The sequence below is a fragment of the Convivina intestini genome (assembly GCF_003096575.1).
In the GTDB taxonomy this organism is placed as follows: Bacteria; Bacillota; Bacilli; order Lactobacillales; family Lactobacillaceae; genus Convivina; species Convivina intestini.
Genome location: NZ_QEKT01000007.1, coordinates 1 through 56657 on the forward strand (window position 1 = coordinate 1; position 56657 = coordinate 56657).

The window sequence follows — 56657 nt, forward strand, 5'->3', positions numbered from 1 at the left end:
GCTGGTTAGAGCACTGTGTTGATAACGCAGGGGTCACAGGTTCGAGTCCTGTCAGGCCCATGACAAGGGAGAGGGAGACCTCTTCCTTTTTGTTTATTTCTAAGTTTTTATATGCTATCATTAAGTCATATGTTGCTTACCATAAGTAAACCACCGCAGAAAGACATTGTTTGATGTGAAATGTCGGGTTGAAATTCCAGTAAGTTCTAGTTGATGCTAATTACATCCGGTGGCACCGTTATCTGTTTGAATGAGAGCTATGTTTTTTAACATGGAAAACGGGTGGTACCGCGGAATAGCGTTTTTCGTCCCGATTTGTAGGTAGCTACAATTGGATGAAAACGCTTTTTGTTTACTTAAATATTTTGGAGGATGTTATGTTAGATATTCGTTATTTGAGAAAAAATACAGATGAAGCTCGAGCTCGTTTGGTTGATCGTGGTGTAGAAGCAGAGACATTGGATCGTTTATTGGCGTTAGATCAACAGCGACGGGAAACAATTGCTGAAGTTGAGACATTAAAGGCTCAGCGAAATGAAGTGTCAGATAAAATTGCCTTTGCTAAACGTCAAAAAGAAGATGCCAGTCAAGCTATTGCAGAAATGCAGACAGTCGGCTCTAAAATTAAGGAATTAGATGCTCAACGAGCTACTTTGGAGCAGGGCGTAGAAGATATTGCGGCTCACTTGCCTAATTTGGCGGCTAAAGAAGTACCAGTTGGTCCTGATGAAAGCGCTAATGTGGAACAACGACGTTGGCAACCTGATGCGGCTAGTTATTCTAAGCGTCCCCAGGCTTTGCAAGCTGCACCTGAATGGTTAAAGCCTCATTTTGAGATCGGTGAAAATCTGGGTATTTTAGATTTTGAGCGTGGTGCTAAAGTATCGGGGGCACGTTTCTTGTATTACATTGGTGATGGAGCTCGCCTCGAACGTGCAGTGTATAATTTTATGTTGGATGAGCATCGCAAAGAAGGATACACCGAGATGATTACCCCCATTGTGGTTAATAATACTGCAATGTTTGGAACGGGCCAGTATCCAAAGTTTGTTGATGATGCTTATCGAGTTGAAGGTTTGGAACAAACCTATATTCCAACTGCCGAAGTACCATTAACTAATTATTTTTCTGGCGAAACAATTCCAGCCGAGGATTTGCCAATTAAATTTACGGCTCTTTCACCATCTTTCCGTAAAGAAGCTGGAGCAGCAGGACGTGATACACGTGGTTTGATTCGTTTGCACCAATTTAACAAAGTTGAAATGGTTAAGTTTACAAAACCAGAACAGTCATACGATGAACTAGAGAAAATGACTGCAAATGCAGAAAATATATTGCAAAAGCTAGAAATTCCCTATCATGTAATCATGTTATCAACAGGGGATATGGGATTTTCAGCAACTAAAACTTATGATGTTGAAGTGTGGATGCCAGCACAGAATGTTTACCGAGAAATTTCTTCGGTTTCAAATACTGAAGATTTCCAAGCCCGGCGAATGCACATTACCTATCGAGATGAACAAGACAAGCTGCAGTTAGTGCACACTTTAAACGGTTCAGGTTTGGCTGTTGGCCGAACAGTAGCAGCCATATTAGAAAACTATCAAAACGAAGATGGTAGCGTCACTATTCCAACGGTTTTGCGTCCTTATATGGGTGGACAAGAAGTGTTAGCGGCTACGCCTCATTTTTAATAACAATGAAGAAGACTTGTAATATATATTTTTCAGGTCTTTTTTGTTATAATTATATTTAGTTTACCGTCACGGTTTGTTATTGATTTTAGTATGAAGGGAGTGCCTTTGCGAATAAGTGAAGGCATCAAAAAATATGGCTAATCCAGTACGTAAGTTAGTTGATAATTCTAAACGACAACTTAAAAAAGTAGAAGCAATAACTGAGAAAGTGGAAAGCTACGCCGACGCTATGTCTGCATTATCTGATAAAGATTTGCAAGCAAAAACGGCTGAGTTTAAGCAGACTATTAAAAATGCCACTGAAGGTATTAAAGATGATCGAGCCTACAATAAAGCTTTAGCAGATGTTTTAGATCAATTATTGCCAGAAGCTTTTGCGGTAGCGCGTGAAGCAGCTAAACGGGTACTAGGCCTTTATCCTTTCCACGTTCAAATTATGGGCGCAGTGGTTTTGCACGGTGGAAACTTAGCCGAAATGAAGACCGGAGAAGGTAAAACCTTGACAGCCACAATGGCGGTCTATCTTAATGCCCTCCCAGGACGTGGTGTTCATGTTGTTACAGTTAACGATTATTTGTCTCGCCGAGATGCAGAGCTGATGGGCGAGCTTTACAATTGGTTAGGTCTAACTGTTGGGGTTAACGTTGGAGATGATGCGCCAGAAGATAAGCGTAAGGCTTATGATGCTGATATCACCTATTCAACCAACTTTAACATTGGTTTTGATTATCTACGTGATAACATGGTTAGTCGTGCTGAAGATCGTATCATGCAGCGTGGCTTGAATTTTGCGCTAATTGATGAGGCTGATTCAATTTTAATTGATACGGCACGAACACCTTTGATTATTTCAGGACCGGGATCAGGGATTTCACCACTTTATCAGCAAGCTGATCGCTTCGTTAAAACTTTACAACGCGATGAAGATTTTAAGGTTGATGAAGAAGGTAAAAATACGCTTTTGACTGAAGAGGGTATTAAAAACGCAGAGGTGTTTTTTAATTTGGATAACCTATACGGACCCAAAGACACTGCCCTAACCCATCACATCGACCAAGCTTTACGAGCTAATTTTAATTACTTACGTGATAAGGATTACGTTCTTCAAGAAGGTGAGGTCAAGTTGATTGATCAATCTACTGGCCGTATTTCAGATGGTACTCGTCTTTCTGATGGATTGCACCAAGCTATTGAAGCTAAAGAAGGTCTGCAAGTTCAAGAAGAAAATAAGTCGATGGCACAAATTACCTATCAAAATTTGTTCCGTATGTATCGTAAACTTTCGGGTATGACTGGTACTGCTAAGACTGAAGAAGAAGAGTTACGCGAAATCTATAATATGGACGTCGTAGAGATACCAACTAACAAGCCAATTCAACGTTTGGACCGTCCTGATTTACTTTATCCATCGTTAAAGTCGAAATTTAATGCAGTTGTAAAAATGGTATCCGAACTCCACGCTAAGGGGCAGCCAGTGCTACTGGGAACCGGATCGGTCGAGTCATCGGAGTTAGTTTCTAAGTTATTAACAGCACATCACATTCCACATAATGTTTTGAATGCCAAGAATAACGCTAAGGAAGCTGAAATTATTGCTAACGCGGGACAGCGTGGCGCGGTAACTGTTGCAACCAACATGGCCGGCCGTGGTACTGATATTAAGTTGGGACCGGGCGTTGATGAACTTGGCGGTCTAGCTGTGATTGCCACTGAGCGACATGAATCTCGTCGAATTGACAATCAGTTGCGTGGTCGTGCCGGCCGTCAAGGAGACCACGGATTTTCACAATTCTTCCTGTCTCTGCAAGATGATTTAATGATTCGTTTTGGTGCAGAGCGAGTACGTTTGCTGTTAGAGCGGATGAACATGGACGAAGAAGATACAGTAATTACGCACCGATGGATTACTCGCTCGGTTGAATCAGCTCAAAAGCGTGTTGAAGGAAATAACTATGACACACGTAAAAATGTTCTACAATATGATGATGTCGTTCGTGAACAACGAGAGCTAATTTATCAGGAACGTGACCAAGTGCTTGATGAAAAAGACTCCTTGGATGATGTATTTATGCCAATGGTTAGGCGTACGATTGACCGGGTTGTGGATGCACAGACTCCGGGTAATGACTCTAGTAAGTGGGATTTGGATGAAATTTCTAACTTCATTAGTGATGCATTATCAGTTAGTGGTGAAGGACTTGCTCGATTGAATAATCTTTCCCGTCAAGAGATTAAGGATAAGTTATTTGCAATCGCTCAACAGAATTTTGCTGATAAAAAGAAACAGCTTTATGAGCCAGGACAAATGTTAGCTTTTGAACGGATTGTTATTTTACGTTCAGCAGATCAACATTGGACTGATCATATTGATTCCTTAGACCGTTTACGTCAAGGAGTAGGTTTGCGTGGTTATGGTCAATTAAATCCACTGATTGAATATCAGCGCGAAGCCTTTGATAATTTCAATAAGATGATTGCTGATATTGAATATGATGCAACGCGGACTTTCATGAAATCTGAAATTCGTCATAATATATCTGCGTAAGTTGATGAGCGAACTTCGGTTCGCTTTTCTTATGAGGAGAGGATAAGTATGGAATTAGTTGATGCCAAACGAGCTTTGGAAGAGATAACAACAAATATTGATCATTTTAGAGAATCATTAGATTTAGAAGCATTAACTGAAGAAATCGCTGATTATGAGAACCAGATGACGATTCCTAGTTTTTGGGATGATCATGAGGCTGCTCAAAAAGTAATTGATGCTAACAATGTTTTAAAAACACGTCGCGATTCTTTTTTACATCTAGTTAACCAATCTGAGGAATTAGAAGTTTTAATTGAAATGCTTTCAGAAGATGCTAATGACGCTGAAATGATGGAAGAACTTAGTGCCGGAATTGAGAAAGCACAAAAGGATATTGAAGCCTATAATCTTGAACAATTATTAACTGGCGAATATGATGCTAACAACGCTATTTTGGAAATCCATCCTGGATCAGGTGGAACCGAGTCAACTGATTGGGGTGCTAACCTTTACCGAATGTATACACGATGGGCCCAGCAACATGATTTTAAAGTGGATGTTTTAAACTATAATCCCGGTGATGAGGCAGGAATTGATAGTGCAACCATTAAAATTAGTGGACATAATGCCTTTGGATTTTTACGTAGTGAAAAGGGTGTTCATCGTTTTGTTCGTATTTCACCGTTTGATAGTGCTGGTCGGCGGCACACTAGTTTTGTCAGCATTGATGTGATGCCTGAATTAGATGATTCCATCGAAATTGATGTTCGAGATGAAGATATTAAAATGGATGTTTTCCGTTCTGGTGGAGCTGGGGGGCAAAACGTCAATAAGGTTTCAACTGGGGTACGTTTAACCCATGAACCAACTGGTATTGTGGTTGCTTCCACTGTGGAGCGAACGCAATATGGAAACCGTGACTATGCTATGCGACTATTAAAGGCTAAGCTTTATCAGTTAGAGTTGGAAAAACAAGAGGCCGAACGAGCTGCAATTAGTGGCGAAAAATTGGAAAATGGTTGGGGATCACAGATTCGTTCTTATGTGCTCCATCCTTATCAAATGGTAAAAGATCATCGGACTGGATTTGAAACTAATCAGCCTCAAACTGTTTTAGATGGGGATCTTGATCCTTTTATTAATGCCTATTTACAGTGGCAGCTATCATTAAAGAACCCAGATTAATATAAAAAGTCGAAACATTTGTTTCGACTTTTTGCTTGGTATAATTTTGATAAAAACAGTCTATGCGGTATAATATATTCCAACATTTCTCGTTGGATGCCTAACTTTAAGGAGGCAATACATGGATAATGATTTTACGACCAGTGCACAGAATGTATTGATTTTAGCGCAAGAACAGGCACAGCATTTTAAGCATCAAGCAGTGGGCACTGAGCATCTACTATTGGCTTTAGCTATTGAAAAAGATGGTTTAGCTAGCAGTGTTTTAACTCAATTTGATATCCAAGCTGATGATATTCGGGAAGAAATTGAACATTTTACTGGATATGGCTTAACTGAACACTATGAACCAGGTACCTATTTACCATATTCACCCAAAGCAGCTGAAATTCTTCGCTTAGCCAACGAACAAGCGCAGCTTTTAGGACAAAATCAAGTAGGAACAGAGCATATATTGTTAGCTTTATTACAAGATAGTAATGTGCTATCTTCTCGTATTTTGTTAGCATTGGACGCTAATTTAAAAGAGATAAATCGCGTTATTTTACGAAAATTAGGTGTAACCGATTTACGTAAACAAATGAAGCAACAAAAAGAGCGTAATAAGGAACAAATTGGCACACCAACGCTAGATCAATTATCTCGTGATTTAACCCATATTGCTAAAGAAGGTGGTTTAGACCCAGTCATCGGCCGAGACCAAGAAGTCCGACGAGTGATTCAAGTCTTATCTCGACGAACTAAAAATAACCCTGTTTTAGTGGGGGAACCTGGTGTTGGGAAAACAGCTATTGCGGAAGGGTTAGCACAAAAAATAGTTGATCAAGCCGTACCGGATAACTTGAAAAATAAGCGGTTAATGGCCTTGGATATGGGGTCATTAGTTGCGGGTACTAAGTATCGTGGTGAATTTGAAAATCGTCTAAAGCAAATTTTACAAGAAATTGAGCGCGATGGACAAGTGATAGTTTTCATTGATGAATTACACACACTAATTGGTGCCGGCGGTGCTGAAGGGGCCATTGATGCAGCTAATATCTTAAAACCGGCCTTGGCACGTGGAGAACTGCAACTTTTGGGGGCAACAACCTTTGATGAATATCAAAAATATGTGGAAACTGATGCAGCGTTAGAACGGCGTTTTGCTCAAGTAGTAGTCAAAGAGCCATCAATAGATGAAGCCACTGAAATTTTAATGGGCTTGCGTGTTCAATTTGAAAAATATCATCAGGTGGCGATTAGCCCAGAAGCGGTTAAAAGTGCAGTGACATTGTCTGCTCGTTATATTACTGGTCGGTTTTTACCAGATAAGGCAATTGATTTAATGGATGAAGCTGCTGCACGAGTTCGATTGGAAGCTATTGATCGCACTACGCCACTAATGAAAAAACAAGCTGAATTGAAAAAGATTCAACTAGCTAAAGAAGCAGCTTTGGCAGCCATTGATTTTGAACAGGCAGCTCAGTTAAGACAAGAAGAAATCACTTTGCGTCAAAAAATTAACAAGGCACAACACCGTCTGGCCAAAAAGGATAGTCAAATTGATCAATACAATCTCACTGTCAATGGAGAGGATATTGCTCAGGTCGTTGCCCAACAAACCGGTGTACCGGTTACACAATTAGAAAAGAATGAACAACAACGTTTAATTAACTTGGAACAAGTTTTAGGCCAACGTGTAGTTGGGCAGCATGATGCTGTGTCTGCTGTAGCACGAGCCATTCGGCGAGCCCGTTCAGGTTTGAAAGATCCGCAGCGCCCGATTGGGAATTTCATGTTTTTGGGACCAACTGGGGTTGGAAAAACTGAGTTGGCTAAGGCTTTGGCTGAATCAATGTTTGGTAGTGAGAATAACCTAATTCGGGTTGATATGTCGGAATATCAGGAACGTTATTCTGCTAGTCGATTGATTGGTGCTGCGCCAGGATACGTTGGTTATGATGAGGGCGGCCAATTGACTGAGCAGGTTCGTAAACAGCCATATTCAGTTATTTTATTAGATGAAGTAGAAAAAGCTCACCCAGATATTTTTAATTTAATGTTACAGGTTTTTGATGATGGATTTTTGACAGATTCTAAAGGTCGTAAAGTCGATTTTAGGAACACAATTATTATTATGACCTCTAATTTGGGCGCAACTCGATTGCGTGACGAAAAATCAGTTGGTTTTGGCGCTCGTGACCTTTCTACTGATCACGAAGCAATTGCTAGCAAAATTCGAGAGACGTTAAAGGAAACGTTCCGTCCTGAATTTATTAATCGACTAGATGAGGTTATTATTTTTAATCCACTAACTGAAAATGAATTACATCAGATTGTTAAATTAATGAGTAAGGATATTTTAGACCGAATCACTGAGCGAGGAATTCGCGTTAAAATGACGTCAGCTGCTATCGATGCGGTTGCTAAAGCTGGATTCGATCCAGAATACGGTGCTCGGCCAATTCGTAGAGTTTTGCAATCAACTGTAGAAGACCAGTTGAGCGAAGCGCTCCTAGCGGGTAAGATTACGACTGAAGATTCTGTTACCATTGGTGCTAAGAATGGCAAAATTAAGTTAACTATAAAACCACTAGTTAAAGTTTAAAGAAGTAAGGAGCTGATATGGCTCCTTTTTTTATGTAAATAATTTGATGATAAGCCAACTAAATGATAAAAAAGGAATAAATGCTATTCTAGGCTGATGAGGTATTTTAAAAAAGAAAAAGAAAGCTAATCCAGTAGCTAATAATATGGCCCAGGCGAATTGAATATAGCTTAAATCTAATAGTAATAAAATTAAAATAGGATAATCGCCACTCCCTAGTGCCTTTCGATATACAATTAACCACCAGCTCAGCAGACTAATGCTAATTAGTAAATAAAAAGAAACACAGTTATATTTTTGAATATAAAGTAGTAAGTTAATTGGCCAAAGATAATTACTGTGAGCCTGCTGTTGGTATAGATCTTCAATAGTTAAAAAGAGCAAAGCCAAGCAAATAATAAAAGTAAACCACTGACCCCAAAAATGATATAAGATCATGGTGCCTATTCCTTCGTAAATAGCAAAACGCAGCCCAAATTTAAAATGACAGTAGCGGCATCGCCCATGCAGTAATAAAGCCGATATAACTGGTATTAAGTCCAAAGCCTTTAATTGGTGATAGCAGTTAAAACAATAGGAACGTTTAGTCCATAAAGAGACTCCTTGATTACTACGATCGACTAAACATAGCAGAGTCGAAATTAGAATGGCTGAACAACAGAAAATTAAAATATTTTGCATACTGAATTAGACGAAAGAGCTGCACAAATTTTATAAAGTAAATTGGCTAAGAACCTTGACTTAGATAATATTTCTGCTATTATATTTGTCGTGCTTTTAAGTAATCTGTTCTGTGACCTAGTCACAGTGTGCTAAACGGCGCTGTAAAGGCAATTTCAAACAGATTCCCGTCGGGCACTTTTGTTTAATAGCAAAAATGGCACGCCTGGAACTGTGTCAAACAAATTTTAAGGAGATAGTAGGATGCCTACAATTAACCAATTGGTTCGTAAGTCACGTAAGTCCCAAGTGACTAAGTCTAAGTCACCAGCTTTGAACTTCGGCTACAACTCAATGAAGAAAAAAGCCACTAACAACGTTTCACCTCAGAAGCGCGGAGTTGCTACTCGTGTGGGGACTATGACCCCTAAGAAGCCTAACTCGGCTTTGCGTAAGTACGCTCGTGTACGTTTGTCAAACTTATACGAAGTTACTGCTTATATTCCTGGTATCGGACATAACTTGCAAGAACACTCGGTTGTTTTGATTCGTGGTGGCCGTGTTAAGGATTTGCCTGGTGTGCGTTATCACGTTATCCGTGGTGCATTAGATACTGCCGGTGTTGATGGCCGAATGACTTCCCGTTCAAAGTACGGAACTAAGGCCCCTAAGAAGTAAGAAGGAGAGACTGACTCATGCCACGTAAAGGTTATACTAAGCGTCAGGAAGTTCTACCTGACCCAATTTACAATTCAAAGTTAGTTTCACGTTTGATCAACAAGTTGATGATCGATGGAAAGCGTGGAACTGCTTCAACTATCTTGTATGATGCTTTTGATCGTATCAAGGAAACTACTGGTAATGATCCACTAGAAGTTTTCCAACAGGCGATGGAAAATATCATGCCAGTATTGGAAGTTAAGGCTCGCCGTGTTGGTGGATCTAACTACCAGGTGCCAATCGAAGTACGTCCTGATCGTCGTACAACTTTGGGATTGCGTTGGTTGGTTAACTATGCTCGTTTGCGTAACGAACATACAATGGACGAACGTTTGGCCAAGGAAATTATTGATGCTGCCAATGATACTGGTGCATCAGTTAAGAAGCGTGAAGACACTCATAAGATGGCTGAAGCCAACCGTGCCTTTGCTCACTATCGTTGGTAAAATTCTAGCATTGTTAGACCATAGGTTTAGCATAGCTAACATTTATCACAGATATTTATTACTACAGCTAAAGCGCGCATAACTTGTGTCGCTTTTTGTTGCAAGTAGAACAGAATCAGGAGAAAACTCACAATGGTAAAGCGTGAATACCCACTTGATCGTACTCGTAATATTGGAATCATGGCCCACATTGATGCGGGTAAGACCACTACTACAGAACGTATCTTGTACTATACTGGTAAGATTCACAAGATTGGTGAAACCCATGACGGTGCTTCACAAATGGATTTCATGGACCAGGAAAAGGAACGTGGAATTACGATCCAGTCAGCCGCTACTACAGCGGTTTGGCGTGGATTCTTTGACCAGTATGAACATGCTCCATACCGTGTTAACATCATTGATACCCCAGGTCACGTGGACTTCACTATTGAAGTTGAACGTGCTTTGCGTGTTTTGGATGGTGCCGTAGCGGTTTTGGATGGTGCTGCCGGTGTTGAACCACAGACTGAAACAGTTTGGCGTCAAGCAACTACTTATAATGTTCCTCGTATTGTTTTTGTTAACAAGATGGATAAGTTGGGGGCCGACTTTGCAATGTCTGTTGCCTCAATGCACGAACGTTTGCAAGTTAATGCCGAAGCTATCCAATGGCCAATTGGTGCCGAAGATGACTTCGAAGGTGTGATTGACTTAGTTAGTCAAAAGGCTTACTATCCAACTGATGAACTTGGTTCAAATTGGGAAGCACGTGAAATTCCGGCTGAATACCAAGATTTGGTTGTTGAACGTCGTGAAACATTGGTTGAAGCAGTTGCTGATGTCGATGAAGAATTGATGAATAAGTACCTTGAAGGTGAAGAGATTTCAATCGATGAATTAAAAGCAGCTATTCGTCGTGCTACTTTGAACCTTGAATTCTATCCTGTATTGGCTGGTTCAGCTTATAAGGATAAGGGTGTTCAAATGATGTTGGATGCCGTGGTTGACTATCTTCCAGGACCTCTAGAAGTACGTCCATATGTTGCCACTGATCCTAAGACTGATGAAGAAGTTGACTTGATTGCCGATGATAACAAGCCTTTCGCGGCTTTGGCCTTTAAGATCATGACTGATCCATTCGTTGGTCGTTTGACATTTATGCGTGTGTATACTGGAACATTGAAGTCAGGATCATACGTACAAAATACTTCATCAGATAACCGTGAACGTGTTGGTCGTTTGCTACAAATGCACGCCACTTCACGAACTGAAATCGAAGAAGTGTTCTCTGGTGACATCGCCGCAGCTATTGGTTTGAAGAACACTACTACTGGTGATTCTTTGACTGATGTTGATCATCCACTCGTATTGGAGTCAATGGAATTCCCTGACCCAGTTATTGAATTGGCCATTGAACCTAAGACTAAGGCTGACCAAGATAAGTTAGCTAATGCTTTGCAAAAGTTGGCTGAAGAAGATCCTTCATTCCGTGCCACTACTAACCCTGAAACTGGTGATACTTTGATTGCTGGAATGGGTGAATTGCAGTTGGATATTATGGTTGACCGTATGCGCCGTGAATTCAACGTTGAAGCTACTGTTGGTGCTCCTCAGGTTGCTTATCGTGAAGCCTTTACTAAGACTGTTCAAGCGCGTGGATTCTTCAAGCGTCAGTCTGGTGGTAAGGGACAGTATGGTGATGTTTGGATTGAATTCTCACCAAATGACGAAGGTGCTGGATTCGAATTCGAAGATGCTATCGTTGGTGGTGTTGTTCCTCGTGAATACATTCCATCTGTTGAAGCTGGTTTGAAGGATGCTATGCAGGCTGGTCCATTGGCTGGATTCCCATTGGTTGACTTGAAGGCCAAGTTGTACGATGGATCTTATCACGATGTCGATTCTTCTGAAGCTGCCTTTAAGATTGCTGCTTCATTAGCTTTGCGTGAAGCTGCTAAGACTGCTGGTGCAGTTATCTTGGAGCCAATCATGGCGGTTGATATCGTTGTACCTGAAGACAACCTTGGGGATGTTATGGGTCACGTTTCTGCTCGTCGTGGATTAATTGAAGGTCAAGAAAACCGTGGACCAGTGCTTGCTGTTAAGGCACAGGTGCCTTTGTCAGAAATGTTCGGTTATGCAACTACCTTGCGTTCAGCTACGCAGGGTCGTGGAACATTCCAGATGGTCTTTGATCACTATCAAGCCGTTCCTAAGAATGTGCAAGAAGAAATTATTAAGGCACAAGGTAAGGAAGCTTAATCCTATCTATTTGCCTAAAAAGAGTGCTACTTTAGTAGCGCTCTTTTTTGTTGGAGACTATAATTAAAAGGTTAAGTTATTGTAGAATTGAAGAACTAAAAATTTGAGGTTGGGAATGTAATGGAAAATAAAGAACCAATTATTGAATTTCAACAGGTAGATTTATCTTTTGGTAGTACTAAGGTTTTAAATAAGATTGATTTAGCACTGGATGCGGGTAAGTTTTATACTTTGTTAGGTCCATCTGGCTCTGGTAAGTCAACGATTTTGAAATTAATTTCGGGACAACTCCAAGCAGACAGTGGTGAAATTTTATTTGAAGGACAACGTATTAATCATCTGCCAGCTGAAAAACGTCGCGTTAATACAGTTTTTCAAAATTATGCGCTTTTTCCTAATATGAATGTCTTTGATAACGTTGCCTTTGGACCTAAATTAAAGGGATTAGGCAAAGATGAAATTCGGCATAAAGTGGAAACTATGTTATCACTGGTCAAGTTAGCAGATTTTAGTGATCGGGAAATAAATGAGCTATCAGGTGGACAACAACAGCGAGTTGCGATTGCGCGAGCCTTGGCTAATGATCCCGAAGTCCTATTACTCGATGAACCTTTATCAGCGTTGGATTATAAACTGCGAAAAGATATGCAGCAGGAGTTGCGGACCATTCAAAAGCGCTTAGGGATTACTTTTGTATTTGTTACGCACGATCAAGAAGAAGCTTTAGCTATGTCGGACTGGATTTTTGTGATGAATGATGGTGTTATTCAACAAAATGGTACGCCAGAAGATATTTATGATGAACCAATTAACCATTTTGTGGCTGATTTTATCGGTGAAAGTAATATTGTTAAAGGTATTATGAAAAGTGACTATTTGGTACATTTTGTCGGGAAAGACTTCATCAATGTCGATGCAGGAATGCGTCCGGAAGAACGGGTTGAAGTGGTAATTCGTCCAGAAGATCTTGACTTAACCACTATTGAAAACGGGAAACTAGTGGTAACGATTGAAGATCAGTCTTTTCGAGGTGATTTTTATGAAATTACTGCTCAAGACGATGATGGCAATCAATGGCAGATTCAAGCAACTAATTCAGCAACAATCGGGGAACGAGTGGGCCTAACTTTCGATCCAGAAGATATCCATATTATGCGCTTTAACGAATCTGAAAATGATTTTGATGCTCGTTTAGAACGTTACGAGGAGTAAATTTATGTTAGTTGATAAAAACAAATTTAGCTTTACTCGCCTAACTTTTTATAGTACCTATGGTCTGTGGTTATTGCTTTTTGTAATCATCCCGTTAATGTTGCTACTGTGGCAGTCCTTGATTGGGTCTGATGGCCATTTAACATTACAAAATTACCAAACATTTTTTGCTAGTGGAACTTATTTAACGATGGCCTTTAATTCAGTTTGGTATGCCTTTATTATCACTGCTGTGACCTTACTGATTAGTTATCCAGCTGCCTACGTAATTAATAGCCTTAAATACAAACAGCTCTGGTTATTATTGATAATATTACCTACCTGGATTAACTTGCTGCTAAAAACATATGCCTTTATTGGTATTTTAGCCAAAACGGGTCCAATCAATCAGCTGGCTGAAGGCTTGGGACTAGGGACACATCAATTATTGTTTTCTGATTGGAGTTTTATTATTGTTGCGGCTTACATTGAAATTCCCTTTATGATTTTGCCGATTTTTAATTCGTTGACTGATATTGATCCTGTCTTAGAACAGGCCAGTCGAGATTTAGGTGCTAATCGTTGGCAAACGCTAAAAAATGTTATTTGGCCACTTTCATTACCGGGCGTAAAATCCGGTATTCAAGCTGTTTTTATTCCGAGCCTTTCCTTGTTTATGGTGACACGCTTGATTGGCGGGAATCGGGTTATTACCTTAGGAACAGCCATTGAGCAACATTTCTTAGTTACTCAAAATTGGCAGTTTGGTTCGACAATTGGCGTAGTCTTGATCATCGCCATGGTGATCACAATGTTACTAACTAGAGACAAGTGAGGTAGAAAATATTGAAAAATAAAACTGCTCATTTATACCTGATATTCCTATTTGCTTTGCTGTATGCGCCGATTTTCTTTTTAGTTTTGTATTCTTTTAATGCGGGTACAACTATGCAGGGTTGGCAAGGTTTCACCTGGAGTCATTACCAAGAATTATTTAGTGATTATCACTTGATCGAAATTGTTTTAGATACTTTGGTATTAGCCTTATTATCTGCCTTAATTGCGACCACAGTTGGAACAGTTGGCGCGTTATTGATTAATCGTCAAAAAAACCGGATTTGGAAAAATACCCTGTTGTCATTAAATAATGTTTTGCTAGTTTCACCCGATGTTATTATTGGCGCTTCTTTGTTAATTTTATTTACGGTTTGTGGATTTTCATTAGGATTTATCTCTACTTTATTTGCCCACATTGCGTTTAGTATTCCAATTGTGGTGCTAATGATTTTGCCCAGATTACAGGAAATGAGTCATAGCCTAATTGACGCCGCTAAAGATTTAGGAGCTAATGATCAACAAGTGTTATCACAAGTAACATTGCCATATATCTCGCCTGGTATTTTAGCTGGATTCTTTATGGCCTTTACTTATTCTTTGGATGATTTTGCCGTAACTTTTTTCGTAACTGGGAATGGTTTTACTACACTATCAGTGGAAATATATTCACGAGCTCGTCAGGGAGTTAGTTTAGAAATTAATGCTTTATCCACAATTATGTTTTTAGTTTCTATAATTTTAGTTCTTTTTTATTACCTCATTAATCAACGGGCTAATCGTCAACGTAAAAACAAACTAACTAAGATGGTCCTACCGGGAGAAAGGGAATAAGATGCGGAAATTATTAACCGGAGGGGCAATTATCATTGCGGTGATTTTAGCTTTAGTTGGTTTAAAGACCTATCTAGTTCAGGCCCAAGACAATCAACAACATTCCGACAAAGTATTAGATTTCTATAATTGGGGTGACTATATTGATCCTGATTTATTAGTGAAATTCACTAAAGAAACTGGCTACCAGGTTAATTACAATACTTTTGACTCCAATGAAGCGATGTTTACAAAAATTAAACAAGGTGGGACTTCTTACGATTTAACCGTGCCATCTGACTACACGGTTAATAAAATGATTCAGGCTAATCTTTTGGAACCGTTGGATTACAGTCGGTTAGTGGGGATGGACAACTATTATCCGCGTTTGCTGAATCAAACATTTGATCCGCACAACCGTTATTCGATACCTTATTTTTGGGGAACATTAGGGATTTTATATAATAAAAAGGTCGTTTCAACTAGTTCTGTAGCTCATTGGAATAATTTATGGGACTCAAAATTTAAAGATCAAATTCTATTGGTTGATTCTGCTCGCGATATTTTGGGGATGACTTTAATTTCCCAAGATAAGTCAATGAATGATCGTTCTACAGCCGATTTAGCAGCAGCTCAGGGTAAATTAACTTCTTTGATGCCTAATGTAAAGGCTATTGTGGCCGATGAATTAAAAATGTACATGGCCCAAGGAGAAGCTAATATTGGAATTACCTACTCTGGAGAGGCTGCTCAGGCCATGGCTAAAAATCCAGATTTAGCTTATCAAGTGCCTAGTGAAGGCTCAAATGAGTGGTTTGATAATTTTGTAATTCCCCGTAATGCCCGGCACAAAGATGCGGCCTATGCTTTCATTAATTTTATGAATCAACCTCAAAATGCTGCGCAGAATGCAAAATATATTGGTTACGCAACGCCTAATCAAAGGGCATATGAATTGCTACCACAATCGGTTCAGAATAATCGTCAATTTTATCCGAGTCAGGTTACTTTAGATAAATTGGAAGTTTATCAAAATTTGGGGCAAAAATGGACCGAAAAATATAATGATGCTTTCTTAGAATTTAAAATGACTAAACGTTAAAAATAAATATTTATAGTAGAAAACCCTTGTACAGCAAGGGTTTTTCTGATACTATAGTCAGGTACGCCTTTCAGGTGTATAGATAATAACCACCTGAAAAGACTGGTGTATCAACGTTTAGCGATGATGATTAAGGTTGCGACACGCGCGGCCGCGTTGCCATGGGCGCGCAAACACAAGCAAGTGTTGTCGGTTTTTGATCGGAGTTAGCTGATTTACGAAATCAACGAGGAGGCATAAAATGGCACAAAAGAAGATTCGTATCCGCTTGAAGGCATACGAACACCGCATTTTAGACCAATCAGCAGATAAGATTGTTGAGACGGCTAAGCGCACAGGTGCAGAAATCGCTGGCCCAATTCCATTGCCAACGGAACGCACTTTGTACACGGTGTTAAGTTCACCGCACAAGTATAAGGATGCCCGTGAGCAGTTCGAAATGCGAACTCACAAGCGGTTGATCGACATTGTGAACCCTACTGACAAGACAGTTGACGCATTGCGTAAACTTGAATTGCCATCAGGTGTTGCAATTGAAATTAAGTTGTAATTAAATACATTGCCTCTGAGCAATGAAGTTAAGGAGAATAGTCATGACTAAAGGTATCTTAGGCCGCAAAGTCGGTATGACTCAGGTTTTTACTGAATCTGGCGAATTGATTGCCGTGACTGCTGTTGAAGCAACGCCAAACGTTGTTTTGCAGGTTAAGACTGCTGAAACCGATGGGTATAACGCAGTTCAGTTGGGTTATCAAGATAAGCGCGAGGTTTTGTCAAACAAACCTGAACAAGGCCATGTTGCAAAAGCAAACACAGCCCCTAAGCGCTACATTCGTGAAGTCCGTGATGCGGAAGGCGAATATAACGTTGGGGATCAAGTCGCAGTCGACACATTCCAAGCGGGTGATTACGTCGATGTCACTGGCATCACAAAGGGACATGGCTTCCAGGGCGCAATTAAGCGTTTGGGACAGTCTCGTGGACCAATGAGCCACGGTTCTCGTTACCACCGTCGTCCTGGTTCAATGGGTGCTATTATTAACCGGGTATTTAAGGGTAAGTTGTTGCCTGGTCGTATGGGTAACCATAAGCGTACAATGCAAAATGTTGCCATTGTTCACGTTGATGTGGAAAACAACCTCTTACTGCTTAAGGGTAATGTACCTGGGGCTAATAAGTCACTTTTGACAATTAAGTCAACTGTTAAAGTTAATGCAAAACATCCTGAAATCAAGATGGCTGGCGCAAAGCCTGCCGCTGTTTCAGAAGAAGCTTAAAAATATATAGAAAGGAGAACAATCAATCATGACTAAAGTTGCTGTATTAAAGCAAGATGGCAGTCAAGCAGCAGAATTGGAATTAAATGATGCTGTCTTCGCCATCGAACCAAACAACGCGGTTATTACTGATGCGGTTTTGATGCAACGTGCTTCAATGCGTCAGGGTACTCATGCCGTTAAGAATCGTTCAGCCGTTTCTGGTGGTGGTAAGAAGCCATGGAAACAAAAGGGAACAGGTCGCGCTCGTCAAGGGTCTATCCGTTCACCTCAGTGGCGCGGTGGAGGAATTGTTTTCGGACCTACTCCTCGCTCATACGCTTACCGTATTAACCGTAAGGCTTATCAATTAGCTTTACGTTCAGTGTTATCACAAAAGGTTGCTGAAGGTAAGTTAGTGGTTGTTGATTCATTGGCTTTCAACCAACCTAAGACACAAGATTTTAAAAAGGTTATGGATAACCTATCTGTTGATTCAAAGGTATTGGTTCTTGTAGACAACGATAACGAAAATGCTATCTTGTCTGGTCGTAACCTTGCTAATGTTCAAATCATGCATGCTGATGGAATTAACGTTCTTGATGTTGTTAATGCGGATAAGCTGGTGGTTGTTCAATCAGCTCTCGAAGAAATCCAAGGAGGTCTTGCCTAATGGATGCACGTGATATTATTCGCCGCCCGATCATTACAGAGGCTTCTATGGCTCAAACTGAAAACAAGCGTTATGTGTTTGAAGTTGACACTCGGGCCACAAAGCCTGAAATTAAAAAGGCAATTGAGCAAATCTTTGACGTGCAGGTTTCTGGTTTAAACACTGCAAATGTACGTGGTAAGAAAAAGCGTCAGGGACGTTATGTTGGCTACACTCGTAAGCTTAAGAAAGCTACTGTTACGCTGGCTGCTGATTCCAAAGATATTGAAATCTTTAACGAAGGTTAATTTTAAAATAGGAGGATAAGACATTGGCTATTAAGAAGTATAAGCCAACCTCTAACGGTCGTCGTAATATGACTTCTTCAGATTTTTCTGAAATCACAAAAACGACCCCCGAAAAGAGTTTGTTGGTTAAAAAGTCAAAAACTGGTGCCCGTAACTCATCTGGCCGTATGACTGTTCGTCATCATGCCGGTGGACACAAGAAGGCTTATCGTATCATCGACTTTAAGCGTATCAAGGATGATAAGTCAGCAACGGTAAAGGCTATTGAGTACGATCCAAACCGTACTGCTAACATTGCTTTGCTGGGCTATGAAGATGGTATTAAAGCTTACATCTTGGCCCCTAAGGGTCTTAAGGTGGGCGACAAGGTTCATTCTGGACCAGACGCTGATATTAAGGTTGGTAACGCATTGCCATTGAACGCTATTCCTGAAGGAACTTTGATTCACAATATTGAATTGAAGAACGGTAAGGGTGGTCAATTGGCGCGTTCTGCTGGTGCTTCAGCACAAATTTTGGGACGTGATGGTAAGTATACTATCGTTCGTTTGACTTCTGGTGAAGTACGTTTGGTTTTGTCAACTAACCGTGCAACTATTGGTGAAGTTGGAAATGCTGAACATTCATTAATTAACTGGGGTAAGGCTGGTCGTAACCGTTGGCGTGGTAAGCGTCCACACGTTCGTGGATCAGTTATGAACCCTAACGATCACCCACACGGTGGTGGTGAAGGAAAGGCTCCAGTTGGTTTGCCGAGTCCGCTTTCTCCATGGGGTAAGAAGACTGTTGGTAAGAAGACTCGCGACAAGAAGAAGAGCTCAACTAAGTTCATTATTCGTGGTCGTAAGAAGAGTAAGTAAGGGAAAGGAGACAAATAATGGCTCGTAGTTTAAAAAAGGGACCATTTGCGGACCCGCACTTGCTTAAGAAAATCGAAGCGCAGGCTGACAACGAAAAGAAGTCAGTGATCAAGACTTGGTCACGCCGTTCAACGATTTTCCCAAGTTTTATCGGATTTACCATTGCTGTTTATGATGGTCGCAAGCACGTTCCAGTTTATGTACAAGACGATATGGTTGGGCATAAGCTTGGTGAGTTTGTACCAACTCGTACGTTCAAGGGACACAAGAACGACGATAAAAAGACTAAGTAAGGAGGAAATGAAAAATGGCTGAACAAGTTACATCAGCGCGCTCAACTGCCAAGATTGTTCGTGTAGCCCCTCGTAAGGCTCGCCTAGTTCTTGACACTATCCGCCGCAAGAATGTGAATGAAGCATTTGCAATTTTGAAGTTCCTACCTAATCATTCTTCTGAAGATGTTTATAAGGTTTTGAACTCAGCAGTTGCCAACGCTGAAAATAATTTTTCACTTGACCGTGAAGACTTAATCGTTAAAGAAGCCTTTGCCAATGAAGGACCTACGTTGAAGCGTTTCCGTCCTCGTGCAAAGGGTTCTGCTTCACCTATTAACAAGCGCACAAGTCACATCACGATTGTGGTTGCTGAGAAGGAGGAAAAGTAATGGGTCAAAAGATTAACCCAACTGGATTCCGTGTCGGTGTCATTCGCGACTGGGATGCCAAATGGTTTGCTGACAAGGCTGATTTCTCTAAGCAACTTCTTGAAGATTTGCGTATTCGTAAGTATATCGAAAAGAACTTGGCTGATGCGTCAGTTGATCGTGTTGAAATTGAACGTAGTACAAAGTCACGTATTGATATTGTGATTCACACTGCTAAGCCAGGAATGGTTATTGGTAAGGGTGGTTCTGAAGTTGAAAAGCTTCGTACACAATTGTCAAAGTTGACTGATAAGGATGACCGCGGTCGTTCAAAGCGTGTTTTCATCAACATTATTGAAATCAAGAAGCCTGATTTGAGTGCTCACTTGGTTGGACAACAAGTTGTTGGTGATTTGGAGCGTCGTATTGCTTTCCGTCGCGCTATGCGTGGTGCAATCCAACGTGCTACTCGTGCCGGTGCTAAAGGAATTAAGATTGTTGTTTCAGGACGTTTGAACGGAGCTGATATTGCTCGTATCGAACAGTACACTGAAGGAACTGTTCCTTTGCATACTTTACGTGCCGACATCGACTATTCATGGGATGAAGCAAAGACTGCTTACGGTAATTTGGGTATTAAGACTTGGATTTACCGTGGTGATGTATTGCCTAAGAAGAAAAATAACAAGTAAGGAGGGAAGCAAACATGTTAGTACCAAAGCGTGTTAAGTTCCGTCGTGTACACCGTGGCCACATGCGTGGTGAGGCTAAGGGTGGTAAGACGGTTGCTTTTGGCGAATACGGCTTGCAAGCAACTACTTCAAGTTGGATTACCAATCGTCAAATTGAAGCTGCCCGTATTGCAATGACCCGTTATATGAAGCGTGGTGGTAAGGTTTGGATTAAGATCTTCCCTCACAAGTCATATACATCAAAAGGTGTTGGAGTTCGAATGGGTAATGGTAAGGGTGCGCCTGAAGGATGGGTTGCCCCAGTTAAGCGTGGAAAGGTAATGTTTGAGGTTGGTGGCGTTTCAAAGCCAGTTGCCGTTGAAGCATTGCGTTTAGCACAATACAAGTTGCCTGTACGTACAAAGATTATTGCTCGGGAGGCTGAATAATGGCTAAAGCAAATGAATTAAAAGCTTTGTCACTTGCGGATTTGCAAAAGCGCGAAGCCGAATTCAAGGAAGAATTGTTCAACCTTCGTTTTCAATTGGCTACTGGTCAATTAGAGAACACGGCCCGTATTTCAAAGGTTCGTAAGGACATTGCACGAGTTAAGACTGTAATTCGTGCGCAACAGTTAGCAGAAGCTAACAAGTAAGACGAAAGGAAGAAGCTGAAAATGAGTGAAGAACGTAATGCTCGTAAGGTTTACCGTGGCCGTGTTGTCTCTGACAAGATGGACAAGACTATTACTGTAGCTGTTGACACTTATGTCAACCACCCAGTTTACGGTAAGCGTGTTCGCTACACAAAGAAGTTCAAGGCCCATGATGGAAACAACGTTGCCAAGCAAGGCGACATTGTTCAAATTATGGAAACTCGTCCTTTGTCTGCAACTAAGCACTTCCGTTTGGTTAAGGTTATCGAAGAATCTGTTATTCTTTAATAATAACTACCAATCGTCGTAATTAATTGCTAACAAGGAGGATGAACCATGATTCAACAAGAGAGTCGTTTAAAAGTGGCCGATAACTCTGGCGCACGTGAAATCTTGACGATTAAAGTGCTCGGTGGTTCTGGTCGTAAGTTTGCTGGCATTGGTGACATGATTGTTGCAACTGTTAAGCAGGCTATGCCTGGTGGTAACGTTAAGAAGGGTGATGTTGTTAAGGCTGTTATCGTACGAACTGTTTCGGACGTTCGTCGTGCAGACGGTTCATACATCAACTTTGATGAAAACGCTGCTGTTATCGTTAAGGATGACAAGTCACCAGTAGGTACGCGTATCTTTGGTCCTGTTGCACGTGAATTGCGTGACAACAACTACATGCGTATTGTTTCATTGGCACCAGAAGTGCTCTAATACTGACAAGGAGGAGAGCCTATCATGTTTGTTAAAACAGGTGATAAGGTTCGCGTCATTGCCGGCAAGGACAAGGGTAAGGAAGGAACAGTTACTAAGACTGTTGCTGCCAAGGACCGTGTTGTTGTCGAAGGCGTGAACATCGTTAAAAAGCATCAAAAGCCTTCTAACGAATATCCACAGGGTGGTGTTATCGATATCGAAGCACCTATCCATGTATCTAACGTGCAATTGCTTGATCCATCAACTAATGAGCCTACTCGGGTGGCATTTAAGATTGAAGATGGCAAGAAGGTACGTGTTTCAAAGAAGTCTGGTAACGTACTAGGCTAATAGTCGAAAGGTGAAATCATTTTCATGGCAACTACTTTAAAAGAAAAATATGTTAATGAAGTTCAACCTGCTCTAATCAAAAAGTTTGAGTTTACTTCACCAATGCAAGCTCCCAAGGTTGAGAAGATTGTCTTAAACATGGGTGTTGGTGATGCTGTTTCTAACTCAAAGAACTTAGATGAAGCGGTTGAAGAATTGAAGTTAATCGCTGGTCAACAACCAGTAATTACACGAGCAAAGAAGTCAATCGCCGGATTCCGTTTGCGTGAAGGTATGGCAATTGGAACTAAGGTTACTTTGCGTGGACAGCGTATGTACGACTTCTTAGATAAGTTGATTAACATTTCTCTACCACGTGTTCGTGATTTTCACGGTGTTTCATCAAAGGCCTTTGATGGCCGTGGAAACTACACATTAGGTATTCGGGAACAATTGATTTTCCCTGAAATTGACTTTGACCAAGTTAACCGTGTTCGCGGTTTGGACATTGTTATTGTTACAACAGCTGAAAATGACGAACAAGGTCATGAGTTGTTGGCACAAATGGGAATGCCTTTTGCAAAGTAAGTATTTAAAAAATGCAGTCGCTCATCGAGTGACGCGTTTTTAACTGTTTAGGACTTTAGGGTCTTAAATAGTTAAGAGCGTGTCAATTGTTGACCACGTTCAAAAATAATAGGAGGATATCGATAGATGTCTATGACTGATCCAATTGCCGATTTTTTGACTCGTATTCGTAACGCTAACCTAGCGCGTCACGCTTCAGTTGAAATTCCAGCATCTAACATTAAGAAGAGTATCGCCGAAATCTTGAAAAACGAAGGTTTCATCCGCGACGTAGAATACATTGATGACAGCAAGCAAGGTGTTATCCGCGTATTCTTGAAGTACGGTGAAAACCAAGAACGCGTTATTACAGGAATTCAGCGTATTTCAAAGCCAGGTTTGCGTAAGTATGCCAAGGCTGAGGAATTGCCAAAGGTCTTGAACGGTTTGGGAATCGCTATCTTATCTACATCAAATGGTGTGATTACTGATAAAGATGCCCGTGCTAAGCAAGTCGGTGGCGAAGTGCTGGCTTACGTTTGGTAATATATCTAAGAAAGGAGACTTACCATGAGCCGTATTGGAAATAAAGTAATTACACTTCCTGCTGATGTGACTGTTTCACAGGAAGGCCAATTAGTAACAGTTAAGGGACCTAAGGGTGAATTGTCACGCGAAATCGTTCCTTCCATTACTATGCATATTGATGGCGACAAAGTATCTTTCACTCGTGAAAGTGATGACAGCAAGCACCGCGCTTTGCACGGTACTACTACTGCCAACTTTGCAAACATGGTTACTGGTGTAACTGAAGGATTTTCTAAGACTTTGAAGATGGTCGGTGTTGGTTACCGTGCTTCTAAGTCAGGTTCAAAGTTGACTTTGAGTGTTGGTTATTCACACCCTGTTGATTTTGAAGATCGTGAAGATTTAACTGTTGAAGTGCCTGATGCCTTGACTATCAAGATTTCTGGTATTTCAAAGCAACGCGTTGGTGATTTTGCTGCCGAAGTTCGCGCTGTTCGTCCTCCAGAACCCTATAAGGGTAAGGGAATTCGTTACGAGAACGAAGTTGTTCGTCGTAAGGAAGGTAAGACTGGTAAGTAATCTACTCTTATCAGCAGTTATATTTTTTAACAATTTTAATACTTTTATTGAAGAGAAAAGGAAAGCACAGCTATGATTTCAAAACCAGATAAAAATAAGCTCCGCTTAAAGCGCCACAAGCGTGTCCGCGGTAAAATTTCTGGTACTGCTGCTCGCCCACGTTTGAACGTTTTTCGTTCTAATGTTAACATCTACGCTCAATTAATTGATGACGTAGCGGGTGTAACGCTAGCAAGTGCCTCATCACAAAGTGCCGATGTTACTGGTACAAAAACTGAACAAGCCGTTAAAGTCGGTGAATTAATTGCTAAACACGCTCAAGCAGCTAACATTGAAGAAGTTGTTTTTGATCGTGGTGGTTACGTTTATCATGGTCGTGTAAAGGCTTTGGCCGATGCAGCCCGTGAAAACGGATTGAAGTTCTAAGGAAAGGAGGAATATAAAATGGTTGAATTCGTTAGTCCTAATTCAGTTGGTGAATTAGAAGAAAACGTTGTTGCTATTAACCGTGTTACCAAGGTTGTTAAGGGTGGACGTCGTTTGCGTTTTGCTGCCTTAGTTGTTGTTGGTGATAAGCAAGGACACGTTGGTTTTGGAACTGGTAAAGCTCAAGAAGTTCCTGAAGCAATCCGTAAGGGTGTTGAAGATGCTAAGCGTAATCTTATAACTGTGCCAATGGTTGGTACAACTATTCCTCACGATATTATTGGTGAATGGAGTGGTGGTAAGATTCTAGTTAAGCCTGCCAAGGAAGGTGCTGGTGTTGCTGCCGGTGGTTCTACTCGTTCTGTTATGGAATTGGCTGGAATTAACGATGTGACTGCTAAGTCTCTTGGATCTTCTACTCCAGTTAACGTTGTGCGCGCAACATTTGACGCTTTGTCAAAGCTTAAGAGTGCTGATGAAGTTTCTAAGATGCGTGGAGTTTCACTAGAACACTTAGCTGAATAAGGAGCGATAATATGGCTGATTTAAAAATCACTTTGATTAAGAGTGCGGCTCATCGCTTACCCAAGCAACGTGCCATTGTTAAGTCTCTTGGACTTAACCGTGTGTCTAGTTCAGTGGTGAAGCCTAATAACGAAGCGATCCGTGGCGCTATTTTCCACATTGCTCACCTTGTGAGTGTTGAAGAAGTAAAGTAAAAAATAAAAAGGAGGGACCAAAAGATGAATTTGAATGAATTACAGCCAGCAGCTGGTTCACGTCAAGTACGCAACCGCGTAGGTCGTGGTACTTCATCCGGAAACGGTAAAACCGCTGGACGTGGTCAAAAGGGTCAAAAGGCTCGTGGAAAGACACGTTTGGGGTTTGAAGGTGGACAGATGCCTTTGTACCGTCGTATTCCAAAGCGTGGGTTCACAAACATTTCTCGTAAAGAGTTTGCTATCGTGAACTTGGAAAAGTTAAATACTTTTGATGATGGTACTGAAGTTACTCCAACTTTGCTAATTGAATCAGGTTTGGTAAAGAACGCAAAATCTGGAGTTAAGATTCTTGGCGAAGGTAAGATTGAAAAGAAGTTGACTGTCAAGGCTAATAAGTTCTCTAAAGCGGCAGTTGAAGCAATCCAACAAGCTGGTGGCTCAACCGAGGTGATTTAATGCTTAGCACGTTATTTAATGCAGTACGTGAGAAAGACATTCGGAAGAAATTGGGCTGGACTATTCTAATTCTTTTTGTTTATCGAATTGGAATTCATATCACAGTGCCCGGTGTTAATCCGGCCGCTATGAATTCGATGGCTAGCAATGGGCTTTTGAATATTCTAAACATTTTTTCTGGTGGTGGACTACTGAACTTCTCGTTATTTGCAATGGGAGTTTCGCCGTATGTTACTGCACAGATTGTTGTGCAACTTTTGCAATTAGATATCGTGCCTCGCTTTGTTGAATGGAGTAAGCAAGGGGAAGTTGGTCGACGAAAGTTGAATAATGCAACGCGTTGGTTAACCATTGTGTTTGCTTTTCTGCAGTCAATCGGTATTACAGCCGGATTTAATTCCCTTTCCGCTTATGGATTAGTTAAGCAGACGAATAATGTTATGTCCTTTGTTATTATTGGGGCAATTATGACCATAGGTACATTCTTTGCTGTTTGGTTGGGGGAAATGATTACTGAAAAAGGTTTAGGTAATGGTGTTTCCATGATTATCTTTGCTGGTATTATTTCTCAAATTCCCGATGGTCTTTATGAAATTTATAAAGAGAATGTCCTACAGGCTGGAAGTCAAAGTGATTTGATTACTGGTTGGGTATTTACCGCAGTGATTATCGCTGCCATTATTTTGGTTGTTGGTATAACGACTTGGTTCTATGAAGCAACTCGTCGGTTGCAAATACAATATACTAGGTCGGCTGCTTCTTATGGAAGCGAAGCCTATCTACCACTTAAATTAAATGTTTCTGGAGTTATTCCAGTTATCTTTGCTTCATCATTTATTAGTACACCACAGACAATTTTGTTTGCCTTTCAAGATAAGTTTGGAACTGCGCAGTGGTATAAGGTGCTTCAGCAAGTCTTTAGCATGACGACTGTTTCAGGTGCCATTTTCTATACAGTATTGATTATCATCTTTACTTATTTTTATGCTTTTGTTCAGGTTAATCCTGAAAAATTGGCAGAAAATCTTCAAAAGCAAGGGGCTTACATTGTCAATGTGCGCCCTGGCTTAGAGACGCAAAAGTTCATCACGGCGATGCTTCTGCACCTAAGTTTTGTAGGAGCGTTGTTCCTTGGTTTTGTGGCATTGGTTCCTTTAATTGCCTCAGATGTTTGGGGCTTAAACGAAAAAATTGGATTGGGTGGTACCAGTTTGCTAATTACAATCGGGGTTACACTTGATTTAATTCGACAAATTGAAGGTCTGATTCAAAAGAAGAATTATGTAGGATTTATTCAATAACTTTTTAGCTTAATAGGAGGCTATTAATGGCTATGAATTTAATTCTCTTGGGTTTGCCTGGTGCAGGTAAAGGAACCCAAGGTGATTTAATTGTCAAAGATTATCCCGTTGTTCATATCAGTACAGGTGATATTTTCCGTGCTAACTTAGCTCAGAATACCGAGTTAGGTGAGCAAGCGCGTTCGTATATGGACGCTGGAAATTTGGTTCCTGATGAAATAACAAGTGCTATGGTTGCTGATCGACTAGGTCAAGCAGATGTTCAAGAGCACGGTTTCATGCTTGATGGGTATCCTCGTAATGAGGACCAGGCACGTTTCTTAGATCAGTACTTACAAGAGCATGGTACCAGTGTGTCAGCTACTCTTTATTTTGAAGTTTCAGATGACATTTTGCGCCAACGCTTGTTGGGTCGTGGTCGTGCTGATGATACTCCTGAAATCATCGATAATCGTTTGGCTGTTAATAAGGCTGCTAATTTACCATTAGTTGACTATTACCAAGCTGAAGGTGTTTTACACACTATCAACGGTAATGGTGATTTAGATGGTATTTATCAGTCAGTTAAAGAAATCCTAGATGCTTTAGCATAGGCTAAGTTTCTTGATAAATGTTAATAATTCTGATATAATTCGATAGGTTATGCACTTATCGATTATGTCGTTTACTTGGAGGTAACGTGCGTGGCTAATGATGTCATTGAAATTGAGGGTAAAATCAAAGAGACGATGCCCAATGCAATGTTTCAAGTTGAACTTGAAAATGGGGCGGTAATTTTAGCTCATGTTTCTGGTAAGATTCGTAAGAATTTTATTCGTATTTTGCCCGGAGACCGTGTTACAGTGGAGATGTCGCCTTACGATCTAACTAAGGGTCGTATTACTTACCGTTTCCGTTAATCTAAACGGGGCGGTCTAATAATCAGTTAACCGAATAGGAGGAATAGATTATGAAGGTACGTCCATCAGTTAAAAAAATGTGTGATGCTTGCCGTGTTATCAAGCGTAACGGCCGGACAATGATTATTTGCCCTGCAAACGCCAAGCATAAGCAACGTGCTGGTAAGTAAACTTACCAGCTTCATTAATATTGATTGAAATTAAACATAAATGTTATTTTCAAAATACAACAAGGAGGTAAATTGTTATGGCTCGTATTGAAGGTATTGATTTGCCACGTGACAAGCGTATTGTCATCGGCTTAACATACATCTACGGAATCGGTAATTCAACTGCACAAAAGATTTTGGCAGAAGCTAAGGTTTCAGAAGACGTGCGCGTACGTGATTTAAGCATTGATCAAGAAGATGCTATCCGTAATGCTATCGGTGAAATGAACTTGCAGTTGGAAGGTGATTTGCGTCGTAAGGTGTCACTTGACATCAAGGGATTGCAAGAAATCGCCGCTTACCGTGGTATTCGTCACCGTAAGGGATTGCCCGTTCGTGGACAACACACGAAGAACAACGCCCGTACTCGTAAAGGCCCAGCTACAGCAATTGCTGGTAAGAAGAAGTAAAGATTACTTCTTTAGCAGTACTCGTTTTTGGAGAATAGCATTTGTAGGGAAGGTCTAACTTTCGTTATAAGCGTTGTATCCTAATCGATGCCGCACATGATTATCACAACCTTAGTTGTGTAATGTTGGTTATTTAATTAGCCCGAGAAATTATAAAAAGTATTGAAAAGGAGGCAAATATTATGGCAGGTCGCACAACGCGTAAGCGTCGAGTGAAGAAGAATATTGAAACTGGCGTGGCTCATATCCATGCTACTTTCAACAATACCATCGTCATGATTACTGATGCTCAAGGTAATGCTGTTGCATGGTCATCAGCTGGTGCATTAGGCTTTAAGGGAAGTCGTAAGTCAACTCCCTTTGCTGCTCAAATGGCAGCTGAAGCTGCAGCCAAGGGCGCTATGGAAATGAACATGCGCTCAGTTGCAGTTACTGTTAAGGGCCCTGGCTCTGGTCGTGAATCAGCAATTCGTGCTTTGGCAGCAGCTGGTCTGGAAGTTACATCTATTAAGGATGTTACCCCAGTTCCCCATAACGGATCACGTCCACCAAAGCGTCGTCGTGTTTAATTGAATTTCATTGCTTCTGCTTTGAAAGAGGGGGTACGAATTTACTGATGATTGAATTTGAAAAGCCAAAAATTCATCCCATTGAAGAGGATGCCAGCTATGGCCGTTTTGTCATAGAACCCCTTGAACGTGGTTATGGTACGACACTAGGAAATTCCTTGCGTCGAGTAATGCTATCATCGCTTCCTGGTGTGGCAATCAACACTGTTCAAATTGATGGTGTCGTTCATGAATTTTCAACTGTAGATGGTGTTGTTGAAGATGTGACACAATTAATTTTGAACCTTAAAAAAGTTGTTTTGGCAACTGATTCAGAAGAAGAACACAGTCTAGAAATTGACGTTCAAGGTCCATTGGATGTCACAGCTGCTGATTTGCAAGGCAGTGCAGATATTGAGGTGCTTAACCCAGATTTGCATATTGCTACATTAGCTTCTGGCAAGTTACTGCATATGACAGTTACTGCTGTAAAGGGTCGTGGATATTCTTCTGCCGATGAAAATAAGAATTTGCGTGAAGAAATGCCAATTGGTGTTTTGACAGTCGATTCTATTTATACGCCAATTGATCGCGTTAATTACCATGTAGAAAACACTCGTGTGGGTTCTCGTGATGATTATGATAAGTTGACGATGGAAGTTTGGACAAACGGTTCAATCACACCTAGTGACGCTTTAAGTTTAGGTTCAAAGGTTTTGACTGAACACTTAAATTTGTTTATGGACATTTCACCTGTAGCTTCTGAAGCTAGTGTAATGGTGGAATCAGAACCTGTTGTTGCTAGTTCAACCGATTCAGCACCAATTGAAGATTTGGATTTATCAGTTCGTTCATACAATTGTCTGAAAAGAGCTGGTATCAATACCATTGTTGAATTAACTGATCGAACTGAAGATGATATGATGAAGGTTCGTAACTTGGGTCGTAAGTCATTAGACGAAATTCAAGAAAAGTTAACTGATATGGGATTGGGTTTCCGTAAAGAAGATTAATTGATCTTTTAAAATATTTGGAAAAGGAGGATTCACTGATGGGATACCGTAAGTTAGGCCGTACATCTTCTCAGCGTAAGGCAATGTTACGTGATTTGACTACTGATTTGCTAATCAATGGTCGTATTACTACAACTGAAGCACGCGCTAAGGAAGTACGTAAGACTGCTGACAAAATGATTACCCTTGGTAAGCATGGAGATTTGTCTTCACGTCGTAAGGCAGCTGCCTTTGTTCGTAACGAAATCGCTGACGTCAAGGAAAATGATGGTGACATTAAGGTTCAAACTGTCTTGCAAAAGTTGTTTGATGATGTTGCTCCTCGTTTCTCAGAACGAAATGGTGGTTACACACGCATTCTAAAGACTGTTCAACGCCGTGGTGATGCGGCTCAAATGGTTATTTTGGAGCTTGTTGATTAATATGTATTAAAAACCCTGTTACTTGTAAGTAACAGGGTTTTTTTGTTAGCTTTGGCGTTCTATTAGTTTATTGACTAATCGCTGGAGGTTTTGTTGTAAGGCTGGTGCCGGTAATCTCTCGATAAGATCGTTCAAATCTTGCTGATACTTATATAATAAATCTTCCAGACGTTCCATGGCTGATGTGGCCATAATTAATTCCTGCAGTTCATCTAGTTGTGGATCGCTGATATCATCACGTAAGTTCAACAGGTCTAAGATGGGTTTACGATATTGTTCGTCTTCGAGACTAAACAGTACAGGAGCAGTATATATACCATTACGAATATCTTGATTTTTGGGCTTACCAAGCATATTTGAGTTAGCATTATTACTGAAATCCAGATAGTCATCAAACAGCTGAAATGAAATTCCTAATTTACGACCAAATTCCTTGACCAATTCGTTGACTGTATTTGAAGCATCCCTAGTCCCCGAATGAATACCGTAAAACATTGCGAGTTGGAAAAGTGCACTGGTTTTACCATCCATTTGTTGGACATAGTTTTCAAAAGTGTTTGCTGTATTATAGCGATTTTGTTTTTGGTATAATTCGCCAAAGAGAATCCGTTGAATACTGTGGATAACCTGAGTGTTTAGATTAGGTTTATTAACTTGACTAATTAAAGAAAACATACCAGTTAATAGATAATCACCAGCGTACACGGCAGTATCTTTGCCAAAAGCGCTCTGAATACTAGCACTACCCCGACGTAATTTAGATTCGTCGATAATATCATCGTGGATAAGTGTAGCCAAATGCAAGAGTTCTACACTGGCAGCCATTTTAATGGCTTGCTGGTGGCTATTCTGGTCTGGTTCAACACTTAATTCAGTAAAGAATAACGTTAGAGCTGGCCGTAGTAGTTTACCAGCGGATAGCTGGCTACGAATAGCTTGGTCAATTTCTGAAAAATTGATTTCCCAGCTGTCGTTAATTACAGTGATTACTTCGTTTAATTCGGTTTTTAATGTGGGAAAATCATCCCAAATTGAGGATAGGGTAAAGTCGTTGGGCATTGCCATATCATACTTTCTTACTTAATTTATTATGTACAAAAGGGTCTGGATAAAAATCCACACCCTTTTATTATACGCTACTTATCAAGATCATCGTATTGCGATTTACTTTGACCATACCAAGCTTTACCAAAAATCTTTTGAAGCAGTGGTACAGCGAAGAAATCTACACCAAATCCACGACCAGAACCGTTCATGACGGCTAGACTACCAAAGATGATAAAGAGTTGAGAAATATCAAATCCATTAAAAATCCAGGCAGCCAGGGCCAAAAGAATTGAAAGAATACCGGCCGACCAAGTAAAGAGACCAATTAACAAACCAGCCCCGGCAATGATTTCCAGGAAGCTAGCTAGTCCACCTTGCCAGTAGAAGTTGCCCAAATGACCTAGGCTTTCTACCGCAGCTAAAATCCAAAATACACCTAAGAAAATTCGAAGTGGTGTTGCCCAGAGTACATTCCCTTGGCGTGAAATTGTACCACGGAAAGGATTACGACCGTTGGCTGTCCGGAAGAATTCATCGAGCATGTAGTGGAAGATTGAATAACCAGAACGAATTTGAGAGTAGAAGTAAAGGTTGATGCCATGCTTAGCCAAGCTAGCAAAGAAACCAGAGAAGTTCCAGTTTTTCATTAGAGAGGCTACTGTATAGTGCGAACCAATGGAAACGGCATAACCATGATATTTAACCAAGTCAGCGAAAGTTTTGGCATCAGCGACCAAACCAAGGTCATTTAAGATATTGTTGCTGGCAGTCTTAGCGGCATTTTCAGCACCTTCAACTGTTTGTGGTACGGGGCCAGTCTTTTCGTCCACATAGGAAATCGTATCACCAGCTGCGTAAATATCCTTGTTAACCTGTTCATCGTCGTTGATGGCGTGCATGTAGTCATCGACTTCAATTCGACCACCACGGCCAGTTTTAAAGCCCCAGTCAGCAACCGCTGACTTAGCTTTAACCCCAGCAGTCCAAATTAAGGACTTAGTTGGTAGCGTACTACCATCATCAAAGATAACACCGTTTTCATCGACGCCCGTCACCTTTGAATTCATGCGCAAATCAACACCGTTGTTAACCATGTACTGGTAGGCTTTGTCTGCTAGGCGACGGTCACTTAGCATCCGTAAAATCGCATCCCCAGCTTCTAACAAAACTAACTTGATTTCACTTTCATCAAGCTTGTAGGTTTGAGCAAGAACTTTACGTTGATCAATAAATTCACCCATTAATTCAGCACCGGTAAATCCAGAACCAACAACTGCAATGGTTAACAGTTGTTCACGGCGCTTAGGATCTGATTCGGCCGCTCCTTGAGCAACAATATTTTCAATTTGTTGGCGAATACGTAGCGATTCTTCCATCGACCAGAGCTCAAAACCAAACTCTTTAACGCCGGGTGTACCAAAGTCATTGGATTGTCCCCCAACTGAAATGATTAACTTTTCATAAGGGAGGGTACCGCGTGTTGTCGTGATAGTTTTATTGTCTTTGTCAATAGACTCAACTTCAGCAGTTACTAACTCAACATTAGTATCATGAGCAAAAAGATGTTCTAAATCTTCTTGGACGTGTCCAGGCATAACCCGTTGAGCAGCTACTTCGTGTAACTCCGTCATATAGGTCATGTAGGAGTGCTTATCAATTAAGATAATGTTGTAATCTTTTTTAGCTCGGAGCTTCTTAGCTAGTTTTTTAGTAGCAAAAACACCACCAAAACCGGCTCCGACGACTATGATATTTTTTTTCGTCATATCTTTCCCTTGTGAAATATTATTTTTTAGTACATAACTCAATTTATAATTATAATCCCAATAGACCATTTTTTGAACCGTTATTAGGTGATAAGTTTGTGAAAACTGAAAACTGGACTGATAGTTAGTGAGAAAGTCATGGTTATTTTAATTATGATAAAATAGCCTTTAATGGAAAAAGCAATTACAATTAAAAATTTAAAATATCAATATGATCAAAACCAGCCCTTATTCGATGGATTGAACCTGAATATTGAGCAGGGACAATGGGTAGCTTTGGTTGGTCACAATGGTTCTGGGAAGTCGACTTTAGCTAAGTTGATTTTAGGCTTATTAGTAGCCGATGAAGGTGAGATTGCAGTTCTGGGTCAGACTTTATCAGAGGATTCCGTGGATGAAATTCGGAGTCAAATCGGTATGGTTTTTCAAAATCCAGATAATCAATTTGTGGGGGCAACCGTTGCTGATGATGTTGCCTTTGGATTAGAAAACTTAGAGGTTCCTAGTGAAGCAATGCCGGCTAAAATTCAGGCTGCTTTAGAAGTGGTCGGCATGGAAGAATTTACTGATCGTGAACCGCATCATCTTTCTGGTGGACAAAAACAACGGGTGGCCTTGGCCAGTGTCTTGGCCCTGGAACCTAAGATTATTATTTTGGATGAGGCGACGGCCATGTTAGATCCTGATGGGCGACAAATGGTTCAAGCTACTTTAAAAAAATTAAAGCAGTTATATGGATCAGAGTTGACCTTAATTACGATTACCCATGATATGGATGAAGCCAGTTTAGCTGATCGAGTGGTGGTTGTTAATGATGGTCAGTTAGTCATGGACGGGCAACCTAATCAAGTGTTTGCACAAGGAGCTACTCTAGCTAAAATTGGGTTGGAGCTACCCTTTAGTATGCAGTTGATTCAACGATTAGACCCACGTCCACAAAATTATATGAACCAGCAGGAGTTGTTAGCATGGCTATCACCTTTGAACAAGTAAATTTTAGTTATGGCCAGGGTAGTTTAGCTCAGCCAATTTTAAAAGACATTTCAACGACAATTCCATCTGGAAAAATAACCGCCATCATTGGACAAACTGGTTCGGGTAAATCGACCCTAGTTCAGCATATTAACGGTTTATTGAAACCTACTAACGGAAAAGTGATAGTCAATGACTTTGAGTTAAGCTCACAGACAAAAGAAAAGCAATTAACAGCCTTGCGGGCACAAGTAGGGATGGTTTTTCAATTTCCTGAAAGTCAACTTTTTGCTAACACAGTGCTAGAAGATGTCATGTATGGTCCTTTAAACTTTGGAAAAGACCGTTTGGCTGCCAAGGAAGCGGCTCAAGCAGCTTTAACTATGGTTGGTTTGCCCAGTCAACACTGGGATAAGTCTCCCTTTGCCCTCTCTGGGGGACAGATGCGTCGAGTAGCGATTGCCGGGACCTTAGCCTTGAATCCGCCAATTATCGTTTTAGATGAGCCCGCAGCTGGTTTAGATCCTTTAGGACAGGCTGAATTAGTTGAGCTGATGCTTGGTTTAAAAAAGCAAGGTAAGACGGTAGTATTGATTTCACATCAAATGGATCAGGTGATGGCGGTCGCAGATTGGACTTTAGTCATGCACCAGGGGCAAGTTGTTGCTGCTGAAAGTCCGAAAACATTGTTTAATCGGCCCTTATCTTGGTTTAAAGAGGTACATTTGGATTTGCCCACGGCCGGTCAGTTTGCCCAGCAATTGGTGGCGCAAGGATGGCAATTTAAAGAACGGCCATTGACGCTTGAACAGCTGGCTCAAGCCATTAATCAGGAGGTTGCAATCCATGAATAGTATCGTGATTGGCCGTTATCTTCCTGGCAACAGTTGGATTCATCGATTGGATCCACGGACGAAAATTATCTTAACTTTTGTCTATATTATGATTTTACTGTTTGCTAACAGCTGGGGGACCTATTTAGTTGCGTCGATTTTTTTAGTAGGTGTGATTTATCTGACCAAGCAGCCATTAAATCTGTATTGGCAGGGGATTAAACCGATTTTATGGTTAATTCTCTTTACCGTTATTTTGCAAATTTTCTTTACGGGTGGGCAGCCAGTTTTGTGGCAGTGGCAATTTATTAAGGTTACACAACCGGGTTTTATTAATGCTATTTATGTAGTGATTCGCTTTGTCCTGATTATTTTAATGTCGACGATTATGACTTTGACGACACCACCAACTAGTATTGCTTCAGCACTGGAATCATTACTTGGGCCTTTAAAAAAGTTGAGAGTACCAGTTGCTGAATTGGCCTTAATGTTGTCAATTGCCTTACGATTTGTACCCTTGTTAATGGATGAGACGCAAAAAATTATGAATGCGCAAAAATCCCGGGGGATGAGTTTTTCCACTGGTGGGCCGATTAAGCGGGCTAAGGCAGTCGTGCCGTTATTGGTACCACTTTTTGTTGGAGCCTTACAACGGGCCTTAGACTTGGCTAATGCCATGGAAGTACGTGGCTTTAAAGATGCTGATCATCGCACTCGGTATCGGGTTTTAGCCTATCATCGAGCTGATTATGTCAGTGGTTTAGTGATGGTACTGTTTATTATTGTTTTTAGTTTAATTAATTTAATGGGTTGGTAAGGAGTAAGAAATGCCACGTTATCGAGCAGTTGTTGCCTATGATGGCTCCGGCTTTGCCGGCTTCCAAGTGCAAAGTAAACGCGGAGTAGAGCGTGAACGTACGGTTCAAGGCGAATTAATTAAAGCCGTTAATCAAATGGGAAAAAACCCGCAACCAGCCATCAAGGTAGTCGGGGCATCAAGAACGGATACTGGCGTCCATGCCTTTGGCCAGGTTATTCATTTTGATTTACCTTTTGATATTCCAGCTGAGGGTGTTCGTAAGGGCCTGAATACCATTTTGCCCCGTGACATTTTAATTAAAGAAGTTTTGCTAGTGCCAGACGACTTTCATGCTCGTTTTAGTAGTCACTCTAAGCGCTATTTTTACCGCGTGTCAACTCAGGATTATGTTGATCCCTTTAAACGGGTTTACACGGGTCATTTCCATTGGCAGCTAGATGCCAAACGGATTGAAGAAGCGTTACCCGATTTAATAGGCGAGCACGATTTTGCCTCCTTTGCTGCTTCCGGTAATGAAACGGCGACAACCGTGCGGACGATTACTCGAGCAGATGTAATCGTTAAAGCCGATGAACAGGAATTAGTTTTTATTTTTGAAGGAAATGCCTTTTTATATAATCAAATCCGAATCATGGTGGGTGTGCTCTTAGAAATTGGTACTGGTCGTCGGCCGGTACATGATATTGTGCGTTTGATTGAGGTTAAAGATCGTGAACAAGCCCGTTATACTGCTCCAGCTGCTGGTTTATACTTGGACGAAATAGCGTATAATTAATATCAAATGGAGGTTATTACTGATGACATTATTTGAAGAGTATATGCAAGCAGCTAAAGGTTTGGTTGTTATTTCAACGGCTGTTGATGGCCAGCCCAGTTCACGCTTAATGGGCTTTGCCCCAGATCCCCAGCAACCGAATGTTTGGTATCTGGTAAGTCAGCCCGATGCCACTAAGGTAAAGGAACTGGCCCAAAATGAACGAGTTGCGATTTTGACTTTATTAAATGAAAACGGTGCTCGGATTGAGTCTAATCAGGCTACGATGACGCGTTCTGATAAACAGTGGTCCGAGGTGGCTAGTTACTTTAAGGCCCCAATCTTTTCTAAGATGCATCCCCATCCAGAAGAAGAGGTATTGTACCAATTAACGATTCATTCGGCCCGGTTGGCTTCTTATGCCGGTAATGAAAATGTCACCTTTGATTAGTAAAATTTAGGTGTAAAACATTGACATAACTACCTGGTTTGGGTAGAATGAGAAACGGTATTGTTTACCTCACGATAAGCCCCGGAAACTTATTGTAATTATCTTGGTAAGGAACGACCAAGTCTGTAAACAAGAAATTAAAGGAGCGCACTATGCGTACAACATTTTTAGCCAAGCCAGGCGAAATCGAAAAAAAGTGGTACATCATTGATGCCAAAGACGTCGTAATGGGACGTTTGTCAACGGTTGTTGCCTCAATCTTACGTGGTAAGAACAAGCCAACTTTCACACCAAACGTTGATATGGGTGACAATGTTATCATCATCAATGCTAGCGAAGTAAAGTTGACTGGTAAGAAAGCCACTGACAAGATTTATTACCATCACTCAAACCACCCAGGTGGTTTGAAGGAACGGACTGCCGGTGACTACCGTCAGAAAGATCCTGAAAAGCTCTTGGAACTTTCAATCAAGGGTATGTTGCCTAAGAACACTTTGGGACGCGCACAAGGTTTGAACTTGCACGTGTATGCCGGTGCTGATCACAAGCATGCTGCACAAAACCCTGAAGTACTTGACATCGACAAGTTAATCTAAGAAAGGAGAATCTAAATATGACTGCAACAGTACAATATGCCGGAACAGGTCGTCGTAAGAACTCAGTTGCCCGGGTACGTTTGGTACCAGGAACTGGTGCAATTACTATGAACGGTAAGTCCATCGAAGATTACATCCCTTTCCCTAACTTGCGTGAAGTTGTTTTGCAACCATTCAACGCTACGGAAACATTGGGTAACTACGATGTATTCGTTAACGTTAATGGTGGTGGTTTCTCAGGTCAAGCAGGTGCAACTCGTCACGGTATCGCCCGTGCCTTGTTGGTTGTTGATCCTGACTTCCGCTCAGCTTTGAAGGCTGCTGGTCTTTTGACACGTGACTCACGTATGAAGGAACGTAAGAAGCCAGGTCTTAAGAAAGCCCGTAAGGCATCACAATTCTCAAAGCGTTAATATTATTATTTTCGTTTTTAAAACCACCAACTGTAAAGTCGGTGGTTTTTTTATGTTTATTAAATTATATTGGAAACTATTTATTGTTAAAATAGAACTTATATTTAAAAAGACTAATAGGGAGTTGATACATGAAAAAAAAGTTAAAAGCTTTAGTACCAGATACTAATCTTTCTGATAGTAATTATGCGCTTTATTGTAGCTATTTGGATGATGCACTAGCAGATAAAAGAGTTAATAATATTGCTCTAATGGGGAAGTATGGTAGTGGAAAATCTTCTATTATTGGAACATATTTTAATGTAGAAAATCAAGGAAAAAATTTAAGTTTCATTAAAAAGTTGTTTAACTGCTCAGTGTTAACGGAGAAAAATAGTTCAAAACGTACAGGTAAAGATTCTAGAATTTTAAGAGTTAGTTTTGCAACATTTTCGAGTCAACAAAATATTGATTCGAAGTTAGAGGTTGATAAACAAACTACTGTTAGTGATAGTGAAATATTTGCTAATATAATTAATCAAATAATTTATCAAATTAAGCCTAAAAAAATTCCATTGACTAAATTTAAAATTAAAAGGCCATTGGAAATAAAAATTAAATTAAGTGCTTGTGTAGAAGTGCTATTAATTATTTTATGGTTATTAAAACCAAAAAACATGGATATACCTTTTTTAAAAAACATAGATGTAATTCGATATTTACCAATCTTGATTGCTATTTTAGGAAGCGTTATATTGTGGAATGTGTTGTCTAGAATTGAATTTAGTAAATTAAAAATATCCTGGAAGGGTAATGAAACAGAAATTAATCTCCTACAGGATAAATTATTTGAAAAATATATAGCTGAGATTTTATATCTTTTCGAAAACACTGATAAAACAATTTTGGTAATAGAAGATTTGGATAGGTTTGATGATTTAAGAGTTTTTGAAAAATTAAGAGAGCTTAATACAAAATTGAATTTAGCAGGGGATAAACATTGGCGTTTTATTTATCTGCTGAAAGATGAAATGTTCAAAAATTCCAAAGAACGTGTTAAATTTTTTGATGTAATTATTCCAGTGATTCCTTTCATGACAAGTAATAATTCTTTTGATAAATTATCACAATTGTTTAGCAATCGTAGTAAGGTACTATTAAGTATATTGAGCGGATACATTGATGATTATCGAGTGTTATTGAATATTTACAATGAATATTCTGTGTATCTTGATATTTTAGATAGTAATGATAGATTACAATTCAGTAGAGATGACAAAGATCAATTATTGGCGTTAATCGCTTATAAAAATTTTAATCCAAAAGGATTTGAAGATCTCCAAAATGGGCAAGGCGTCTTGGGAAATTTAATAAAATCTTCTTTGGAAGATTTGAATAAGAAGATTAATGATTATGGGAATCAGTGGGATTTCAATGCTCTTGAGGGAGATGGAAGCCCAGAAGAGAGAGAGCAAAATGAAGAATTAGAGCAAAAAATTCAAGAAGGAAAAAAGAAATTACAAAATTTTCATTTGTCTAGTATAAAAGGGTACTCGGAAACTTTACAGAAAGAAAATGATAATATTTTATGTGCATTAATTGATAGTGATATTATTAAACTAAATTACAGAGATATTATTAATCAATTTTATGGTGATGATTCAACATTAAAATTTATAAGAAACTTATATTCACCAGTAAATAACACTAATAATCAAATGTTGCGTTTATATCAATTAGATGAGCTATTGGATCGATTAGAGGACAATGATTATAGGAGGCCACAGATATTAAATCTTGATTTAGCTAAGTGGTTAAAGCTCAATGACCTGAATCATTTTCAAATGTTAGTTCAAACTGCAATTGATGATAATAGCGGATTTAAGGAAAAATTACTTAATGATGACCCTACAATGTATGAAAATATTATAGCAGGTGAAGAAGTACAGTTTGATGTAACTAAATTACAACCGATTAAAGTATTAGATATTATTCTAAATAATCGTTACAAAAATAATGAAAAAAATAGGCAGCAACTTAAGGAATGGTTAAAATCACTAGTTAATGTTGGATCAGCAGAGAGCCTTATAAATATTTTGAAGTCAAAAAATGTTTATGACGAAATTAAGCCAATTGTTATTGACGTATTGCCAGTTCCCATAAAAGACATTAGGATATTCGATTTAAAAATTCAGGAATATTTAGTTAAGGAAAAGAAGATAGAAAATTCTTTTACAAATATAATCAACTATTATGAAAATGTAGGTGATAAATTAGATGAGAATTTAATTGGGTTTATAAATCAATACCACAACGTTGATTTTAATTTCTCTGGTGAGGACTACAACACAGGACGTATTATTAATTTTTTGAATGACACACTAAGAAACGCTAAGTTATCTTACGTAGCATTTCAGAACATTTGGATGAAATGTCCAATTAGTAATTTTGTTATTAGTAATTCAGAACAAATAGAAAATACAAGTAATGAACGTATTCAATTTTTAGTGGAAATTGGACGAGTAACAATAGATGTTGGAATTATTAAATTAATTGATTCAAAAGGCATTACAGTTTTTGACCATAGAAAGGATAGTTTTAGTAGCTATCTTAAAGATAGCGATAACGTTTTTGATACTGGGGTTCATGATATTGGTAGTTTGTTCAGCTATGAGAATAAAATACTAATTAATAACATAAAACGGGTTATTTATGAGAATGAAATTTCTATTAAAAATCAGGAGTTACTTATTGAATTACTTATCGTGGACAGTGAATGGAATAATAAAATTTTTGTTGATAACTTGTCAATACTTTCAGTACAACAAGTGATTAATTATGCGAATAGTAACGATAAGAGTTTGAATGGTAGCCAGAATACAACAAAAAATAAAATTGGAGATAAAATATTTTCTATTATTAATGAGAATAATAGAAGACGTACAGGTTTTAGTTTTGTCAATAATTACGAAATGAAGAAATTACTTGAGTGGCTTCAAACAAAAGCTGATTTTGATAATTTTAAAATAGATAATCATGGGAGATTAAAGCCAGTAGGATTTAAGAACTCAAAAAAAATTAACACTAAATAAGCTATTTTGTACTCAAAAGAAGTTGAATTGAACTTTAAATATTCTTTAATACAAGGATGGTTTCGATATTAACCATATTTACTAGTAGTAAGATACAGTTCACCCAAACACAACCTCGCCATCTTCAAACGCCTTAATCTTCGCCAAACTTTCCAAATGAACACCTCGCTCAGCTAAGAGTTGGTGACCCTTTTGGAAAGTTTTTTCAATGACAATGCCCACGCCGACTACGTCAATCTTAGCGGCATCAGCAATTTCTAATAGTCCTAGGACGGCCTGGCCATTGGCCAAGAAATCATCAATAATCAAGACCTTATCATCAGGACTAATAAACTGACGATCAATCATAATCTGGTTGGTCGTTTGTTTTGTAAAGGAATAAACTTCAGCGGTATAGACATCATTGGGTAGCGTCAATGATTTGTTTTTGCGAGCAAAGACGACCGGAACCTGCAATGCTAAGCCAGTCATCACCGCTGGGGCAATCCCGGATGATTCAACTGTTAAAATTTTGGTAATCTCTTGATTAGCAAATAAAGCAGCAAACTCATCCCCGATGGCCTGCATTAACATTGGATCAATCTGATGATTTAAAAAGCGATCGACCTTTAAAACATCAGTTCCTAATACCCGGCCTTCGCTTTTAATTCGTTCTTCTAATAACTTCATGCTGTTTGCTCCTTTTGCCTATGAAAGCCATTTAAAATTATATTTAAACCAACTGCTAAAATCGTGGTCACCACTACACCATTAGTCAAAACTAACTGCCAAGTTTGGGGAAGATGTTGGAAACATTCGGGATGTACTGTAATCCCAATCCCGCCACCAATCGATAGGGCCGCAATTACTAAGTTCTTTTCATTATCAAAATCAACACTACGTAAAATGTTAATTCCCTGTACCCCAATCGTACCAAACATGACAAACATGGCGCCACCTAAAACAGCACTGGGGATGATGGTTACCAAAGCGCCAAACTTTGGTAGTAAACCAATTAAAATTAACAGGCTTGCTGCAAAATAGATTGGTCGCTTACTTTTAACACCGGATAACCTCACCACGCCAACATTTTGGCTGAAAGTTGAATAGGGGAAGGTATTGAAAATTCCCGATAGAATAACGCCCAATCCCTCGGCACGATAACCATTGGCAAGATCATGATCACTAAGTTTACGGCCAGTTAAATCAGCCAGAGCGAAATATACCCCGGTTGATTCAATTAAACTCGTCATGGCCACTACAATCATTGTTACAATAGAGGAGGTGTGAAAAGTAGGCATACCTAAGAAAAAGGGTTGGGGTAGATGGAACCAACTAGCCTGAGCAACGGAGTCAAGGCTGACTTGTCCCAACATGGCAGCAACAATCGTGCCCATGATAATGCCCAGTAAAACAGCAATGGCTTTAATAAAGCCACGGCCTAGTAACATAAAGGCTAAGATGATGATAATGGTTATCGTGCCTAAAAGTAGATTGGTCATGTTGCCATAGGAAGCTGCCTGATTATTACCACCGCCCCAATTTAACAGAGCAATTGGTACTAGGGTAAAGCCGATTACGGTGATTAGTGATCCAGTCACTACTGGTGGGAAAAAGTAGCGTAATTTAGCAAAGAGGCCACCAATCAGAAAGACAAAGATACCGGCTGAAATAGTCGCCCCATACATTGCTCCGACGCCTAGGGTGGTACCGATGTTAATCAAGGGGGAAACCGATTGAATCGCTGATCCTAGTACGACCGGCATGGCAATTCCAGTAATTGGTGTCCGTTTAACCTGAAAGAGGGTGGCAATTCCGGTCATGAAAATATCGACGGAAATAAGATAGGCCATTTGACTGGCTGAAAAATGTAAAGCCGTTCCAACTAGCAGGGGAACTAAGACGCCACCGGAATACATAGCTAAAACGTGCTGTAGACCGAGGATTAAGTCCTGACCTTTACTTTTAATGCTACTAATTTCCATGATTTTCCTCCAAAAAAATAGCGCTATCCCTCGCTGGGACAGCACTAAGCCACTAGTGTCCGTTGCGATAGTCGCACATTTAGGCGTGCGGTAGAAACTTGGTTACCATTTTTAACCGATTATATCTGCAAACTATGTTTCCAGTGTAGCAGGAATGGCATCAGTTAACAACGAACAAATCGATATATTTTTTATGGTATATTTATAAAACACGAACAAAAGGATAGTTTGAGTAAATAATATGACACGTTTAAAACAAATATTAATTTTTATCAGCTTTTTTATCTGGGATATTCTTGTTTCCGGTCTGATTCAAGTTTCCGTTTTACCACGCTTCTCAGTACTGCAGCGGATGGGACTTTTAACGGTTGGCTTGATTGGATCGTTACTCTATGTTTGGGTGATTATTCGGGTCATTAAAGTCCGTCAGCCTGATTTTTCAATCTTACCGATTAATTTCAAAAACTTTCAAAAGGCCTGGTGGTTAATCCGTATGTGGTTAGTCTGCTTACTAGGTTTGGTCGTCTGTGGTATGATTCGGGTTACTCTGTTAGGCAGCAAAGGGGCGGTTTCAGCTAACCAAGAAGGCATTACTGAATTGATAACTTCTTCTGGAACTTATTCCTTACTGGCCATGCTCTTTGGTATTATTATTTTGGCACCTATTATGGAAGAATTGCTTTTTCGAGGTCTGCTATTAGATTACTTTGATAGCCAGAAAAATTGGTGGTATGGGCCCTTGCTTTCGGCCTTTCTTTTTGGCCTAGCCCATGTGATTTTAACTAAATGGCAGACATCAACCTTGTTGGATCTACTGACCTATGCTACTTTGGGTTTGGTATTAGCCTTTGTTTATAAGAAAACGGGTCGGATTAGTAATAGTATGGCCGTCCACTTTATGCAAAATCTTTTTTCAGCCGTACCCTTTATCTTGATGGCACTACGTTAAATTATACTTATGAAACATGTAACAATCTTTGTTTACATGTTTTTTTATTGCCTGCAGTTAAGATTTTTTTAAAAGTGAATAAAATATTAAATGTAAGCGATTTCATTTTGCTTATTGCAATTAAAAATAAGCTGAGTTATATTGAAAAAAGCCTAGAGCTCTGATGAAATTTAATTCAGGGGAGAGTCTAGCAGGAGTCGAATTCGGCTAATATTTTTATAGGAGTTTGCTATGCGAGCAAATGTTATTTTTATCTTTATCTTTGGTGCCCTTGGCGGCCTTTTATTTGGTTTTGATACCGGTATCATTTCTGGAGCGTCGCCCCTAATTGAAGGCGATTTCCAATTATCAGTTGAACAAACGGGCTTTATTACCTCATCGGTTTTGATTGGTTCAACGATTGGTGCCTTTACCATTGGGCCTTTATCAGATCGATTTGGTCGTAAGAAATTATTAATTGTCTCATCTTGGTTTTTTATTGCTGGATCATTATTAACGGCTTTTGCCAATGGTTTTGCCACGATGGTGATTGCTCGAATTGTTTTAGGTTTGGCAGTTGGAGCAGCCTCGGCCTTAACACCAGCTTACTTAGCTGAATTGGCACCAGCCAAACATCGTGGTTCTTTGGGTACGATGTTCCAGTTGATGATTACTGCTGGTATTTTGTTAGCTTATGTTTCTAACTTGGCCTTTTTGGGACACAACCTCTTGGGTGTTCGTGATTGGCGTTGGATGCTGGCGTCAGCTTTAATTCCAGCAGTCTTACTTTTTATCGGTGGACTAGTTTTGCCAGAATCCCCTCGTTATTTGTTTGCTAGAGGAGAAGAAACGGCAGCTCGAAAAGTCTTGGAACGGTTACGTCAAGATGCTCCTCAAGATATTGATGTTGAATTAAAAGAAATGGGCGAAATTCAAAAACAACCTAAGGGTGGTTTAAAAGATCTTTTCACCATTGCTCGTCCAGCTGTGATTGTTGCAATTGGAATTATGTTTTTACAACAGTTAGTTGGTATTAATTCTGTTATTTATTTCTTACCACAAGTTTTTATTAAAGGATTTGGTTTTGATGCCGGTCAGGCCATTTGGATTTCAGTTGGTATTGGAATCGTTAACTTTGTGGTAACAATCCTGGCTACGATGATTATGGATAGTTTTGATCGTAAGGCCTTGTTGATGTTTGGATCAGTTGTCATGACTGTGTCTTTGGGCGTCCTAACTATTTTGAACTATACCGTGAGTGTAAAAATCGCTGCGATTCCAACGATGCTGTTGATTGCAACTTATATCTTTGGTTTCGCTATTTCATGGGGACCGATTGCTTGGTTGTTAATTGGGGAAATATTCCCGGTATCAGTCCGTGGTATTGGTTCGTCCATTGGATCAGCAGCTAATTGGATTGGAAACTTTGTTGTTTCTCAGTTCTTCCTAGTTTTGCTGGCTACTTTTCATAACAATGTTGGTGGACCTTTTGGTATCTTTGCGCTCTTTGCCTTCATCTCGATTTTCTTCGTTAAGTATTTAGTACCTGAAACGCGGGGCAAGTCATTGGAAGAAATTGAGATGGAGTTGCGTGAAAAGCAGTCTTAATTTTTCAGGGCCGATTTTTCGGCCTTTTTTATTGCATTAATATTTAAAAATACCTATCATATTGGGGAATAGATTTGTTACAATGGGTGGCATGTTTAAATTCATTTTATTGAGGAGGTAATGGCTTGTCTAAGAATAAATTCGTCGAATCTTTAGAGAAAGTAACAGTTGGGGTAATGAGTCCAGCTGTATTAGAAAAAGTAGCACAGACTGTTAATTCAGAAGTTGCTAAGCGTAAAAACTATATTAAAATTCCCAATGTAAAGGGATTATCACCGCAAGAAGCTGGTAAAATTTTAGAAAGTTATGGTTTTGAATATTCTAGTTCGTTAACTGTGCCAGGTTCGCGTTTGGCCAATAAAAACGCTGATCAAATTATTACCATTCGTCCTCATTCAGGCCTAGTTGTTAGTCCTGACACCCATATTAAGTTATATTATGCCGATGAACAGATTATTGAACGTAGTAAAGAAATTGAAGTAGAAGAAGAGGAAGCCAAGCAACGCCATCATCAACAACGGGAAGCAGTTGCTAAAGAAGTTAACGGTTTTTCGAAAAAAATATTAAAAAAATTACCATTTAAAAAGTAAAATCAACTGCGGTTGATTTTTTTATTTTCACTTTTTTACTACCTCAGTGAAGTAAATTAGGAGTGCGTGGTTCCTCCGGTCAATTTTAAATGAATTATGATATACTTGAAAGGTATATCAGATTGGGAAGAATGTATGTAATTAGTATTCAACACTGTTATCTATTATCATTTGAGAGGGAGTTTAGATGTGGCTGATTTATTAGTTCACTGGATTTTATATATTAGCTTAACTTTAATTGCGTTAGAAGTTATTTATGCTTTCTTCCGTAGACAAGCATCGGCAAAACCAGCACGGGTTCGTTACCGCTACGGATTACTGATTGCCATTGTTTTGACCACTATACTATTGATTTTAAATCAATTTGTTCAAAGCATGAGCCAAAGCATCTTATGGTTAGGTTATTTTAGTTTGTTTATTTCTTTGATTCAGATTGCAACAGCTTTTCTGGGCAAACGGGGCCTTAAGCCTTCTAATTTTCAAAAGTTTTTACGGATTGCTTCAGTGGGGATGATTTTTATGACACCAATTCTATTGTTGTCAGATAATATAAAGGCCACCACGACTAACCAAAATTCAAAAGAAGAGCAATCTGATTCAACGACTAGTTCTAAAAAATCGACTGCTAAAAAAAGTAGTAGTAAGGCTAGTTCTAAAACAGCCAGCTCGGATCAAAAGGGAAAATCCCAGAACTCTGATAGTAATCAAGCCAGTACAAATGCTGGTGTTACTGGCGCAGGACAAGGAACTGCTAATGTTGCCGGAAGTGGTTCATTAGGTGGTAATAGTAGTCAGATTCCAAGTTACTACGGTGGCCCAGCAGCTAAGCAAAATCATATTAATGGCACCATGAGTAATGATAATAAAGCCAATGATTTACCCGCTACTGGCGTAACTACTAATAACAATTAATTAAAGACCTAGTAAAATTAGGCACTTAGAATAAAATTTATTTGGAGATGGTAAACATGAGTAATAGTTCAGATTTTTCACCTTTTATTGCAGACTCGACTAGTGCACAAGAATCAACATTCATGAGTCAATCGACATCTGAAAAAGAATCAACAGTTAGTGTCATTAGCCAATCAAATGCAGCTAGTATGATTTCATCCCTGTCTTTGTCTTCTTCAATTTCACAAGCAGAAGAAGAAAGTCAAATGCGCAGTGTGGAAACATCAGTTTCTGATAGTGTTTCAACATTAAATAGCCAGTTAGTGGAAGATTCGGTTAGTGTTTCGAATTCCAATGCAGCCAGTGAATCGGCTTCACATAACTATTCAACGTCTAATAAGGAATACTTATCACGTTTGCAGTCTGATATGGGATCGCAATCTCTAAGTACCGAAGCGCGATGGTCAGAATTACAGTCAACTTCAGTCGCAATTTCTGAATCTAACTTGCAGAGTATGGTTGAGTCTGAGCAAAGTTTGGAATCACGTTCGGACAGTGCAGTTCGTTCAACCTTCTTCTCACAATCACATTCTAATGAAGCTTCTCTTTGGACTAGTCAGTTGAATTCAAGTGTTCAAAGTACTTCAACTTCAGATTCACTAATTTACTCGTTGTCAACAAGTAGTTCTGATTCTGGTTCAACCAGTGCCTATAACTCCATTAGTAACTCGAATGCTAGTGTACGTAGTACTTCTGAGTCCTTGTCACAACTTAATTCTGAATCAGTACTCCATTCTGAGATGGAGATGCGTAATTTTTACGCAACCGCTGGAGCTCGCTTTGAACCCCGTTCAGAAAGTACAATTTTTCGAATAAATGAGAGCCAATCAACACTTACTTCAACATCGGAAAGTGAATCGGCTGCTCAGTCAACTAAGGCGCAAGAATCAGAATCATTGAAGCTTTCAAATTCCGATAGTCTATCAATGCTGATTTCTGAAAACTTAACTTCAATTCGGACATCACGCGCGGTTTCTAATTCAGTCTCAGAATCTGAAAGTGTTTCACTATCATCATCAGATAGTACTGCCTCAATGAGCACGTCACAGGCTAATAGTGAATCAGCAGCTTCTATGGATGAAGAGCAGTCAGCCTCAGAATCTCTTTCTACCTTCAACAGTAGCTATCACAGTATTTCCCTAGAAGAGTCACAGTCACATGCTGGTTCAATGGGGGGACAACATTCTGAGAGTGAAGCTCAAAACTCAGAAAGTACAAAGGAAGAGTCAAATAACGATAGTGACGAAGCGGACGATAAGAAAAAGCGTCCCCGTCGTGGTGCTAAGTTAATGGAATATTTTGGTGTCGACCAAGATTAATGTAAAAAAATCAGTTCATGCAAAATGAGCTGATTTTTGTTTAGTTAAAATTTATATTGGAGAACATGCAGATGGAAATTCGTGAAGGTGATTTACTTTTTGTGCGAAGCGGTCATAAAAAATTAGATCAAATGATTGCGCAAAGTACAGGTCAGAATAGTTATATTCACGTTGCCCTTGTGACTAAGATTAAACCAGAAGTACGGGTCATCCATGCCAGTATGCCAGCTGGCTGTTTAGCAGAGACCTTGACTGACTTTCTGGTGAAAAGGCAAGGCTTAGTTGATCTGTATCGGATTAATGCCCCGAAAAATGATATTTGCCGGGCGATTGGTAGGGCACAAGAGAATTTAAATCGGCCTTATAATTATAGTTTTTTACCAGGTGATGAAGGACTCTATTGCTCAGAACTGATTACCGAAGCCTTTGACGGGCAAAATATTTTTGAATTAAATCTACTTGAGTTTGGTGGACCCCAAGAACAGGAATATTGGACGAAATACTATGCCAAGTTGGGAATGGATTTACCGCAAGGAGTCTATGGGAGCAGTCCTAATTCTTTAGTGAAAAGTTCTCAACTCAATTTTATCGGCGAATTGTCGGATTGATTAATCAGTTGGAAAGCGCTTAGTGCGAATAATTTCATCTAAAATACGATAGCCTTCGGCTGTATCATAGGGGTGTTTACGCTGTTGGTTCCAAATGCTGACCACATAGATTTCGCCGAGCGTCCAAATAAATTCGGGATCATCAGATAATTTGAACAGGTGTTTGAACACGGCTGTATCAAAGATTTTTTTGAATTCGGTATCCTGGAGTTGAAAATCTAAAATATCAATATATTGATTCATCTGGAGATCTTGCAGGATTGAAAATGGCGAAGCTTTAAATGTATCTAAGTCAACGTGTTCAAAAAATTGTTTAAAGGTAACTGATAAGATAGCATTCATCAGGTCATATTTATCATGGAAATGGCGATAAAAGGTGTTGCGATTGATGTCGGCAATATCACAAATTTGTTTGATACTTAATTTAGAAAAAGGAACCGTTTGTAGAATTTTCATAGTGACACTGGTGATATGTTGGTACATTAATTGTGATCGTTTAGTTGGCATTTATTTACCTATACATTTTTGGGAATCTGTCTACTTTATAGACAGTATACCATTTTTATCTCTTTACCCAGCTAAAACACCCTAGTAGAATAACCCACAGTTACTTTTATATATAGGAGGAGCAAACGATGCTCAAACGGTTAGGAAAATGGATTTATCATAATAAATTCAAAACCCTATTGGCATGGCTAGTGCTACTAGTTGCATTTGTCTGGGGTGCAGTTGGTATGGGATCACATTTCGTCACTAATCTGTCGATTTCTGGGATTCCCTCCACTGAGATTCAATCAACTTTGGAAAAAGAATTTGATTTAAATCCAAATAGCGGAACCTTGAAAGTAGTTATTCAGCATAAGGATGGCGATGGCGTTAATAGTGACGAAATCAAAAACCAAGTTGCTCAAGCTACGCAAAAGGCTCAGGATAAATATGGGTCAGATATTAAGTCAATTTCTAATCCTTATGAATCCGGCATTATTAGTGAAGATAAAACGACTACTTATGTGGACGTGACCTTTAAACAAAGTGGTCAAAACGTTCCTTACACATTAGTTAATAATGTTCGTAAGATTTTTGATGATAAAGTTAAGGATAAAGGCACGACCTTAGCCTATACTGGTTCAGCTCGAGTAACGCCAATGGATTTGGGTGGTACATCAGAAATTATTGGTGTAACCATTGCCTTTATCTTACTGTTGATTCTCTTTAGGTCCTTTGTGACTGCTGGTATGCCAATTGTTAGTGCCTTAGTTGGTTTGGGTAGTGGTGTCTTACTGATTACGATTGGGACAAATTTCTTTGATTTAGCTAACGTTGGTGAAACTTTGGCAGTTATGCTGAGTTTGGCAGTTGGTATCGACTATGCCTTATTCATTTTGAACCGGTATAAAACTGATTTGGCTGATACCGATGGTGATCAAGCCGAAGCCTTGGGTCGGGCCCTACAAGAGGCTGGTAAGTCAGTGATCTTTGCTGGTGTGACAGTTATTATTGCGGTATGTGGTTTGAGCCTCTTGGGCATTGACTTCGTCTCAGCGATGGGATTTGCCGCAGCTGTGGGTGTATTCTTTGCCCTCATTTCGGCTTTGACCTTCCTACCAGCTATGATTAGTTGGGCTCAGAAGTTTATTAAGCCTAATACAAAAACAGTCGATGAAATGGCTGCTAATCCAAGTAAGGCAACTTCATTTTTGGTTAAGCATCCTTGGACAGTTGTAATCGTTGGGGTGGCCGTTCTACTTGGATTGGCTGTACCCGCTGGACATATGCGGATGGGCATGCCATATAATGGTTCCTTACCTGAAAATCGTACTGAACGTCAAGCTTATGACATTATTTCAGATAAGTTTGGTGAAGGAGTTAACTCACCTTTGATTGCCGTGGTGGAATTAGATAAAACCGCTGATGATGAAGAGAGTTTGGCTAAGATTGCTGATCATCTAAATGGCTTTGATGGGGCTAAAACAATGCTACCAATGGTTGATCAGGCTAAGGCCCAAGCCTTAAAGACTCAGTTAACGCAACAGATGCAACAACAGGCCATGGCTCAAGCTCAGGCAACTGGCCAAATGCCTACTGATCAGCAAAAGGCCGAAGCTGCTGCTAAGATTAAGGCAACTATTTTACAGCAAGCATCAAAGCCTTATAAAGTAAGTGCTGATGGTAAGTATGCCATGATGGTTGTGATTCCTAAGAAGGGTTCAGAATCTGAGCAAACTGAAAAGTTAGCTAATCAGATTAAGGATTACTCTAAGACCACTGAAAGCAAGTACCATGCTAAGATCACTTTGACGGGTGTTAGTGCTGTGAACCTGGATATCACTGATAAACTTAACCGGGCGACCCCAGTATTTGCCGGTATTATCATTGGTTTGGCATTCATCTTATTGATGTTAGTATTCCGCTCATTTATCATTCCTTTGATTGCAATGGCTGGTTTTGGTATTTCCCTCTTAGCTTCATTTGGTTTCACTACCTTGGTAATGCAAGACGGCTTCATGAAAGGCTTCTTTGGTATTAGTAAGGGCGCACCATTGATTTCATTCTTACCGGTGGTCGTAATTGGTATTTTGTTCGGTTTGGCGATGGACTATGAAGTCTTTATGGTTTCTCGTGCTCGGGAGGAATACTTGAAGACCGGTGATAATAGCCGTGCTGTGATTGTGGCCCTACAAGATAGTGGTCCAATCGTTATTACCGCAGCTTTGATTATGATTGCGGTCTTTGGTAGTTTTGCCTTGAATCCTGATCCAACTATTAAGTCAATGGGACTAGCATTATCCTTTGGTGTTCTCTTCGATGCCTTCATTGTGCGGTTGATGATTGTGCCATCCATGATCCAAATTTTTGGTAAGTGGAATTGGGCTTTCCCGGGCAATAAGCGGAATTGGATTTCTGAAAAATAAATATCAGCATAACAGGCACAGCATCGATTGATGTTGTGCTTTTTGTTATGAAGAGGTGTTTTTAAAATGCCTATCTTATGCTATTCTTAAGAAGATTAAATTGCGATGGGGTAGAGATTTATTATGAAAACATTACGATATTTATGGCGTGGCAATAGCGCCTTTTACAAAAACTGGTGGCAATATGCGATTTTAGTGGTAGTTGTGCAAGCCGTCATCAAGCACCTATTTATTCCACTTTATACGTTAGCTTTGGAAGTTATTTTAGCTGTTTTTCGCATTAATTACATTTCTTATAATAATTTAGGTGTACTACTGAAATATGGCGGATTACCGCTGATACTGATTGTAATCTTAGCGATATTGATGCTACTAACGGCCTATCTTCAATTTGCCTTTATGTTGACTAGTATCTATCGGATTTCTAGTGGTAAAGGGTTGGAATTATTGGCTGCTGGTCGGGCTGCCTGGAATAGTTTACGCTCATCTTCATTACCGGGCATTGTTCTTTTCTTGCTATATGTAGCTCTGGTATTACCAACTTCTTCTTCTTTTTTCACATCAAGTTTACTTAAAAAAGTAGTCATTCCAGACTTTATTTTAGAATTTTTATCTCAAAATATATATTATGCGATAGCTATTTTTGTTGGCTTTTTAGTTTTAACTTACTTCTCGATTCGATTAGTACGCGTGTTGCCATTGATGTTAGATAATGATTACGGTTTTAAGGAAGCACTTCATACTAGTTGGAGCGAAACCAAAGGTCACTTTATCCGCTATGTCATCCGGGTGGCAATTATTGCGGCATTAACTGTGATTAGCATTACCTTGGCCAAATTGGCTGGGGTTGCTTTGCAGGAAATGTTTGATGTTCATTGGAAGCATTTGGCCTTTGCCTCGGGTATTTTCTTAACCTTTTCAGTTGAGATTATTGAAGTATTATTAAAAATATTTGAAACAATCTTATTAGCCTTTATTATTATTTTTCCAAATGCAATTCCACTTAAAAAGAGCCCTACTATCTGGGCTACTTTCCGACGCCAGAAGCGGGCCAAGGTGGTTTTTGGTACTAGTATTACCATTTTTGCCGCAGTCTTAGTTCTGTTTAATATTTCTTATCTAGTTGGTTCCTTTGGTAGCGCCAAGACCATGTTAACGATTTCTCATCGAGGAGTTGACGCTGGTAACGGTGTTCAAAATACTTTACCAGCCTTAGAAAGGACCGCTAAGGTTAAACCAGATTATGTCGAGATGGACTTGCACGAAACCAAAGATCATCAGTTTGTTGTCATGCATGATGAGAATTTAAAGGCCTTAACGGGCGTTGATCGGATTCCTCATGATATGACTTTGGCTGAGATTACCAAGTTGACAGCCCATGAAAATGGTCAAGAGGCTCGGGTGGTTAGTTTTGATGATTATTTAGCAACGGCGGAACGATTGAATCAAAAACTTTTGGTTGAAATTAAGACAACTAAATATGATAGTCCGCAGTTAATGGATAACTTTAAAAAGAAGTATAGTAAACGCTTGATGCAAGATCATGACATGATTCATTCTTTAGATTATCGTGTTATTTCTAAATCAGAAGAACTAATGCCGAAAATACCGGCTAGCTTTATTTTGCCGTATACTTTAATCTTGCCCAATACGAATGCTAATTTGTATACTTTGGAAGAAACCACTTTGAATCAAAAAATTGTGGATGAAGCTCATAATCATAATCAGCGGGTGTTAGCTTGGACGATTAATGAGGAAAGCGACATGCAACAAATGGTGTTCTTGAACACAGATGGTATTATTACTGATAATCTAACTACCTTAAAAGAAGTTCTAAAAGATCAAAATGATAATCCATCGTATGCCAAAAGGATGTCGCAGCTGTTAGATGTTAATTGGCAATCAGCCTTTTAAATTTATTAACACTAGTGTAGAAACTAGTGTTTTTTTGTTTTTTTATAAAAAATAGGTAAGATATAAGTTATGAAATTAAGTGATAAATTAACATTAGCAATTATGATTGTAGGTTCATTTCTAGGTGTCTTTAGTTCCACTTTAATGAACATCGCCCTACCAAATTTAATGACTGCTTTTCATATATCAGTTTCCCAGGTCCAATGGGTGACGACTGGTTATATGCTAATATCGGCCTTGGTTATTCCAGCTAGTTCTTATCTCATTAAAAAATATTCGATGCGCAATTTATATCTGAGCTTTGCGACGATATTTTTATTAGGATCAATTTTAGGGGCTTTAGCGCCAACTTTTTGGTTAGTTGTTGTCGGTCGTATGATTCAAGCTCTAGGCGCCGGCGTACTGTTTCCATTGGTGATGGTTGCTGGTTTGAAATATGCCCCTAAAGAACATCGGGGCATGGTTATGGGCGTAGTGGGCATGGTCTTTAATTTTGCGCCCATTATTGGCCCAAGTATTGCTGGTATTATTCTAAATGTGGCTTCTTGGCGTTATCTTTTTATTGTATTGATTCCTGTTATTGCAACAACAATTATAGCTGCTGGGGTAGTATTGCCCAAGGAACAAATGCAAGGGGATGAACATCTAAATTATCGGGGATTAGGACTGCTGTCGCTTAGTTTAACCGCAATTTTGATTGGTCTATCTAATATCGGTACGATGACTTTTATTTCTTGGCCGGTCCTGGGCAATCTACTGGGTGGAATTATGGTTGGTTTACTATTTTTACACTATCAAGAATGCAGTGCCAATCCGGTGATTGATTTACAAATTTTTAAAGATCGGCAATTTAATTTAGCTAATAGCATTAATTTTTTGTTAACTTCAACTATGTTTAGTAATACGATTATTTTGACACTCTTGATTCAAGGCGTTATGAAACAAAATCCACTGGTTTCAGCCTGGGTAATCTTGCCAGGAGCCTTATTAACAGGAGTATTGTCGCCACTTTCTGGCCGCTGGTTTGACCGTTATTCCATTAAAAGGTTAACTTTAATTGGATTAAGTTTAGATATTTTGGGTACGATTTTGCAACTTAATGTAGAGCTAAAGTTTGCCTTTTGGATTTTATTGGGGGCCCAACTCATTCGCCAATTAGGTTTGGTAATGGTCTTAATTCCGATTCAAACGCAGGCGGTTAAAACATTATCACCCCGCTTAATTCCAGATGCTATTCCGGCTTATAGTATGTTTCGTCAGATTGCTAGTTCAGTTGGAACAGCAATTATCGTGGGAATTATGTCGATTGCTGCTTCGGTGGTTGGTACTGAGGCTGGCGAAGTAGCAGGTATTCGAGTTGGATTTGCCATTTCTTTAGGAATGATTATTATAGCCTTAGGTCTTTCACGGCGATTAAAATAGTTTGGACGAAATGATTGATTATTAATTTGTAAATTGTTATAATATAAAAGTTGTTTGAGACAACGGGAGTGTAGCGAAGTCTGGCTAAACGCGACGGACTGTAACTCCGTTCCTTCGGGTTCGTAGGTTCGAATCCTACCGCTCCCATACCGTGTCATAGCTAACGGTTATAAATAGCTATTGCCCCTTGGCCAAGTGGTAAGGCAGAGGTTTTTGGTACCTCCATGCGCTGGTTCGATCCCAGCAGGGGCAATCAGATGAGACAGTCAGTGATGGCTGTTTTTTTGTACATAAAAACCGATCCATTGCGGATCGGTTCTTTTTAAATTTGGTAGGCTTGGTATTTAGTCAACTCTTGTGGTGAAAGTACTAATTCAATAACTGTACCTTCTTCGGTATAGTCTTCCTGTAAGAAAACGTGTTCACTACTCAAAGTAGCAACTAGTTTATTTTCACTAAAAGGAATCTTTAATGTAACTGGTTGACTATCGGCAAAAATATTTTGCTCAATCAGTTGAATTAATTCGTCTTGCGATTTTAAGTCCAAGGCTGAAATGGTAATCGCATTTTCGCCATCCACTGTGGGATAGGGTAAGTCGGTTTGATCGGCCTTATTGAAAACGGTAATCATTGGTCGATCGGTGACCCCGATTGATTGAAGGGTTTCTTCCGTCGTTTTCATCATTTGCTGATAATTGGGGTCAGAAACATCAACCACTTGTAATAATAAATCTGCCTGGCCGGCGGCTTCCAAAGTCGATTGAAAGGCAGCAACTAAGTTGTGGGGGAGTTTAGAAACAAAACCAACCGTATCACTTAGTAGGAGCTGGCGCTTATCAGCTAAGGTTAACTTACGAACAGTAGTATTTAAAGTGGCAAAGAGCATATTCTTTTCAAAGACTTGTTTGGTGGTGTCGTTAACTGCACCTACGCCAAAACGTTCTAATAGACGATTCATCACGGTTGATTTACCGGCATTAGTATAGCCAACTAAGGCGACAGTTGGTAGCTGACTAGCTTGACGCTGGGCGGTACGGGTATCTTCGTCTTTGATTAGTTCAGCAAGTTCCTGCCTGATATGAACCATTTCACTGGTGATACGGCGGCGAGATTGTTCTAGCTTAGTTTCACCAGATCCACGGCTGGTAAACCCAGCACCACCCGCACCAGTTTGCTGATCAAGACTGACCGACATACTAGTCCGTAAACGTGGTAGTTGATATTGTAAACGAGCAAGCTGGACTTGGAGTTTAGCAACCTTAGTTTGGGCTCGTTGGGCAAAAATATCTAAAATTAAACCAGTCCGGTCAACGACTGTAGCATCAGTTAATTTTTCTAAGTTACGAATTTGGGAAGGGGAAAGTTCATCGTTTACAACGATTAAATCAACTTCATAGCTTTGAACGGCTTGCCCTAGTTCTTCGACCTTACCCTTACCAAAATAAGTTGCGGGGTTAGGTCGGTCTAGTTTTTGTAAGAATGTTTCAACTGGCTGGAGATTGTTTGCTTCAGCTAAATTAGCTAATTCGGCCAACTCATAATCAATATCTTGATCTTGCTGACCTTGTAG

General features: G+C 39.7%; 63 protein-coding genes, 2 tRNA genes and 1 riboswitch (1 of these 66 running past the window's edge). Of the genes, 58 read left to right on the forward strand and 7 right to left on the reverse strand.

Annotated features, from left to right (window positions below):
- Positions 1–377 precede the first annotated feature (377 nt).
- From serS to C7384_RS05885, 4 genes are all read left to right on the forward strand, one after another.
- On the forward strand, positions 378–1694 hold the full coding sequence (gene serS, locus C7384_RS05870; protein ID WP_089939723.1) for a serine--tRNA ligase: 1317 nt from the start codon (positions 378–380) through the stop codon (positions 1692–1694).
- A 136-nt stretch (positions 1695–1830) separates the two neighbouring features.
- On the forward strand, positions 1831–4242 hold the full coding sequence (gene secA, locus C7384_RS05875) for a preprotein translocase subunit SecA (protein WP_089939720.1): 2412 nt from the start codon (positions 1831–1833) through the stop codon (positions 4240–4242).
- A 48-nt stretch (positions 4243–4290) separates the two neighbouring features.
- Entirely contained in the window at positions 4291–5409 is a 1119-nt protein-coding gene (gene prfB / locus C7384_RS05880) for a peptide chain release factor 2 (RefSeq protein WP_089939717.1), read from the forward strand.
- A 121-nt stretch (positions 5410–5530) separates the two neighbouring features.
- Entirely contained in the window at positions 5531–7996 is a 2466-nt protein-coding gene (locus tag C7384_RS05885) for an ATP-dependent Clp protease ATP-binding subunit (RefSeq protein WP_089939713.1), read from the forward strand.
- Positions 7997–8026: 30 nt separating this feature from the next.
- Here the strand turns inward: C7384_RS05885 and C7384_RS05890 are convergent, their stop codons facing one another.
- Entirely contained in the window at positions 8027–8677 is a 651-nt protein-coding gene (locus C7384_RS05890) for a prepilin peptidase (RefSeq protein ID WP_089939710.1), read from the reverse strand.
- A 243-nt stretch (positions 8678–8920) separates the two neighbouring features.
- Between C7384_RS05890 and rpsL the strand changes: the two genes are divergently transcribed.
- From rpsL to rplQ, 35 genes are all read left to right on the forward strand, one after another.
- A complete protein-coding gene (rpsL, locus tag C7384_RS05895; protein WP_089939707.1) occupies positions 8921–9334 on the forward strand; it encodes a 30S ribosomal protein S12 in 414 nt (137 codons plus the stop codon).
- Positions 9335–9351: 17 nt separating this feature from the next.
- Positions 9352–9822, forward strand: coding sequence for a 30S ribosomal protein S7 (gene rpsG, locus C7384_RS05900; protein ID WP_089939704.1), 471 nt, complete (start codon positions 9352–9354; stop codon positions 9820–9822).
- Positions 9823–9954: 132 nt separating this feature from the next.
- Complete coding sequence (gene fusA / locus C7384_RS05905) at positions 9955–12066, forward strand: elongation factor G (protein WP_089939701.1); 2112 nt, start codon at positions 9955–9957, stop codon at positions 12064–12066.
- A gap of 120 nt (positions 12067–12186) precedes the next feature.
- Entirely contained in the window at positions 12187–13278 is a 1092-nt protein-coding gene (locus tag C7384_RS05910; RefSeq protein ID WP_089939698.1) for an ABC transporter ATP-binding protein, read from the forward strand.
- Positions 13279–13282: 4 nt separating this feature from the next.
- Positions 13283–14092, forward strand: a complete 810-nt coding sequence (locus tag C7384_RS05915) for an ABC transporter permease (RefSeq protein ID WP_089939695.1) — start codon at positions 13283–13285, stop codon at positions 14090–14092.
- Between the two features lie 8 nt (positions 14093–14100).
- The gene (locus C7384_RS05920) at positions 14101–14925 is read left to right on the forward strand and encodes an ABC transporter permease (RefSeq protein WP_089939693.1); all 825 of its coding nucleotides are present in this window, start codon (positions 14101–14103) and stop codon (positions 14923–14925) included.
- Between the two features lies 1 nt (position 14926).
- A complete protein-coding gene (locus tag C7384_RS05925) occupies positions 14927–16006 on the forward strand; it encodes an ABC transporter substrate-binding protein (RefSeq protein ID WP_089939690.1) in 1080 nt (359 codons plus the stop codon).
- Positions 16007–16247: 241 nt separating this feature from the next.
- Positions 16248–16556, forward strand: a complete 309-nt coding sequence (rpsJ, locus tag C7384_RS05930; protein WP_089939687.1) for a 30S ribosomal protein S10 — start codon at positions 16248–16250, stop codon at positions 16554–16556.
- A gap of 43 nt (positions 16557–16599) precedes the next feature.
- A complete protein-coding gene (rplC, locus tag C7384_RS05935) occupies positions 16600–17283 on the forward strand; it encodes a 50S ribosomal protein L3 (protein WP_089939684.1) in 684 nt (227 codons plus the stop codon).
- A gap of 28 nt (positions 17284–17311) precedes the next feature.
- A complete protein-coding gene (rplD, locus tag C7384_RS05940; RefSeq protein ID WP_089939678.1) occupies positions 17312–17935 on the forward strand; it encodes a 50S ribosomal protein L4 in 624 nt (207 codons plus the stop codon).
- A complete protein-coding gene (gene rplW / locus C7384_RS05945; RefSeq protein WP_089939675.1) occupies positions 17935–18222 on the forward strand; it encodes a 50S ribosomal protein L23 in 288 nt (95 codons plus the stop codon). The genes rplD and rplW overlap by 1 nt, the downstream gene beginning before the upstream one ends.
- Before the next feature lie 23 nt (positions 18223–18245).
- Complete coding sequence (gene rplB, locus C7384_RS05950; protein WP_089939672.1) at positions 18246–19082, forward strand: 50S ribosomal protein L2; 837 nt, start codon at positions 18246–18248, stop codon at positions 19080–19082.
- 17 nt (positions 19083–19099) lie between these two features.
- Positions 19100–19375 carry a 30S ribosomal protein S19 gene (gene rpsS / locus C7384_RS05955; RefSeq protein WP_089939670.1) on the forward strand — a complete coding sequence of 92 codons (276 nt, stop codon included), beginning with the start codon at positions 19100–19102 and terminating at the stop codon, positions 19373–19375.
- Positions 19376–19389: 14 nt separating this feature from the next.
- On the forward strand, positions 19390–19746 hold the full coding sequence (gene rplV / locus C7384_RS05960; protein ID WP_089939667.1) for a 50S ribosomal protein L22: 357 nt from the start codon (positions 19390–19392) through the stop codon (positions 19744–19746).
- Positions 19746–20417, forward strand: coding sequence for a 30S ribosomal protein S3 (rpsC, locus tag C7384_RS05965; protein WP_089939664.1), 672 nt, complete (start codon positions 19746–19748; stop codon positions 20415–20417). The genes rplV and rpsC overlap by 1 nt, the downstream gene beginning before the upstream one ends.
- Positions 20418–20431: 14 nt before the next feature.
- Entirely contained in the window at positions 20432–20845 is a 414-nt protein-coding gene (rplP, locus tag C7384_RS05970; RefSeq protein ID WP_089939661.1) for a 50S ribosomal protein L16, read from the forward strand.
- Positions 20845–21051, forward strand: a complete 207-nt coding sequence (rpmC, locus tag C7384_RS05975; protein WP_010691189.1) for a 50S ribosomal protein L29 — start codon at positions 20845–20847, stop codon at positions 21049–21051. The genes rplP and rpmC overlap by 1 nt, the downstream gene beginning before the upstream one ends.
- A gap of 21 nt (positions 21052–21072) precedes the next feature.
- Positions 21073–21339, forward strand: coding sequence for a 30S ribosomal protein S17 (gene rpsQ, locus C7384_RS05980; RefSeq protein WP_089939657.1), 267 nt, complete (start codon positions 21073–21075; stop codon positions 21337–21339).
- 48 nt (positions 21340–21387) lie between these two features.
- A complete protein-coding gene (gene rplN / locus C7384_RS05985; protein WP_089939654.1) occupies positions 21388–21756 on the forward strand; it encodes a 50S ribosomal protein L14 in 369 nt (122 codons plus the stop codon).
- Positions 21757–21780: 24 nt separating this feature from the next.
- Entirely contained in the window at positions 21781–22089 is a 309-nt protein-coding gene (gene rplX, locus C7384_RS05990) for a 50S ribosomal protein L24 (protein WP_089939652.1), read from the forward strand.
- Between the two features lie 24 nt (positions 22090–22113).
- Positions 22114–22656 (forward strand): 50S ribosomal protein L5, encoded by a 543-nt coding sequence (gene rplE, locus C7384_RS05995; protein ID WP_089939649.1) that lies wholly within the window; start codon positions 22114–22116, stop codon positions 22654–22656.
- 126 nt (positions 22657–22782) lie between these two features.
- Positions 22783–23181, forward strand: a complete 399-nt coding sequence (gene rpsH / locus C7384_RS06000) for a 30S ribosomal protein S8 (protein ID WP_089939647.1) — start codon at positions 22783–22785, stop codon at positions 23179–23181.
- 24 nt (positions 23182–23205) lie between these two features.
- Positions 23206–23742 carry a 50S ribosomal protein L6 gene (gene rplF / locus C7384_RS06005; protein WP_089939645.1) on the forward strand — a complete coding sequence of 179 codons (537 nt, stop codon included), beginning with the start codon at positions 23206–23208 and terminating at the stop codon, positions 23740–23742.
- Positions 23743–23814: 72 nt separating this feature from the next.
- Complete coding sequence (gene rplR, locus C7384_RS06010) at positions 23815–24168, forward strand: 50S ribosomal protein L18 (protein WP_089939642.1); 354 nt, start codon at positions 23815–23817, stop codon at positions 24166–24168.
- 18 nt (positions 24169–24186) lie between these two features.
- The gene (gene rpsE, locus C7384_RS06015) at positions 24187–24693 is read left to right on the forward strand and encodes a 30S ribosomal protein S5 (protein WP_089939638.1); all 507 of its coding nucleotides are present in this window, start codon (positions 24187–24189) and stop codon (positions 24691–24693) included.
- Between the two features lie 11 nt (positions 24694–24704).
- The gene (gene rpmD / locus C7384_RS06020) at positions 24705–24887 is read left to right on the forward strand and encodes a 50S ribosomal protein L30 (protein WP_089939636.1); all 183 of its coding nucleotides are present in this window, start codon (positions 24705–24707) and stop codon (positions 24885–24887) included.
- A gap of 24 nt (positions 24888–24911) precedes the next feature.
- A complete protein-coding gene (gene rplO, locus C7384_RS06025) occupies positions 24912–25346 on the forward strand; it encodes a 50S ribosomal protein L15 (protein ID WP_089939634.1) in 435 nt (144 codons plus the stop codon).
- Entirely contained in the window at positions 25346–26647 is a 1302-nt protein-coding gene (secY, locus tag C7384_RS06030) for a preprotein translocase subunit SecY (protein WP_089939631.1), read from the forward strand. The genes rplO and secY overlap by 1 nt, the downstream gene beginning before the upstream one ends.
- A 26-nt stretch (positions 26648–26673) precedes the next feature.
- Positions 26674–27240, forward strand: coding sequence for an adenylate kinase (locus tag C7384_RS06035; RefSeq protein WP_089939628.1), 567 nt, complete (start codon positions 26674–26676; stop codon positions 27238–27240).
- A 90-nt stretch (positions 27241–27330) separates the two neighbouring features.
- Positions 27331–27546: a translation initiation factor IF-1 gene (infA, locus tag C7384_RS06040; protein ID WP_089939625.1), complete on the forward strand. Its 216-nt coding sequence runs from the start codon at positions 27331–27333 to the stop codon at positions 27544–27546.
- A gap of 50 nt (positions 27547–27596) precedes the next feature.
- Positions 27597–27716, forward strand: coding sequence for a 50S ribosomal protein L36 (rpmJ, locus tag C7384_RS06045; RefSeq protein ID WP_089939621.1), 120 nt, complete (start codon positions 27597–27599; stop codon positions 27714–27716).
- A gap of 77 nt (positions 27717–27793) precedes the next feature.
- Positions 27794–28165, forward strand: coding sequence for a 30S ribosomal protein S13 (gene rpsM, locus C7384_RS06050; RefSeq protein WP_089939618.1), 372 nt, complete (start codon positions 27794–27796; stop codon positions 28163–28165).
- A gap of 182 nt (positions 28166–28347) precedes the next feature.
- The gene (gene rpsK / locus C7384_RS06055) at positions 28348–28734 is read left to right on the forward strand and encodes a 30S ribosomal protein S11 (RefSeq protein ID WP_089939615.1); all 387 of its coding nucleotides are present in this window, start codon (positions 28348–28350) and stop codon (positions 28732–28734) included.
- 47 nt (positions 28735–28781) lie between these two features.
- Complete coding sequence (locus C7384_RS06060; RefSeq protein WP_089939612.1) at positions 28782–29726, forward strand: DNA-directed RNA polymerase subunit alpha; 945 nt, start codon at positions 28782–28784, stop codon at positions 29724–29726.
- 38 nt (positions 29727–29764) lie between these two features.
- Positions 29765–30148, forward strand: coding sequence for a 50S ribosomal protein L17 (rplQ, locus tag C7384_RS06065; protein ID WP_089939609.1), 384 nt, complete (start codon positions 29765–29767; stop codon positions 30146–30148).
- 45 nt (positions 30149–30193) lie between these two features.
- On the opposite strand, the gene C7384_RS06070 is transcribed toward rplQ, so the two are convergent.
- Together C7384_RS06070 and C7384_RS06075 are read right to left on the reverse strand one after the other, a co-directional pair.
- Positions 30194–31213 carry a polyprenyl synthetase family protein gene (locus tag C7384_RS06070; protein WP_089939606.1) on the reverse strand — a complete coding sequence of 340 codons (1020 nt, stop codon included), beginning with the start codon at positions 31211–31213 and terminating at the stop codon, positions 30194–30196.
- A gap of 71 nt (positions 31214–31284) precedes the next feature.
- Complete coding sequence (locus tag C7384_RS06075; protein WP_089939603.1) at positions 31285–32961, reverse strand: FAD-dependent oxidoreductase; 1677 nt, start codon at positions 32959–32961, stop codon at positions 31285–31287.
- 171 nt (positions 32962–33132) lie between these two features.
- Here C7384_RS06075 and C7384_RS06080 point away from each other — a divergent pair, with 171 nt between their 5' ends.
- The 8 genes from C7384_RS06080 to C7384_RS06115 all read left to right on the forward strand — a co-directional run bounded on the left by C7384_RS06080 (position 33133) and on the right by C7384_RS06115 (position 40871).
- Positions 33133–33954, forward strand: coding sequence for an energy-coupling factor transporter ATPase (locus tag C7384_RS06080; RefSeq protein ID WP_089939601.1), 822 nt, complete (start codon positions 33133–33135; stop codon positions 33952–33954).
- Complete coding sequence (locus C7384_RS06085; protein ID WP_089939598.1) at positions 33930–34787, forward strand: energy-coupling factor transporter ATPase; 858 nt, start codon at positions 33930–33932, stop codon at positions 34785–34787. The genes C7384_RS06080 and C7384_RS06085 overlap by 25 nt, the downstream gene beginning before the upstream one ends.
- Complete coding sequence (locus tag C7384_RS06090; RefSeq protein ID WP_089939595.1) at positions 34780–35583, forward strand: energy-coupling factor transporter transmembrane component T family protein; 804 nt, start codon at positions 34780–34782, stop codon at positions 35581–35583. Before C7384_RS06085 ends, C7384_RS06090 begins: the two co-directional genes overlap by 8 nt.
- Before the next feature lie 10 nt (positions 35584–35593).
- Positions 35594–36361, forward strand: coding sequence for a tRNA pseudouridine(38-40) synthase TruA (truA, locus tag C7384_RS06095; RefSeq protein ID WP_089939592.1), 768 nt, complete (start codon positions 35594–35596; stop codon positions 36359–36361).
- A 22-nt stretch (positions 36362–36383) separates the two neighbouring features.
- On the forward strand, positions 36384–36791 hold the full coding sequence (locus C7384_RS06100; RefSeq protein ID WP_089939589.1) for a pyridoxamine 5'-phosphate oxidase family protein: 408 nt from the start codon (positions 36384–36386) through the stop codon (positions 36789–36791).
- Between the two features lie 152 nt (positions 36792–36943).
- Positions 36944–37387 (forward strand): 50S ribosomal protein L13, encoded by a 444-nt coding sequence (rplM, locus tag C7384_RS06105; RefSeq protein ID WP_089939584.1) that lies wholly within the window; start codon positions 36944–36946, stop codon positions 37385–37387.
- Positions 37388–37404: 17 nt separating this feature from the next.
- Positions 37405–37800 (forward strand): 30S ribosomal protein S9, encoded by a 396-nt coding sequence (gene rpsI / locus C7384_RS06110; protein ID WP_089939580.1) that lies wholly within the window; start codon positions 37405–37407, stop codon positions 37798–37800.
- 131 nt (positions 37801–37931) lie between these two features.
- Positions 37932–40871: a YobI family P-loop NTPase gene (locus C7384_RS06115; protein ID WP_089939577.1), complete on the forward strand. Its 2940-nt coding sequence runs from the start codon at positions 37932–37934 to the stop codon at positions 40869–40871.
- Between the two features lie 99 nt (positions 40872–40970).
- Here C7384_RS06115 and C7384_RS06120 read toward each other — a convergent pair whose 3' ends face one another.
- Together C7384_RS06120 and C7384_RS06125 are read right to left on the reverse strand one after the other, a co-directional pair.
- Positions 40971–41540, reverse strand: coding sequence for a xanthine phosphoribosyltransferase (locus tag C7384_RS06120; protein ID WP_089939574.1), 570 nt, complete (start codon positions 41538–41540; stop codon positions 40971–40973).
- Entirely contained in the window at positions 41537–42835 is a 1299-nt protein-coding gene (locus tag C7384_RS06125; protein WP_089939571.1) for a nucleobase:cation symporter-2 family protein, read from the reverse strand. Before C7384_RS06125 ends, C7384_RS06120 begins: the two co-directional genes overlap by 4 nt.
- A gap of 49 nt (positions 42836–42884) precedes the next feature.
- Positions 42885–42982, reverse strand: a riboswitch (purine riboswitch).
- Between the two features lie 94 nt (positions 42983–43076).
- Here C7384_RS06125 and C7384_RS06130 point away from each other — a divergent pair.
- From C7384_RS06130 to C7384_RS06155, 6 genes are all read left to right on the forward strand, one after another.
- Positions 43077–43784, forward strand: coding sequence for a CPBP family intramembrane glutamic endopeptidase (locus C7384_RS06130; protein ID WP_089939568.1), 708 nt, complete (start codon positions 43077–43079; stop codon positions 43782–43784).
- A 231-nt stretch (positions 43785–44015) separates the two neighbouring features.
- Entirely contained in the window at positions 44016–45371 is a 1356-nt protein-coding gene (locus C7384_RS06135; protein WP_089939565.1) for a sugar porter family MFS transporter, read from the forward strand.
- Positions 45372–45496: 125 nt separating this feature from the next.
- Entirely contained in the window at positions 45497–45961 is a 465-nt protein-coding gene (locus C7384_RS06140; protein WP_089939562.1) for a PASTA domain-containing protein, read from the forward strand.
- 189 nt (positions 45962–46150) lie between these two features.
- On the forward strand, positions 46151–46873 hold the full coding sequence (locus tag C7384_RS06145) for a hypothetical protein (RefSeq protein WP_089939559.1): 723 nt from the start codon (positions 46151–46153) through the stop codon (positions 46871–46873).
- Between the two features lie 56 nt (positions 46874–46929).
- On the forward strand, positions 46930–48231 hold the full coding sequence (locus tag C7384_RS06150; RefSeq protein WP_089939556.1) for a serine-rich family protein: 1302 nt from the start codon (positions 46930–46932) through the stop codon (positions 48229–48231).
- Positions 48232–48302: 71 nt separating this feature from the next.
- Positions 48303–48839, forward strand: a complete 537-nt coding sequence (locus C7384_RS06155; RefSeq protein ID WP_165806785.1) for a YiiX/YebB-like N1pC/P60 family cysteine hydrolase — start codon at positions 48303–48305, stop codon at positions 48837–48839.
- Here the strand turns inward: C7384_RS06155 and C7384_RS06160 are convergent, their stop codons facing one another.
- Positions 48840–49346 (reverse strand): TetR/AcrR family transcriptional regulator, encoded by a 507-nt coding sequence (locus C7384_RS06160; RefSeq protein WP_089939550.1) that lies wholly within the window; start codon positions 49344–49346, stop codon positions 48840–48842.
- A gap of 128 nt (positions 49347–49474) precedes the next feature.
- Here C7384_RS06160 and C7384_RS06165 point away from each other — a divergent pair, with 128 nt between their 5' ends.
- From C7384_RS06165 to C7384_RS06185, 5 genes are all read left to right on the forward strand, one after another.
- The gene (locus C7384_RS06165) at positions 49475–51751 is read left to right on the forward strand and encodes an MMPL family transporter (protein ID WP_089939546.1); all 2277 of its coding nucleotides are present in this window, start codon (positions 49475–49477) and stop codon (positions 51749–51751) included.
- Between the two features lie 123 nt (positions 51752–51874).
- Positions 51875–53665 carry a glycerophosphoryl diester phosphodiesterase membrane domain-containing protein gene (locus C7384_RS06170; RefSeq protein ID WP_089939543.1) on the forward strand — a complete coding sequence of 597 codons (1791 nt, stop codon included), beginning with the start codon at positions 51875–51877 and terminating at the stop codon, positions 53663–53665.
- A 69-nt stretch (positions 53666–53734) separates the two neighbouring features.
- Positions 53735–55087: a DHA2 family efflux MFS transporter permease subunit gene (locus C7384_RS06175; RefSeq protein WP_089939540.1), complete on the forward strand. Its 1353-nt coding sequence runs from the start codon at positions 53735–53737 to the stop codon at positions 55085–55087.
- 64 nt (positions 55088–55151) lie between these two features.
- Positions 55152–55234, forward strand: a tRNA-Tyr gene (locus C7384_RS06180).
- 34 nt (positions 55235–55268) lie between these two features.
- Positions 55269–55340: transfer RNA gene (locus tag C7384_RS06185), tRNA-Gln, on the forward strand.
- A 69-nt stretch (positions 55341–55409) separates the two neighbouring features.
- Here C7384_RS06185 and hflX read toward each other — a convergent pair.
- Positions 55410–56657 carry the 3' portion of a GTPase HflX gene (hflX, locus tag C7384_RS06190; protein ID WP_089940400.1) on the reverse strand. 39 nt of this gene lie beyond the right edge of the window, so the window shows 1248 of its 1287 coding nt (coding positions 40–1287); its start codon lies off the right edge, out of view — the gene reads right to left on this strand; the stop codon is at positions 55410–55412.

What these genes read in the sequence shown, in the direction of transcription:
- serS (WP_089939723.1), top strand. Translation starts at nt 378, where the DNA reads ATGTTAGATATTCGTTATTTGAGAAAAAATACAGATGAAGCTCGAGCT.
- secA (WP_089939720.1), top strand. Translation starts at nt 1,831, where the DNA reads ATGGCTAATCCAGTACGTAAGTTAGTTGATAATTCTAAACGACAACTT.
- prfB (WP_089939717.1), top strand. Translation starts at nt 4,291, where the DNA reads ATGGAATTAGTTGATGCCAAACGAGCTTTGGAAGAGATAACAACAAAT.
- C7384_RS05885 (WP_089939713.1), top strand. Translation starts at nt 5,531, where the DNA reads ATGGATAATGATTTTACGACCAGTGCACAGAATGTATTGATTTTAGCG.
- C7384_RS05890 (WP_089939710.1), bottom strand. Translation starts at nt 8,677, where the DNA reads ATGCAAAATATTTTAATTTTCTGTTGTTCAGCCATTCTAATTTCGACT.
- rpsL (WP_089939707.1), top strand. Translation starts at nt 8,921, where the DNA reads ATGCCTACAATTAACCAATTGGTTCGTAAGTCACGTAAGTCCCAAGTG.
- rpsG (WP_089939704.1), top strand. Translation starts at nt 9,352, where the DNA reads ATGCCACGTAAAGGTTATACTAAGCGTCAGGAAGTTCTACCTGACCCA.
- fusA (WP_089939701.1), top strand. Translation starts at nt 9,955, where the DNA reads ATGGTAAAGCGTGAATACCCACTTGATCGTACTCGTAATATTGGAATC.
- C7384_RS05910 (WP_089939698.1), top strand. Translation starts at nt 12,187, where the DNA reads ATGGAAAATAAAGAACCAATTATTGAATTTCAACAGGTAGATTTATCT.
- C7384_RS05915 (WP_089939695.1), top strand. Translation starts at nt 13,283, where the DNA reads ATGTTAGTTGATAAAAACAAATTTAGCTTTACTCGCCTAACTTTTTAT.
- C7384_RS05925 (WP_089939690.1), top strand. Translation starts at nt 14,927, where the DNA reads ATGCGGAAATTATTAACCGGAGGGGCAATTATCATTGCGGTGATTTTA.
- rpsJ (WP_089939687.1), top strand. Translation starts at nt 16,248, where the DNA reads ATGGCACAAAAGAAGATTCGTATCCGCTTGAAGGCATACGAACACCGC.
- rplC (WP_089939684.1), top strand. Translation starts at nt 16,600, where the DNA reads ATGACTAAAGGTATCTTAGGCCGCAAAGTCGGTATGACTCAGGTTTTT.
- rplD (WP_089939678.1), top strand. Translation starts at nt 17,312, where the DNA reads ATGACTAAAGTTGCTGTATTAAAGCAAGATGGCAGTCAAGCAGCAGAA.
- rplW (WP_089939675.1), top strand. Translation starts at nt 17,935, where the DNA reads ATGGATGCACGTGATATTATTCGCCGCCCGATCATTACAGAGGCTTCT.
- rpsS (WP_089939670.1), top strand. Translation starts at nt 19,100, where the DNA reads ATGGCTCGTAGTTTAAAAAAGGGACCATTTGCGGACCCGCACTTGCTT.
- rplV (WP_089939667.1), top strand. Translation starts at nt 19,390, where the DNA reads ATGGCTGAACAAGTTACATCAGCGCGCTCAACTGCCAAGATTGTTCGT.
- rpsC (WP_089939664.1), top strand. Translation starts at nt 19,746, where the DNA reads ATGGGTCAAAAGATTAACCCAACTGGATTCCGTGTCGGTGTCATTCGC.
- rplP (WP_089939661.1), top strand. Translation starts at nt 20,432, where the DNA reads ATGTTAGTACCAAAGCGTGTTAAGTTCCGTCGTGTACACCGTGGCCAC.
- rpmC (WP_010691189.1), top strand. Translation starts at nt 20,845, where the DNA reads ATGGCTAAAGCAAATGAATTAAAAGCTTTGTCACTTGCGGATTTGCAA.
- rpsQ (WP_089939657.1), top strand. Translation starts at nt 21,073, where the DNA reads ATGAGTGAAGAACGTAATGCTCGTAAGGTTTACCGTGGCCGTGTTGTC.
- rplN (WP_089939654.1), top strand. Translation starts at nt 21,388, where the DNA reads ATGATTCAACAAGAGAGTCGTTTAAAAGTGGCCGATAACTCTGGCGCA.
- rplX (WP_089939652.1), top strand. Translation starts at nt 21,781, where the DNA reads ATGTTTGTTAAAACAGGTGATAAGGTTCGCGTCATTGCCGGCAAGGAC.
- rplE (WP_089939649.1), top strand. Translation starts at nt 22,114, where the DNA reads ATGGCAACTACTTTAAAAGAAAAATATGTTAATGAAGTTCAACCTGCT.
- rpsH (WP_089939647.1), top strand. Translation starts at nt 22,783, where the DNA reads ATGTCTATGACTGATCCAATTGCCGATTTTTTGACTCGTATTCGTAAC.
- rplF (WP_089939645.1), top strand. Translation starts at nt 23,206, where the DNA reads ATGAGCCGTATTGGAAATAAAGTAATTACACTTCCTGCTGATGTGACT.
- rplR (WP_089939642.1), top strand. Translation starts at nt 23,815, where the DNA reads ATGATTTCAAAACCAGATAAAAATAAGCTCCGCTTAAAGCGCCACAAG.
- rpsE (WP_089939638.1), top strand. Translation starts at nt 24,187, where the DNA reads ATGGTTGAATTCGTTAGTCCTAATTCAGTTGGTGAATTAGAAGAAAAC.
- rpmD (WP_089939636.1), top strand. Translation starts at nt 24,705, where the DNA reads ATGGCTGATTTAAAAATCACTTTGATTAAGAGTGCGGCTCATCGCTTA.
- rplO (WP_089939634.1), top strand. Translation starts at nt 24,912, where the DNA reads ATGAATTTGAATGAATTACAGCCAGCAGCTGGTTCACGTCAAGTACGC.
- secY (WP_089939631.1), top strand. Translation starts at nt 25,346, where the DNA reads ATGCTTAGCACGTTATTTAATGCAGTACGTGAGAAAGACATTCGGAAG.
- C7384_RS06035 (WP_089939628.1), top strand. Translation starts at nt 26,674, where the DNA reads ATGGCTATGAATTTAATTCTCTTGGGTTTGCCTGGTGCAGGTAAAGGA.
- rpmJ (WP_089939621.1), top strand. Translation starts at nt 27,597, where the DNA reads ATGAAGGTACGTCCATCAGTTAAAAAAATGTGTGATGCTTGCCGTGTT.
- rpsM (WP_089939618.1), top strand. Translation starts at nt 27,794, where the DNA reads ATGGCTCGTATTGAAGGTATTGATTTGCCACGTGACAAGCGTATTGTC.
- rpsK (WP_089939615.1), top strand. Translation starts at nt 28,348, where the DNA reads ATGGCAGGTCGCACAACGCGTAAGCGTCGAGTGAAGAAGAATATTGAA.
- C7384_RS06060 (WP_089939612.1), top strand. Translation starts at nt 28,782, where the DNA reads ATGATTGAATTTGAAAAGCCAAAAATTCATCCCATTGAAGAGGATGCC.
- rplQ (WP_089939609.1), top strand. Translation starts at nt 29,765, where the DNA reads ATGGGATACCGTAAGTTAGGCCGTACATCTTCTCAGCGTAAGGCAATG.
- C7384_RS06070 (WP_089939606.1), bottom strand. Translation starts at nt 31,213, where the DNA reads ATGGCAATGCCCAACGACTTTACCCTATCCTCAATTTGGGATGATTTT.
- C7384_RS06075 (WP_089939603.1), bottom strand. Translation starts at nt 32,961, where the DNA reads ATGACGAAAAAAAATATCATAGTCGTCGGAGCCGGTTTTGGTGGTGTT.
- C7384_RS06080 (WP_089939601.1), top strand. Translation starts at nt 33,133, where the DNA reads ATGGAAAAAGCAATTACAATTAAAAATTTAAAATATCAATATGATCAA.
- C7384_RS06085 (WP_089939598.1), top strand. Translation starts at nt 33,930, where the DNA reads ATGGCTATCACCTTTGAACAAGTAAATTTTAGTTATGGCCAGGGTAGT.
- C7384_RS06090 (WP_089939595.1), top strand. Translation starts at nt 34,780, where the DNA reads ATGAATAGTATCGTGATTGGCCGTTATCTTCCTGGCAACAGTTGGATT.
- truA (WP_089939592.1), top strand. Translation starts at nt 35,594, where the DNA reads ATGCCACGTTATCGAGCAGTTGTTGCCTATGATGGCTCCGGCTTTGCC.
- C7384_RS06100 (WP_089939589.1), top strand. Translation starts at nt 36,384, where the DNA reads ATGACATTATTTGAAGAGTATATGCAAGCAGCTAAAGGTTTGGTTGTT.
- rplM (WP_089939584.1), top strand. Translation starts at nt 36,944, where the DNA reads ATGCGTACAACATTTTTAGCCAAGCCAGGCGAAATCGAAAAAAAGTGG.
- rpsI (WP_089939580.1), top strand. Translation starts at nt 37,405, where the DNA reads ATGACTGCAACAGTACAATATGCCGGAACAGGTCGTCGTAAGAACTCA.
- C7384_RS06115 (WP_089939577.1), top strand. Translation starts at nt 37,932, where the DNA reads ATGAAAAAAAAGTTAAAAGCTTTAGTACCAGATACTAATCTTTCTGAT.
- C7384_RS06120 (WP_089939574.1), bottom strand. Translation starts at nt 41,540, where the DNA reads ATGAAGTTATTAGAAGAACGAATTAAAAGCGAAGGCCGGGTATTAGGA.
- C7384_RS06125 (WP_089939571.1), bottom strand. Translation starts at nt 42,835, where the DNA reads ATGGAAATTAGTAGCATTAAAAGTAAAGGTCAGGACTTAATCCTCGGT.
- C7384_RS06130 (WP_089939568.1), top strand. Translation starts at nt 43,077, where the DNA reads ATGACACGTTTAAAACAAATATTAATTTTTATCAGCTTTTTTATCTGG.
- C7384_RS06135 (WP_089939565.1), top strand. Translation starts at nt 44,016, where the DNA reads ATGCGAGCAAATGTTATTTTTATCTTTATCTTTGGTGCCCTTGGCGGC.
- C7384_RS06150 (WP_089939556.1), top strand. Translation starts at nt 46,930, where the DNA reads ATGAGTAATAGTTCAGATTTTTCACCTTTTATTGCAGACTCGACTAGT.
- C7384_RS06155 (WP_165806785.1), top strand. Translation starts at nt 48,303, where the DNA reads ATGGAAATTCGTGAAGGTGATTTACTTTTTGTGCGAAGCGGTCATAAA.
- C7384_RS06160 (WP_089939550.1), bottom strand. Translation starts at nt 49,346, where the DNA reads ATGCCAACTAAACGATCACAATTAATGTACCAACATATCACCAGTGTC.
- C7384_RS06165 (WP_089939546.1), top strand. Translation starts at nt 49,475, where the DNA reads ATGCTCAAACGGTTAGGAAAATGGATTTATCATAATAAATTCAAAACC.
- C7384_RS06170 (WP_089939543.1), top strand. Translation starts at nt 51,875, where the DNA reads ATGAAAACATTACGATATTTATGGCGTGGCAATAGCGCCTTTTACAAA.
- C7384_RS06175 (WP_089939540.1), top strand. Translation starts at nt 53,735, where the DNA reads ATGAAATTAAGTGATAAATTAACATTAGCAATTATGATTGTAGGTTCA.